Annotated in this window: 55 protein-coding genes and 1 tRNA gene (1 of these 56 running past the window's edge); 21 read left to right on the top strand and 35 right to left on the bottom strand. The window is 72.6% G+C overall.

The genetic code is table 11. From position 1 onward, the window contains the following. Nucleotides 1-2,089, top strand: the 3' portion of a protein-coding gene (locus tag ACZ3TI_RS20670) for a transglycosylase domain-containing protein (RefSeq protein ID WP_465728132.1). 239 nt of this gene lie to the left of the window's left edge; the window shows 2,089 of its 2,328 coding nt (coding positions 240-2,328); its start codon lies off the left edge, out of view; it ends in the stop codon at nucleotides 2,087-2,089. Nucleotides 2,090-2,093: 4 nt separating this feature from the next. On the opposite strand, the gene ACZ3TI_RS20665 is transcribed toward ACZ3TI_RS20670, so the two are convergent. Together ACZ3TI_RS20665 and ACZ3TI_RS20660 are read right to left on the bottom strand one after the other, a co-directional pair. After that, entirely contained in the window at nucleotides 2,094-3,275 is a 1,182-nt protein-coding gene (locus tag ACZ3TI_RS20665) for a winged helix DNA-binding domain-containing protein (protein WP_465728130.1), read from the bottom strand. Next, nucleotides 3,272-4,183 (bottom strand): LysR family transcriptional regulator, encoded by a 912-nt coding sequence (locus tag ACZ3TI_RS20660; protein WP_465728128.1) that lies wholly within the window; start codon nucleotides 4,181-4,183, stop codon nucleotides 3,272-3,274. The genes ACZ3TI_RS20665 and ACZ3TI_RS20660 overlap by 4 nt, the downstream gene beginning before the upstream one ends. Nucleotides 4,184-4,324: 141 nt before the next feature. On the opposite strand from ACZ3TI_RS20660, the gene ACZ3TI_RS20655 reads away from it, so the two are divergent. After that, nucleotides 4,325-5,044, top strand: coding sequence for an SDR family oxidoreductase (locus tag ACZ3TI_RS20655; protein WP_465728126.1), 720 nt, complete (start codon nucleotides 4,325-4,327; stop codon nucleotides 5,042-5,044). A gap of 35 nt (nucleotides 5,045-5,079) precedes the next feature. Here the strand turns inward: ACZ3TI_RS20655 and ACZ3TI_RS20650 are convergent, their stop codons facing one another. Both ACZ3TI_RS20650 and ACZ3TI_RS20645 read right to left on the bottom strand, forming a co-directional pair. Then, entirely contained in the window at nucleotides 5,080-5,382 is a 303-nt protein-coding gene (locus tag ACZ3TI_RS20650) for a GroES family chaperonin (RefSeq protein WP_049655715.1), read from the bottom strand. A 197-nt stretch (nucleotides 5,383-5,579) separates the two neighbouring features. Continuing rightward, on the bottom strand, nucleotides 5,580-5,939 hold the full coding sequence (locus ACZ3TI_RS20645; RefSeq protein WP_465728124.1) for a DUF3618 domain-containing protein: 360 nt from the start codon (nucleotides 5,937-5,939) through the stop codon (nucleotides 5,580-5,582). Between the two features lie 155 nt (nucleotides 5,940-6,094). Between ACZ3TI_RS20645 and bcp the strand changes: the two genes are divergently transcribed. Then, nucleotides 6,095-6,568 (top strand): thioredoxin-dependent thiol peroxidase, encoded by a 474-nt coding sequence (gene bcp / locus ACZ3TI_RS20640; RefSeq protein ID WP_465728122.1) that lies wholly within the window; start codon nucleotides 6,095-6,097, stop codon nucleotides 6,566-6,568. Nucleotides 6,569-6,661: 93 nt separating this feature from the next. Here bcp and ACZ3TI_RS20635 read toward each other — a convergent pair whose 3' ends face one another. Then, nucleotides 6,662-9,094 (bottom strand): chitinase C-terminal domain-containing protein, encoded by a 2,433-nt coding sequence (locus ACZ3TI_RS20635; protein ID WP_465728120.1) that lies wholly within the window; start codon nucleotides 9,092-9,094, stop codon nucleotides 6,662-6,664. 216 nt (nucleotides 9,095-9,310) lie between these two features. Between ACZ3TI_RS20635 and ACZ3TI_RS20630 the strand changes: the two genes are divergently transcribed. Next, entirely contained in the window at nucleotides 9,311-10,174 is an 864-nt protein-coding gene (locus tag ACZ3TI_RS20630) for an HNH endonuclease (RefSeq protein WP_465728118.1), read from the top strand. A gap of 12 nt (nucleotides 10,175-10,186) precedes the next feature. Beyond that, nucleotides 10,187-10,274 (top strand) — tRNA-Leu (locus ACZ3TI_RS20625). A 74-nt stretch (nucleotides 10,275-10,348) separates the two neighbouring features. On the opposite strand, the gene rdgB is transcribed toward ACZ3TI_RS20625, so the two are convergent. The 4 genes from rdgB to ACZ3TI_RS20605 all read right to left on the bottom strand — a co-directional run bounded on the left by rdgB (nucleotide 10,349) and on the right by ACZ3TI_RS20605 (nucleotide 12,610). Next, complete coding sequence (rdgB, locus tag ACZ3TI_RS20620) at nucleotides 10,349-10,954, bottom strand: RdgB/HAM1 family non-canonical purine NTP pyrophosphatase (RefSeq protein WP_465728116.1); 606 nt, start codon at nucleotides 10,952-10,954, stop codon at nucleotides 10,349-10,351. 31 nt (nucleotides 10,955-10,985) lie between these two features. Then, on the bottom strand, nucleotides 10,986-11,375 hold the full coding sequence (locus ACZ3TI_RS20615) for a hypothetical protein (RefSeq protein WP_465728114.1): 390 nt from the start codon (nucleotides 11,373-11,375) through the stop codon (nucleotides 10,986-10,988). A gap of 165 nt (nucleotides 11,376-11,540) precedes the next feature. Further along, nucleotides 11,541-12,266, bottom strand: a complete 726-nt coding sequence (gene rph, locus ACZ3TI_RS20610) for a ribonuclease PH (protein WP_465728112.1) — start codon at nucleotides 12,264-12,266, stop codon at nucleotides 11,541-11,543. Between the two features lie 110 nt (nucleotides 12,267-12,376). Continuing rightward, entirely contained in the window at nucleotides 12,377-12,610 is a 234-nt protein-coding gene (locus tag ACZ3TI_RS20605; protein ID WP_465728110.1) for a PTS sugar transporter subunit IIB, read from the bottom strand. 406 nt (nucleotides 12,611-13,016) lie between these two features. On the opposite strand from ACZ3TI_RS20605, the gene ACZ3TI_RS20600 reads away from it, so the two are divergent. From ACZ3TI_RS20600 to ACZ3TI_RS20585, 4 genes are all read left to right on the top strand, one after another. Further along, nucleotides 13,017-14,306 (top strand): PTS transporter subunit EIIC, encoded by a 1,290-nt coding sequence (locus ACZ3TI_RS20600; RefSeq protein WP_465728108.1) that lies wholly within the window; start codon nucleotides 13,017-13,019, stop codon nucleotides 14,304-14,306. Between the two features lie 337 nt (nucleotides 14,307-14,643). After that, nucleotides 14,644-15,921, top strand: coding sequence for a PTS transporter subunit EIIC (locus tag ACZ3TI_RS20595; RefSeq protein ID WP_465728106.1), 1,278 nt, complete (start codon nucleotides 14,644-14,646; stop codon nucleotides 15,919-15,921). A 404-nt stretch (nucleotides 15,922-16,325) separates the two neighbouring features. Further along, complete coding sequence (locus tag ACZ3TI_RS20590; protein WP_465728104.1) at nucleotides 16,326-17,387, top strand: LLM class flavin-dependent oxidoreductase; 1,062 nt, start codon at nucleotides 16,326-16,328, stop codon at nucleotides 17,385-17,387. Next, complete coding sequence (locus tag ACZ3TI_RS20585) at nucleotides 17,384-18,679, top strand: LLM class flavin-dependent oxidoreductase (RefSeq protein ID WP_465728102.1); 1,296 nt, start codon at nucleotides 17,384-17,386, stop codon at nucleotides 18,677-18,679. Before ACZ3TI_RS20590 ends, ACZ3TI_RS20585 begins: the two co-directional genes overlap by 4 nt. Nucleotides 18,680-18,722: 43 nt before the next feature. Here ACZ3TI_RS20585 and ACZ3TI_RS20580 read toward each other — a convergent pair whose 3' ends face one another. Together ACZ3TI_RS20580 and ACZ3TI_RS20575 are read right to left on the bottom strand one after the other, a co-directional pair. Then, nucleotides 18,723-19,469, bottom strand: a complete 747-nt coding sequence (locus ACZ3TI_RS20580) for an MBL fold metallo-hydrolase (protein WP_465728100.1) — start codon at nucleotides 19,467-19,469, stop codon at nucleotides 18,723-18,725. Nucleotides 19,470-19,676: 207 nt separating this feature from the next. Next, the gene (locus tag ACZ3TI_RS20575) at nucleotides 19,677-19,868 is read right to left on the bottom strand and encodes a MerR family transcriptional regulator (protein WP_465728098.1); all 192 of its coding nucleotides are present in this window, start codon (nucleotides 19,866-19,868) and stop codon (nucleotides 19,677-19,679) included. 196 nt (nucleotides 19,869-20,064) lie between these two features. On the opposite strand from ACZ3TI_RS20575, the gene ACZ3TI_RS20570 reads away from it, so the two are divergent. Next, complete coding sequence (locus ACZ3TI_RS20570) at nucleotides 20,065-20,514, top strand: type II toxin-antitoxin system PemK/MazF family toxin (protein WP_465728326.1); 450 nt, start codon at nucleotides 20,065-20,067, stop codon at nucleotides 20,512-20,514. A gap of 52 nt (nucleotides 20,515-20,566) precedes the next feature. Here ACZ3TI_RS20570 and ACZ3TI_RS20565 read toward each other — a convergent pair whose 3' ends face one another. The 7 genes from ACZ3TI_RS20565 to clpS form a co-directional block, all read right to left on the bottom strand. Then, nucleotides 20,567-21,535, bottom strand: coding sequence for a PLP-dependent cysteine synthase family protein (locus tag ACZ3TI_RS20565; RefSeq protein ID WP_465728096.1), 969 nt, complete (start codon nucleotides 21,533-21,535; stop codon nucleotides 20,567-20,569). 71 nt (nucleotides 21,536-21,606) lie between these two features. Continuing rightward, nucleotides 21,607-21,885 carry a MoaD/ThiS family protein gene (locus ACZ3TI_RS20560; RefSeq protein ID WP_465728094.1) on the bottom strand — a complete coding sequence of 93 codons (279 nt, stop codon included), beginning with the start codon at nucleotides 21,883-21,885 and terminating at the stop codon, nucleotides 21,607-21,609. Between the two features lie 114 nt (nucleotides 21,886-21,999). Continuing rightward, nucleotides 22,000-22,119 (bottom strand): putative leader peptide, encoded by a 120-nt coding sequence (locus ACZ3TI_RS20555; protein WP_317621128.1) that lies wholly within the window; start codon nucleotides 22,117-22,119, stop codon nucleotides 22,000-22,002. A gap of 139 nt (nucleotides 22,120-22,258) precedes the next feature. Further along, nucleotides 22,259-22,690 (bottom strand): M67 family metallopeptidase, encoded by a 432-nt coding sequence (locus tag ACZ3TI_RS20550; protein WP_465728092.1) that lies wholly within the window; start codon nucleotides 22,688-22,690, stop codon nucleotides 22,259-22,261. Between the two features lie 54 nt (nucleotides 22,691-22,744). Next, nucleotides 22,745-24,247, bottom strand: a complete 1,503-nt coding sequence (locus tag ACZ3TI_RS20545; RefSeq protein ID WP_465728090.1) for an amino acid permease — start codon at nucleotides 24,245-24,247, stop codon at nucleotides 22,745-22,747. A gap of 320 nt (nucleotides 24,248-24,567) precedes the next feature. After that, nucleotides 24,568-25,140, bottom strand: coding sequence for a DUF2017 domain-containing protein (locus ACZ3TI_RS20540; protein ID WP_465728088.1), 573 nt, complete (start codon nucleotides 25,138-25,140; stop codon nucleotides 24,568-24,570). 108 nt (nucleotides 25,141-25,248) lie between these two features. Continuing rightward, nucleotides 25,249-25,542: an ATP-dependent Clp protease adapter ClpS gene (clpS, locus tag ACZ3TI_RS20535; RefSeq protein ID WP_465728086.1), complete on the bottom strand. Its 294-nt coding sequence runs from the start codon at nucleotides 25,540-25,542 to the stop codon at nucleotides 25,249-25,251. A gap of 140 nt (nucleotides 25,543-25,682) precedes the next feature. Here clpS and ACZ3TI_RS20530 point away from each other — a divergent pair, with 140 nt between their 5' ends. Continuing rightward, the gene (locus ACZ3TI_RS20530; protein WP_465728084.1) at nucleotides 25,683-27,017 is read left to right on the top strand and encodes a nicotinate phosphoribosyltransferase; all 1,335 of its coding nucleotides are present in this window, start codon (nucleotides 25,683-25,685) and stop codon (nucleotides 27,015-27,017) included. Between the two features lie 276 nt (nucleotides 27,018-27,293). Next, the gene (locus ACZ3TI_RS20525; protein WP_465728082.1) at nucleotides 27,294-27,884 is read left to right on the top strand and encodes an isochorismatase family protein; all 591 of its coding nucleotides are present in this window, start codon (nucleotides 27,294-27,296) and stop codon (nucleotides 27,882-27,884) included. 162 nt (nucleotides 27,885-28,046) lie between these two features. On the opposite strand, the gene ACZ3TI_RS20520 is transcribed toward ACZ3TI_RS20525, so the two are convergent. Next, nucleotides 28,047-29,051, bottom strand: a complete 1,005-nt coding sequence (locus tag ACZ3TI_RS20520; RefSeq protein ID WP_465728080.1) for a hypothetical protein — start codon at nucleotides 29,049-29,051, stop codon at nucleotides 28,047-28,049. A gap of 256 nt (nucleotides 29,052-29,307) precedes the next feature. Here ACZ3TI_RS20520 and ACZ3TI_RS20515 point away from each other — a divergent pair, with 256 nt between their 5' ends. Together ACZ3TI_RS20515 and ACZ3TI_RS20510 are read left to right on the top strand one after the other, a co-directional pair. Further along, nucleotides 29,308-29,916, top strand: a complete 609-nt coding sequence (locus tag ACZ3TI_RS20515; RefSeq protein ID WP_465728078.1) for a hypothetical protein — start codon at nucleotides 29,308-29,310, stop codon at nucleotides 29,914-29,916. Nucleotides 29,917-30,515: 599 nt separating this feature from the next. Continuing rightward, the gene (locus ACZ3TI_RS20510; protein ID WP_465728076.1) at nucleotides 30,516-30,956 is read left to right on the top strand and encodes an RNA polymerase sigma factor; all 441 of its coding nucleotides are present in this window, start codon (nucleotides 30,516-30,518) and stop codon (nucleotides 30,954-30,956) included. 60 nt (nucleotides 30,957-31,016) lie between these two features. Here ACZ3TI_RS20510 and ACZ3TI_RS20505 read toward each other — a convergent pair whose 3' ends face one another. Continuing rightward, complete coding sequence (locus ACZ3TI_RS20505) at nucleotides 31,017-31,631, bottom strand: DinB family protein (protein ID WP_465728074.1); 615 nt, start codon at nucleotides 31,629-31,631, stop codon at nucleotides 31,017-31,019. Nucleotides 31,632-31,721: 90 nt separating this feature from the next. Continuing rightward, nucleotides 31,722-32,105 carry a winged helix-turn-helix transcriptional regulator gene (locus ACZ3TI_RS20500; RefSeq protein WP_465728072.1) on the bottom strand — a complete coding sequence of 128 codons (384 nt, stop codon included), beginning with the start codon at nucleotides 32,103-32,105 and terminating at the stop codon, nucleotides 31,722-31,724. A gap of 150 nt (nucleotides 32,106-32,255) precedes the next feature. On the opposite strand from ACZ3TI_RS20500, the gene ACZ3TI_RS20495 reads away from it, so the two are divergent. Beyond that, complete coding sequence (locus ACZ3TI_RS20495) at nucleotides 32,256-32,960, top strand: NAD(P)-dependent oxidoreductase (RefSeq protein ID WP_465728070.1); 705 nt, start codon at nucleotides 32,256-32,258, stop codon at nucleotides 32,958-32,960. Nucleotides 32,961-33,049: 89 nt separating this feature from the next. Next, a complete protein-coding gene (locus ACZ3TI_RS20490) occupies nucleotides 33,050-33,631 on the top strand; it encodes a GNAT family N-acetyltransferase (protein ID WP_465728068.1) in 582 nt (193 codons plus the stop codon). On the opposite strand, the gene ACZ3TI_RS20485 is transcribed toward ACZ3TI_RS20490, so the two are convergent. From ACZ3TI_RS20485 to ACZ3TI_RS20470, 4 genes are all read right to left on the bottom strand, one after another. Beyond that, nucleotides 33,625-34,818: a S8 family serine peptidase gene (locus tag ACZ3TI_RS20485; RefSeq protein WP_465728066.1), complete on the bottom strand. Its 1,194-nt coding sequence runs from the start codon at nucleotides 34,816-34,818 to the stop codon at nucleotides 33,625-33,627. The two genes, ACZ3TI_RS20490 and ACZ3TI_RS20485, sit on opposite strands and share 7 nt — an antisense overlap. 137 nt (nucleotides 34,819-34,955) lie before the next feature. Next, nucleotides 34,956-36,386: a WXG100 family type VII secretion target gene (locus ACZ3TI_RS20480; RefSeq protein WP_465728064.1), complete on the bottom strand. Its 1,431-nt coding sequence runs from the start codon at nucleotides 36,384-36,386 to the stop codon at nucleotides 34,956-34,958. Nucleotides 36,387-36,424: 38 nt separating this feature from the next. Beyond that, on the bottom strand, nucleotides 36,425-36,913 hold the full coding sequence (locus tag ACZ3TI_RS20475) for a hypothetical protein (RefSeq protein WP_465728062.1): 489 nt from the start codon (nucleotides 36,911-36,913) through the stop codon (nucleotides 36,425-36,427). Between the two features lie 97 nt (nucleotides 36,914-37,010). Then, nucleotides 37,011-37,727, bottom strand: coding sequence for an endonuclease V (locus ACZ3TI_RS20470; RefSeq protein WP_465728060.1), 717 nt, complete (start codon nucleotides 37,725-37,727; stop codon nucleotides 37,011-37,013). Nucleotides 37,728-37,948: 221 nt separating this feature from the next. Here ACZ3TI_RS20470 and ACZ3TI_RS20465 point away from each other — a divergent pair, with 221 nt between their 5' ends. Beyond that, nucleotides 37,949-38,233, top strand: a complete 285-nt coding sequence (locus ACZ3TI_RS20465; protein WP_465728058.1) for a hypothetical protein — start codon at nucleotides 37,949-37,951, stop codon at nucleotides 38,231-38,233. Nucleotides 38,234-38,275: 42 nt separating this feature from the next. Here ACZ3TI_RS20465 and ACZ3TI_RS20460 read toward each other — a convergent pair whose 3' ends face one another. Together ACZ3TI_RS20460 and ACZ3TI_RS20455 are read right to left on the bottom strand one after the other, a co-directional pair. Beyond that, entirely contained in the window at nucleotides 38,276-38,995 is a 720-nt protein-coding gene (locus tag ACZ3TI_RS20460; protein ID WP_465728056.1) for an RDD family protein, read from the bottom strand. Between the two features lie 99 nt (nucleotides 38,996-39,094). Then, nucleotides 39,095-40,570, bottom strand: coding sequence for an RDD family protein (locus ACZ3TI_RS20455; protein ID WP_465728054.1), 1,476 nt, complete (start codon nucleotides 40,568-40,570; stop codon nucleotides 39,095-39,097). 452 nt (nucleotides 40,571-41,022) lie between these two features. On the opposite strand from ACZ3TI_RS20455, the gene ACZ3TI_RS20450 reads away from it, so the two are divergent. Next, a complete protein-coding gene (locus ACZ3TI_RS20450; protein ID WP_465728052.1) occupies nucleotides 41,023-41,439 on the top strand; it encodes an SsgA family sporulation/cell division regulator in 417 nt (138 codons plus the stop codon). A 128-nt stretch (nucleotides 41,440-41,567) separates the two neighbouring features. On the opposite strand, the gene ACZ3TI_RS20445 is transcribed toward ACZ3TI_RS20450, so the two are convergent. The 4 genes from ACZ3TI_RS20445 to ACZ3TI_RS20430 all read right to left on the bottom strand — a co-directional run bounded on the left by ACZ3TI_RS20445 (nucleotide 41,568) and on the right by ACZ3TI_RS20430 (nucleotide 47,165). Continuing rightward, nucleotides 41,568-42,986: a glycosyltransferase 87 family protein gene (locus tag ACZ3TI_RS20445; protein WP_465728050.1), complete on the bottom strand. Its 1,419-nt coding sequence runs from the start codon at nucleotides 42,984-42,986 to the stop codon at nucleotides 41,568-41,570. 163 nt (nucleotides 42,987-43,149) lie between these two features. Beyond that, a complete protein-coding gene (locus tag ACZ3TI_RS20440; protein WP_465728048.1) occupies nucleotides 43,150-44,736 on the bottom strand; it encodes a glycoside hydrolase family 18 protein in 1,587 nt (528 codons plus the stop codon). 282 nt (nucleotides 44,737-45,018) lie between these two features. Continuing rightward, on the bottom strand, nucleotides 45,019-46,464 hold the full coding sequence (locus ACZ3TI_RS20435) for a sensor histidine kinase (RefSeq protein ID WP_465728046.1): 1,446 nt from the start codon (nucleotides 46,462-46,464) through the stop codon (nucleotides 45,019-45,021). Further along, the gene (locus ACZ3TI_RS20430) at nucleotides 46,461-47,165 is read right to left on the bottom strand and encodes a response regulator transcription factor (RefSeq protein ID WP_465728044.1); all 705 of its coding nucleotides are present in this window, start codon (nucleotides 47,163-47,165) and stop codon (nucleotides 46,461-46,463) included. The genes ACZ3TI_RS20435 and ACZ3TI_RS20430 overlap by 4 nt, the downstream gene beginning before the upstream one ends. Nucleotides 47,166-47,300: 135 nt before the next feature. Between ACZ3TI_RS20430 and ACZ3TI_RS20425 the strand changes: the two genes are divergently transcribed. Then, the gene (locus tag ACZ3TI_RS20425) at nucleotides 47,301-47,834 is read left to right on the top strand and encodes a hypothetical protein (RefSeq protein ID WP_465728042.1); all 534 of its coding nucleotides are present in this window, start codon (nucleotides 47,301-47,303) and stop codon (nucleotides 47,832-47,834) included. A gap of 40 nt (nucleotides 47,835-47,874) precedes the next feature. Here ACZ3TI_RS20425 and ACZ3TI_RS20420 read toward each other — a convergent pair whose 3' ends face one another. Continuing rightward, the gene (locus ACZ3TI_RS20420; RefSeq protein WP_465728040.1) at nucleotides 47,875-48,417 is read right to left on the bottom strand and encodes a VOC family protein; all 543 of its coding nucleotides are present in this window, start codon (nucleotides 48,415-48,417) and stop codon (nucleotides 47,875-47,877) included. A gap of 203 nt (nucleotides 48,418-48,620) precedes the next feature. Here ACZ3TI_RS20420 and ACZ3TI_RS20415 point away from each other — a divergent pair, with 203 nt between their 5' ends. Continuing rightward, entirely contained in the window at nucleotides 48,621-49,172 is a 552-nt protein-coding gene (locus ACZ3TI_RS20415; RefSeq protein WP_465728038.1) for an Lrp/AsnC family transcriptional regulator, read from the top strand. A 10-nt stretch (nucleotides 49,173-49,182) separates the two neighbouring features. On the opposite strand, the gene ACZ3TI_RS20410 is transcribed toward ACZ3TI_RS20415, so the two are convergent. From ACZ3TI_RS20410 to ACZ3TI_RS20400, 3 genes are all read right to left on the bottom strand, one after another. After that, nucleotides 49,183-49,989: a S16 family serine protease gene (locus ACZ3TI_RS20410; protein ID WP_465728036.1), complete on the bottom strand. Its 807-nt coding sequence runs from the start codon at nucleotides 49,987-49,989 to the stop codon at nucleotides 49,183-49,185. A 102-nt stretch (nucleotides 49,990-50,091) separates the two neighbouring features. Further along, complete coding sequence (locus tag ACZ3TI_RS20405) at nucleotides 50,092-50,742, bottom strand: IclR family transcriptional regulator (protein ID WP_350581577.1); 651 nt, start codon at nucleotides 50,740-50,742, stop codon at nucleotides 50,092-50,094. A gap of 360 nt (nucleotides 50,743-51,102) precedes the next feature. Further along, nucleotides 51,103-52,935: a DEAD/DEAH box helicase gene (locus tag ACZ3TI_RS20400; RefSeq protein ID WP_465728325.1), complete on the bottom strand. Its 1,833-nt coding sequence runs from the start codon at nucleotides 52,933-52,935 to the stop codon at nucleotides 51,103-51,105. A gap of 309 nt (nucleotides 52,936-53,244) precedes the next feature. Between ACZ3TI_RS20400 and ACZ3TI_RS20395 the strand changes: the two genes are divergently transcribed. Next, the gene (locus tag ACZ3TI_RS20395) at nucleotides 53,245-53,673 is read left to right on the top strand and encodes an SsgA family sporulation/cell division regulator (protein ID WP_465728033.1); all 429 of its coding nucleotides are present in this window, start codon (nucleotides 53,245-53,247) and stop codon (nucleotides 53,671-53,673) included. Nucleotides 53,674-53,939 lie beyond the last annotated feature (266 nt).

Raw genomic sequence — 53,939 nt, 5'->3', positions numbered from 1 at the left:
GATCGCCCGCACCGGCGCCGTCAACCGCACCGACGTCACCATCGACCAGATCCCGCTGCAGACCCAGCAGGCCGCCGTCTCCGCCGAGGACCGCACCTTCTACCAGAACCGCGGCATCGACCTGACGGGCATGGTCCGGGCCGGCTGGAACACCCTCCTCGGCAAGGGCATGCAGGGCGGATCCACCATCACCCAGCAGTACGTCAAGAACTACTACCTGACCCAGAACCAGACCATCGAACGCAAGGGCCGCGAACTCCTCATCGCCCTCAAGGTCGACCAGCAGCGCGACAAGAAGGACATCCTCGCCGGATACCTCAACAGCAGCTACTACGGCCGCGGCGCCTACGGCATCCAGAGCGCCGCCCACGCCTACTACGGCGTCGACGTCTCCCAGCTCACCCTCACCCAGGGCGCCTACCTCGCCTCCCTGCTCCAGGCCCCCAGCCTCTACGACGTCAAGACCGCCACCCCCGCCAACCGCGAGAAGGCCGTCGCCCGCTGGAACTACACCCTCGACGGCATGGTCCAGCTCGGCTTCCTCACCACCGCCGACCGCACCGCCGCCACCTTCCCCGAACCGATCGACCCCCAGCCCGCCACCGGCCTCGCCGGCCAGGCCGGCTACCTCGTCGGCGTCGCCGACGACTACCTGATCTCCTCCGGCACCATCGACGCCGCCACCCTCAAAGCCGGCGGCTGGCGCATCACCACCACCTTCGACAAGCCCCGCCAGGACGCCTTCGTCAAGGCCGTCCAGGACGAACTCACCGGCGAACTCGACCCCAGGTCCCGCCCCACCACCGACACCGACGTCCGCGTCGCCGGCGCCTCCGTCGAACCCGCCACCGGCCGCGTCGTCGCCGTCTACGGCGGCCCCGACTACGCCAAGCAGCCCTACAACGACGCGCTGCGCCAGGACAACCAGATCGGCTCCACCTTCAAACCGATCGACCTCGCCGCCGGACTGCTCGCCCAGCACACCCTCGACGGCCGTCCCATCACCACCGAGTCCCACTACGACGGCACCAGCGAACGCCCCGTCACCGGCGGCCCCACCCCGTACGCCCCGCCCAACGAGGACGACATCGACTACGGCAGCGTCTCCCTGCGCTACGCCATGATGAAGTCCGTCAACTCCGTGTACGCGCAGGAGGGCGTCGACGCCGGACTCGCCCGCGTCCGGGACACCGCCGTCAAGCTCGGCATCCCCGACAGCGTCCGCGGCATGGACCCGGCCAACACCTCGATGACCCTCGGCACCGCCACCCCCAGCGCCCTCGACCTGGCCGGCGCCTACGCCACCCTCGCCGACCACGGCCAGGCACACACCCCCTGGTCCGTCCAGAAGCTCGAACGCGTCAACCCCGGCGGCGAGATCGACGTCCCCAAGATGCCCGAGCACAACCCCACCGACGCCATCGGCCGCACCGTCGCCGACTCCGTCACCGACGTCCTGCGCGACGTCGTCAGCCCACGCGGCACCGGCGCCGCCGCCCTCGACCTCGGCCGCCCCGCCGCCGGCAAGACCGGCACCACCGACTCCAACCTCTCCGCCTGGTTCGCCGGCTACACCCCCGAACTCACCACCACCGTCGGCCTGTTCCGCGAGAACCCGAAGACCCACGCCAAGGAGCCGCTGGCCGGCACCGCCGGACTCGCCCGGATCAACGGCGGCGCCATCCCCACCAAGATCTGGACCGCCTACATGACCGCCGCCCTCGACGGCACACCCACGCAGCAGTTCGACCTGCAGACCGGCCACGACGACCCCGGCACTGACACCTGGCCCACCCCCACCGCCGGCACCACCCCCAGCGCCGGCAGGACCCCGACCACCGGCGGCGCGCCCACCACCACCCCCGCAACCGGCGCCGCCCCCACCCACGCCCCCACCGCACCCGCCCCCACCGGCGCCCCCGACCCCGGCCCGACCACCCCCAGCCCGCAGGCCCCCCAGCCCACGCCCAGCCATGAACAGCCCAGCCCCACCCCCCGGCCCACCCCGACCCGGGCACCCCAGCCCACCACCGAGCCCACCACCACCGGCGGGCCCGCCACCCACCCGGTCGCGACACCCACCCCGTAGGGCGCTACCGCTTCGCCGCCAACTCCCGCTCCACCGGCGTCCGGAACCGCGGCGTCACCCGCACCTCGCCCAGCCAGCCCGCCAACCGCTCCGCCTCCGCCTCGACCGCCCCCCGGGCCTGCGCCCCGACGTCCCGGAACAGCCGCCACACCACCTCGCCGTCCGCCCGCTGCGCCCAGCCGCCCACCACCTCACCGCACCACCACACCGTCGGCCCGGCATTGCCCGCCCGGTCGAACAGCGACGGCACGTCCTCCGGCCGCAGGTACCAGTCCCGCCCGCGCCAGCCCATCACCGCCGGGTCCAGCGCCGGCAGCAGCGCCGCCCACGGCTCCGGCTCCGCCACCGGCGCCTCATCGCCCGGCAGCACCAGCCCGGCCGCACCGCCCGCCAGCTCCACACCCTGCGCGTCGACGTCCGCCAGCGCCTTGCGGACGTCCCCCAGCGTCCAGCCCGTCCACCACTTCACGTCCTCCACCGTCGCCGGACCGTACGCGGCCAGCCAGCGGCGCACCACCTCCGCCTTCGCCTCCCGCACCGGCACGTCGGGCCACTGCGGCACCAGCGCCCACGGGTAGCTGCTGCTCAGCCACGAGCCACGCGGCCGGCAGCGCCGCACGTGCCCGTCCGAGGCCAGCACCCGCAGCAGCCGGCTGCCCACGCTCTGCTTCGCCTCGTACGCCTTGCCCGCCGACATCAGCATCGTCTCGCGCAACTGCGGGACGTCGTCGCCGAGTTCCTTCGTCGTCGCCTCGCCGCGCGCCGCCAGCGCGGCCAGCACCTCGCGCTCCGTCCCGGCCAGCCGTTCCTCGCTCCAGCCCTCGGCGTGGTCCCGCAGGTGCTTGAGCAGCGTCGCCCGCTCCTTCAGCGCGATCGCCCGCGCCGCCGCCGAACTCACGTACGGGGCGAAGCCCTCCGTCACCGCGAAGATCGTCCGCCGCATCGACAGCAGCTTCACCAGGGAGACGTCCTCGTACAGCGCCCGGTCCACCTCCGCCGCCGACGGACCGGCCAGCCGCGCGCACGCCGACAGGTACACCGTCGCCGCATCCGTCGCGTGCAGCCCGACCACCGCGTCGGCCACGTCCTCCACCCGCGCCGCCCGCACCGAGGGCGCCAACAACTGCCGCCGCCCCAACCGGGCCCGCCGCTCCCCGTCACCGATCACCGGCACACGCCTCGTCATGGCGCGACCCTAGGCCCTGCCACCGACAACTCCGGCCCGGCGCCGCCGGCGGCGAGCTCCGCAGCCAGCTCCGCGAACTCCGCCAGCAGCGGCGACGTCCGCCCCGCCGCCCACGCCAGGCACACCCGATTGGGCGCGATGTCCGAGATCGGCACGTGCACCACGTCCGAGCGGGTGTAGAACGCCGCCACCGACAGCGGCAGCACCACCATCCCCTCGTGCGCCGCCACGTACTCCAGCTTCTCCTCCACGGTGTCCGCACTCGGCCGGGCCCGCTCCGGCCGCCGCCCCGCCGGCACCGGCAGATCCCGCCACTCCGGCACCGCGTCCGGATCCTGCAGCAGCCGCTCATCACCCAACTCCGCCATCCGCACCGACGGTTCACCCGCCAACCGGTGCCCCGCCGGCAACGCCACCACCCGCGGCTCGGCGAACAACGGGCGCAGCGCCAGCCCCCGCTGGTCCACCGGCAACCGCACGAACGACACATCCACCCGGCCGTCCAGCACCACCTGCGCCTGGTCCCGCCAGGACGTCCGGACCACGTCCACCGCCAGCCCCGGATGCCGCCCGCACATCGCCCGCGCCACCGCCGTCACTGTGATCCCCGGCATGAACCCCACCACGAACCGCGTCCGGTCGTCCGCCGACCGCCCCACCCGGCGCCGCAACGCCTCCGCCGCCGCCAGCAACGGCGGCGCGTCCTCCAGCAACTGCCGCCCCGCACACGTCAGTTCCGTCGACCGCCGATCCCGCCGGAACAGCTGCGCACCGAACTCCGCCTCCAGCGCCCGGATCTGCCGGGACAACACCGGCTGCGCGATGTGCAACTCCGCCGCCGCCCGCCCGAAATGCAGCTGCCGCGCCACCGCCACGAAGTACCGCAGCTTCCGCAGATCGACGTCCATCGCCCGCCCTCCGGCTCCCCACCTCGACTGATACCCCGAGGGTATGACAGCGGACGGAACAAGTCTTGGACGCCACCGCCCGCGCGACGCAGGATCGAACCACCTCCCCCGAACCGCTCCCGCAGCCCGAAAGGCACCACCATGCCCCTCACCGACCAGCGCGTCGTCGTCCTCGGCGGCACCTCCGGCATCGGCCTCGCCACCGCCGACCTCGCCGCCCGCCGCGGCGCCCGGGTCACCGTCGTCTCCAGCCGCACCGACAGCACTGAACGCGCCCTCGCCACCCTGCCCGCCGGCACCACCGCCGAGACCGCCGACCTCACCGACAGCGACCGGGTCACCGACCTCTTCGACCGCCTCGGCCCCCTCGACCACCTGGTCTTCACCGCCGGCGAACCACTCGCCCTGATGCCCCTCGACGACCTCGACCTCGACGCCGCCCGCCGCTTCTTCACCCTGCGCTACTTCGGCGCCCTCGACGCCGTCCGCGCCGCCGCACCCCGGCTGCGCCCCGGCGGCTCGGTCACCCTCACCTCCGGCACCGCGGGCCTGCGGCCGGGACCGGGCTGGAGCGTCGCCGCGAGCATCTGCGGCGCGATCGAGTCCCTGGTCCGGGCTCTGGCCGTCGAACTCGCCCCGATCCGGATCAACGCCGTCCGGGCCGGCATGGTCCGCACCCCGCTCTGGTCCGGCCTGCCGGACACCGATCGCGAACAGCTCTACGCCGCGACCGCCGCCGCCCTCCCCCTCGGCCGGATCGGCGACCCCGAGGAGGCCGCCGAGGCCTACGCCTACCTCATGGAGCAGCGCTTCGCCACCGGCACCGTCGTCACCGTGGACGGCGGCGCACTGGTGGCCTGAGCGCCGCCCACCACCCCGTCACAGGTACAGCCCGGTCACAGGTACAGCCCGGTCGAACCCTCCGTGTCACCGAAGCGGGTCGCCGCCACCGCGTGCAGGTCGCGCTCGCGCAGCAGCACGTAGGTGGCGCCCCGGACCTCGACCTCCAGCTTGTCCTCCGGGTCGTACAGCACCCGGTCGCCTGGCTCCACCGAGCGCACGCTCTGGCCGACGGCCACGGCTTCCGCCCACGTGCACCTCTTGCTCAGCTCCGCGGTCGCCGGGATCAGGATGCCGCCCGTCGAGCGGCGCTCGCCCTCGCCGCCCTCGATGCGCACCAGCACGCGGTCGTGCAGCATCCGGATCGGCAGCTTCTCGCCCAGCCGGTCGTGCCGGACGTGCGGGTGGTCGGAGTGGGTCTCGTCGTTCGTACTCACAGTCCCGAAGGTACCGTCCCCGGGCGCGGAGTGTGACTCTGCCCCGGCATGCGGAAGGCCGGGCGCACACCGCGCCCGGCCCTCACCCGCGCTCGCGCGCTCCCGTCCCGGTCCTCGCGTCAGTCCTTGCGGCGCTTGCGGGACGAGGCGACCAGCAGCACCAGGCCGACGCCGACCAGCGCGGCCGGGACGATCCGCTCCGGGCGCGGCTGCCCCTTCTCGTCCACGAACTGCGCCTTGACCTTGTCCACCATGCCGCTGGCGGCCACGTACGCCCGCCCGGCCTTCTCCTCGACGGCTGCCGCCGCCCTGGCCTTGACCTGGGCGGAGATCGTGCTCGGGTGAACGCGTACGGCCAGCTCGTCCAGGGTCTCCGCCAGCCGGTCGCGGGTGCTCGCGATGTCCGCCTCGATCTGGGCGGCCGTCCGCGCCGACTTGTCCTGCGTGCTCGCCTCGCCCACCAGGGCCACCCCATTCACTTGCCGATGTTGATCTGTGCGATCCGTTGCGATCTGTGCGACTGACCCAGTGTGTCAGCTGCCGCGCACGGCCGCGCGGCCCCACCCACCATCGGGGGTAAGTTTGCCGTGGTACGACCGCCCGTCCCAGCAGCACGCACCAGGAGAGTCCACCCATGACTGAGCGTCTCCAGCCCGGCGACACCGCGCCCGCCTTCAGCCTGTCCGACGCCGACGGCAACCAGGTGTCCCTCGCCGACCACGCGGGCCGCAAGGTCATCGTCTACTTCTACCCCAAGGCGCTCACCCCCGGGTGCACCAAGCAGGCCTGCGACTTCACCGACAACCTGGAGGTCTTCGCGGGCGCCGGCTACGACGTCATCGGCATCTCCCCGGACCAGCCGGAGAAGCTCGGCAAGTTCCGCGAGACCGAGAACCTCAAGGTCACCCTGCTCTCCGACCCGGACAACAAGGTCCTGGAGGCGTACGGCGCCTACGGCGAGAAGCAGAACTACGGCCGCACCTACCAGGGCGTGATCCGCTCCACGGTCATCGTCGACGAGCAGGGCAAGGTCGAGCGCGCGCTCTACAACGTCAAGGCCACCGGCCACGTCGCCAAGCTGCTGCGCGACCTCAAGATCGAGGCCTGAGCCGCCCGGCCCCGCACGACGAAGCGGTGGCGGCACACCCCCCGACCGGGTGCACCGCCACCGCGTCCCTCACCTCGGCGGACCGCCGTCAGGTCAGCAGGCCCCGAGGTCGCTCCAGACTCCCCACGCGCCGCTCGCCGTGGGGTCGTCGCCCTTGGTCCACCACTTGTTCTGGTAGTAGTGGCCCTTCCACGACACCTTGGTGGGCGTCGCGTAGGTGGTGCCCGCGTCCCAGCCCGGCGCACCCGCGCAACCGGCCGGCGTGGTCGGCGGCGTCGTGGGCGGAGTGGTGGGAGGCGTGGTCGGCGGGGTGGTCGGCGGCGTCGTGGGAGGCGTGGTCGGCGGGGTCGTACCGCCATCCGTCGCGCCCCGCGTCAGGTCGCCCTTGATCCCGTACAGGGTGCCGCCCACGTTGACCGTCCAGTTCGACGGCGTCGACACCGGCAGGTAGTAGACGAAGTCCATGTCCACCGAGGCCCCCGGCGCCAGCGACTGCCAGCCCGGCAGCTTGACCGACACCCGGTTGTAGGTGCCCTTCAGCCCGCCCACGTTGCCCGGGCCCGGGTTGTCCTGCCGGATCACCTGCAGACCGAACCCGGACTGGTCCTTGGCATTGCCCGGCGCCGAGTTGCCGTAGTCGAACTGGAACTCGGTACCGCCCGGCAGGGTCACCGTCGAGTTGTTGACGATGTGCAGCTTCGGGTTGATCGGGTAGTTCGAGTCGCCCAGCGCGAAGTTGGTGAACGACACGTCGACCGCCAGGGTCTGCTGCGGCAGCGCGATCGTCGAACGGGTCGCACCGTACGGCGCAGCCGACTTGAACGTGTCGTACATCAGCGAGGTCAGCGTCGAACCGGGCACGTACTCGCCCTTGCCGCCGTTCGCCGCGGCGTCCCACTTGTAGTCGCCCGCGAGCTCCCAGATCATCGCACCGCCGGCGCCCTGGTTGACGATGTAGTCCGCCTTGGCGCCCACCGACTGCTCGTCCTCGGTGGAGAGGAACACCTTCTTGGTGTCGTTCCACAGCCACGGTGCCACCAGGGCCGAGCTGTAGTTGCGGGCGTAGGTGCCCTGCAGCGCGGTGTCGCCCACGCCGTACTTGGCGAGGTAGTCGGGCAGGATGCCCTTCTCCAGGTTCTTGGCGTGCCACATCGGGTTCGACCCGGCCGGGGACTCCTTGCCCGCGTCGTCCTTGTCGTTCCAGATGTTGTCGATGCCGACCGCGCCGTCACCGCAGGAGGTCAGACCGGAGCCGACCGGGCAGGTGGTCGCGGACGCCGTGCCCCAGAGACCGTTGGTACCGCCCTGCACGTTCTTGAAACCACGGGTGTAGTACGGCAGGCCGACGTTGATCCGGCCGCCGGGCATCGCGCCGCGAAAGTAGTGGTACGACCAGTCGGCGTTCAGGTAACCGATGCCGCCGTACTGCGCCGCGCCGTACACGTTGGCCGCCGCCAGCTCGCCGTCCTTGCCGTCGTCGAACAGCGAGGCGTTCGGGCCGACGTACTTGTTCCAGGCGCCGTGCAGGTCGTACGACATGATGTTCACGTAGTCCAGGTACTGCGCCACCTGGAAGGTCTCCATGCCGCGCAGCAGGTAGCCGGACGACGGGGCCGCGACCGACAGCAGGTAGTGCCTGCCGTCGGCGGCACCGGCCTTGTCCAGGCTCTCCCGCAGCGTCTTCATCAGGGCCGCGTAGCCCTTGGCCAGCGAGCCGCGCTTGGAGTTGGCGAGCTGCCAGTCCAGCGGGTTGCCGGCGTCCTTCATCGAGGTCGGGTACTCGTAGTCGATGTCGACGCCGTTGAAGCCGTACGTGCGGAGGAAGTCGACCGACGAGGCGGCGAAGGTGTCGATGCCGGCCTGGTTGACGCTGCCGTCCGGGTTGACGGTCGTCGAGTAGAAGCCGCCGGAGTCGACGCGCTTGCCGTCGTCCCCGAAGTAGCCGCCGGTCTCGGTCCAACCGCCCACCGAGATCAGGGTCTTGACGTTCGGGTACTGCTTCTTGAACTTCGTCAGCAGGTTGAAGTGGCCCTTGTAAGGCAGCGTCGGGTCCAGCTCGGCACCGGGCACGCCCGGGAAGGAGATCCCGGTGGCCTCGTTGGTCGGGCCGTCCGTCCCGACGGACAGCTTGTTGTCGCCGCCGACGTGCCCGAAGGCGTAGTTGAGGTGGGTGACCTTGTCCCAGGGGACGTCGCTCACCAGGTACGGCTGGTCGCCGTTCTTGCCGGTGCGCCAGCCGGTGAAGTAGCCGATGATGCGGCGCTGGTGGTCCGCGCCCATCTTCTCGCGCCCGCCGGTGTCGTAGACGGAGCAGTACGGGACGTCCACCCCGGGCGTCCGGTACAGCCCGTCGGGGCGACAGCTCGCGTTGTCGACGGCCGCCGAAGCCTGCGAGGGCGCCGCACCCAGCGTCGCCATCAGCAGCCCGGCCAACGACGCCGCGGCCACCGAGGCCACACCCGCCCGGGCGCCCTTACGACGGACAGCAGCGGTGGGACGCCGCTGCGCCGTGCTTCGGATCAACACTCGGTCCTCCAGGAGAGAGTGTCGGCGCATGCCTGTGGGGGAGCACGCACGTGGGGGGTTGCAATTGGCGCCGAAGCTATGTGGTCTGAACCACATAGGTCAATAGGTCTGTACCAATTGGTCATCAACAGCCAAACATCCGGGAGGCCGTAACCAAACCATCCACCGCTCGTTGACACACCGGGGAAGGGGTTCCACCAGCTCACAGGGGGACCCATGCCGGTCAAGTACACCCGCGAACTGCTGGCCGCACTCGCCGCCGAGTCCAGCAGCGTCAACGAGATGATGCGCAAGCTCGGCGTGCCGATGGCGGGCGGGGCGCAGGACTACCTAAGCAGGCGACTCCGGCACTGCAGCATCGACACCTCGCACTTCGACGAGGGCTCACACGCTTACCCACGGCGCCAGTACACGAGGGAACTGCTAGTCGAGGCAGCAGCTGCCGCAGCCACGCTCGACGAGATGTTGGTCGCGCTCGGCCGCGAGCCCAACCGCGACCGGCGGAAGTACCTGCGTCGCAAGCTCACCGAGTACGGGATCGACACCTCGCACTTCCGCTCAGCCGGAACCGTCTACACCCGGGGACTCCTCCAGGAGGCCGTCTCGGCGTCGCACAGCGTGGCTGGGGTCGTGCGGCACCTCCAACAGCGCCAGGCCGGCGGCACCCAGGGCCACATCGGACGGCGCATCAAGGAGCTCGGTATCGACACATCGCACTTCACCGGACAGGCCCATGCCCGCGGCAAGCGACTCCCCACCAGAATCCCGGCCGAGCGGCTCCTCGTCCAGCGCCCCCCGGACGCCAAGCGGCTTCCCGGCTCGCGAATCCGCAGCGCACTGGCCGAGCTCGGCCGACCCGAGCTGTGTGAGGACTGTGGCACCGGCCCCGAGTGGCGCGGCCGCCCAATGACGCTGGAGGTCGACCACATCAGCGGTGACTGGTCGGACAACCGGCCGGACAACCTCCGGCTGCTCTGCCCGAACTGCCACTCCGTCACTGACACATACTGCGGGCGAAACAAGAACAAGCGCAGAGCACCACACGGAATCGCGGTGTTCCCAGCGGAAGCGAAGCCCTAGACTAGAGGCCAGGCGGCCTTGGCGGAGCTTGGCAGACGCGCCGGACTTAGGATCCGGTGGGGGAAACCCCGTGAGGGTTCGAATCCCTCAGGCCGCACCAGCCTTGCACCTTAAAATCGAAGGCCCACCCCGGGAGGATTCTCCGGGGCGGGCCTTCGTCGTTCCGACTTTCCGTCAGCCCAGGAGCTCCTTGACCACCGGGGCCAGCGCCCGGAAGGCCTGGCCGCGGTGGCTGATGGCGTTCTTCTCGTCCGGCGAGAGCTCCGCGCAGGTGCGGGTTTCGCCGAGGGGCTGGAGGATCGGGTCGTAGCCGAAGCCGCCGTCGCCGGCGGGGGCGGTGCGGAGGGTGCCGAGGAGGCGGCCCTCGACGACGCGCTCGGTGCCGTCCGGCAGCGCGAGGGCGGCGGCGCAGAAGAAGTGGGCGCCGCGGTGCTCGGCGTCGATGTCGGACAGCTGGGCGAGCAGCAGCTCCAGGTTGGCGCGGTCGTCGCCGTGCTTTCCGGCCCAGCGGGCGGAGAAGATGCCGGGTGCGCCGTTGAGGACGTCCACGCAGAGGCCGGAGTCGTCGGCGACGGCGGGCAGGCCGGTGGCGCGGGCCAGGGCGTGGGCCTTGAGCAGGGCGTTCTCGGCGAAGGTGACGCCCGTCTCGGGGACGTCCGGGATCTCCGGGTAGGCGTCGGCGCCGACGAGTTCGACGTCCAGGCCGGCGTCGGTGAGGATGGCGCGCAGCTCGGCGACCTTGTGCTGGTTGCGGGTGGCGAGGATCAGGCGGGTGGACATATCGCCCACCCTACCCAGCGGCGGCGAACCGTCAGCCGGTGCACACCGAGGTGAGGTTGCCGGCGGCGTCGCCGAGCGGCTTGAGGTCGGGGACCTCGTTCCTGTCGGCGGCCCGCTGCACGTTGTCGACCTGCTTCTGCAGGTCCGTCACGGCCTTGGCGACGTCGGTGTTCTTGGAGTTCTTCCCGATCTGGTCCAGGTCGCTCTTGAGCTTCTGGAGTGCCTTCCCGGCGGCTGCCGAGTCGTTGCTCGCGTTGTCGTAGGCCTTGGTGACGTCGGCGAGGTCGCCGGTGATCTTCACGGCGGTGTTGCCGCAGTCGATCGCCTTCTGGGCGGCGGAGCAACTCACCATGCTGAGCGGGAGGATCGCGATGAGTCCGGCCACGGCGAGGGCGGTGGGGCGGGCGATGCTGGACGGCATCCGGTCCTCCTGTGGGGCGCGGGTTCCGTGGTGGGGGACGCGCGCCGGGGGTGCGCGGTTCCCGCAGCGGGGGTGCTGCGGGAACCGTACGGTCTCCGGGCCCGGCCTGTACAGCAGGCCGCGCGCGCGTCCGCTGGTGTCCACGGCGCGGTGGCCCGGCCCGGTTCAGCCTTCGAGGGCCTTGCGCTGGATCTCGTCGAGTTCGGCGCAGCCCAGGGTGCCGAGGTCGAGCAGCCGGTTGAGCAGGTCGCGGTCGAACGGTGCGCCCTCGGCGGTGCCCTGGACCTCGACGAAGCGGCCGTCGGAGGTGCAGACGATGTTCATGTCGGTCTCGGCGCGCACGTCCTCCTCATAGCGGAGGTCGAGCATCGGGACGCCGTCGATGATGCCGACGCTGACGGCGCTGACGCCGCCGGTGATGGGCTGGCCCTTGGCGCGCAGGAGCTTCTTGTCACGGGCCCAGGCGATGGCGTCGACCAGGGCGACGTAGGCGCCGGTGATGGCGGCGGTGCGGGTGCCGCCGTCGGCCTGGAGGACGTCGCAGTCGAGGACGATGGTGTTCTCGGCGAGGGCGCGGTGGTCGATGACGGCGCGCAGCGAGCGGCCGATGAGTCGGCTGATCTCGTGGGTGCGGCCGCCGATGCGTCCCTTGACGGCTTCGCGGTCGCCGCGGGTGTTGGTGGCGCGCGGGAGCATGGAGTACTCGGCGGTGACCCAGCCTTCGCCGCTGCCCTTGCGCCAGCGCGGTACGCCCTCGGTGACGCTGGCGGTGCACAGCACCTTGGTGTCGCCGTAGGAGATGAGGACGGAGCCTTCGGCGTGCTTGCTCCAGCCCCGTTCGATGGTGATGGGGCGGAGCTGTTCGGGGGTGCGGCCGTCGATGCGTGACATAGGCACTGAGCGTAGTCGGTCCGGACGGTGGGGCCGGTCGGGTGCGCCGCGGCCCGCCGTCCCCCGGAGCGGGGCGGCGGGCCGGGGCGGGTGAGCCCGGGTGGCTCAGCTCACATCATGTCCTCGATGTCGGCGGCGATCGGGTCGGCGTCGGTGCCGATGACGACCTGGATCGCGGTGCCCATCTTGACGACGCCGTGGGCGCCGGCGGCCTTGAGGGCGGCCTCGTCGACCAGGGTGGCGTCCTTGACCTCGGTGCGCAGGCGGGTGATGCAGCCCTCGACCTCTTCGATGTTGTCGATGCCGCCCAGACCGGCGACGATCTTCTCAGCCTTGCTGGCCATTCGGTTTCTCCCTCTGTCTCGGCCCGCCGGCCGCTCTGCCGGGTGCCGTCGTGCGCTGTGCTGTGGGGGTCGTCCCTCGGCCGTGGTGCGGCGAGGTCCGTGCCGGTGGCTGACGCGGGTTCAGCTGCGGTCGCGCTGCCGGGCAGCGCGACCAGCATCACCTGCGCCGGTCCGGTTTGCCACGTTAGTCCACTTTCGGCCCATCCCGGCGGGCAGGGCCCCGATCGCCGCCCGAGGATGACGATCAGCGGGGCCGATGTCCCGGAGTGCGGCCTGTGTCCCAAGGTGGTCTACACCAATATATGTGTACTCCGAGGAACGCAGGAAGGACCCCGGGTGTTCCTGGGCCCGCCCGAGGGTCCCGCGGGGGGCCAGCGGCGGGCAACTGCTCCCCGGAGGGTGAAGGATGAGTTCGGCAGGCGCCACGGCTCCGCAGACCACGTGGTGGCACACCTTCTACGGCGGCCTCCAGAAGATGGGCCGTTCGCTGCAGCTGCCGGTGGCCGTCCTCCCCGCGGCGGGCATCCTCAACCGCCTCGGCCAGCCCGACGTGTTCGGCAAGGACGGACTGGGCTGGGACAACGTCGCCAAGGTCTTCGCCGCGGCCGGCGGCGCCCTGCTGGACTCCTCGCTCGGCCTGCCGATGCTGTTCTGCATCGGCGTGGCGATCGGCATGGCCAAGAAGGCGGACGGCTCGACGGCGCTGGCGGCCGTGGTCGGCTTCCTCGTCTACTACCGGGTCCTGCACGCCTTCCCGGAGCACTGCAAGCCGCCGACCGTCCCGGTCGGCGAGCAGTGCGTGGACTACACCTCGGCGAAGGCGGCCGTCGCGACGTACCAGAACCCGGGGGTGCTGGGCGGCATCCTGATGGGGCTGATGTCGGCCTGGCTGTGGGTGCGGTTCCACCGCACCAAGCTGGTGGACTGGCTGGGCTTCTTCAACGGCCGCCGCCTGGTGCCGATGATCACCGCCCTGGTCGGCATGCTGCTCGCCGTCCTCGCGCTCTGGGTCTGGCCGCCGATCGGCCGCGGCCTCAACGACTTCTCGCAGAGCCTGGCCGATCTCGGCGCGGGCGGTGCCGGCATCTTCGGCCTGTTCAACCGGGCGTTGCTGCTGATCGGCATGCACCAGCTGCTGAACACCTTCGTCTGGTTCCAGTTCGGCGAGTTCACCAAGGCCGACGGCACGATCGTGCACGGCGACATCCCGCGCTTCCTGGCGGGCGACCCGACGGCCGGCCAGTTCCAGTCCGGCTTCTTCCCGATCATGATGTTCGCGCTGCCCGCCGCCGCACTCGCGATCGCGCACTCCGCCAAGCCGCACCGCCGCAAGGAGATCTACGGCCTGATGCTCTCGGTCGGCCTGACCTCCTTCGTCACCGGGGTCACCGAGCCGATCGAGTACTCCTTCGCGTACATCGCCCCGGCCCTGTACGCCGTGCACGCCCTGCTGACCGGTGCCTCGATGGCGGTGACCTGGGGGCTCGGGGTGCACGACGGGTTCAGTTTCTCGGCCGGCCTGATCGACTACGTGATCAACTGGGGGCTGGCCACCAAGCCGTGGCTGATCCTCGTCATCGGCGCCTGCTTCGCCGTCGTGTACTACGCGCTCTTCCGGTTCATCATCGTCAAATTCGACCTGAAAACCCCGGGGCGGGAGGACGAGACCGAGGTCGAGGACGTCACCAAGGCCTGAAACAGAGCGTCACCGGACCGTCTCGCAATGGCCCTCGGACCCGTCGGTCCGGGGGCCTTCGGCTTTTCCGTAAAGGACCGACGTCCCTGGCCGGGCACGCTGTGCTTTTGTTGCGCAATTAGCCAAAATCCCAATCACGACGGGTAATCATGATCGTCGTCCGGTAAGTAGGTTTCGATTTCATAGCGCTTCCCGGCGGCACCGCTTTCCGGGGTTCCTCGGCTTCTCCACCCGTGCTACAAAACTGGTCTACACCACGCGTGGTGTAGACCAGTTCGCGGTTCGGCCCCCTGTGCCTTCCCCCGACCGACCGCCATGCCGTTAGGAACCCACCCCCATGAGTCAGTCTGCGCAGGCACCGGCGCCCGCCACGGCTCCGGCCACGCCAAGCCCCGCCAAGAAGTTCGGCCAGAACCTCCTCCAGGGTCTGCAGAAGATCGGCCGCAGCCTCCAGCTGCCCATCGCGGTGCTCCCCGCCGCCGGTCTGCTGCTGCGGCTCGGCCAGGACGACGTGTTCGGCAAGGACGGCCTCGGCTGGGACAAGGTCGCCTCGGTCTTCGCCACCGCCGGCAGCGGCGTCTTCGACAACCTGCCGCTGCTGTTCGCGGTGGGCATCGCGATCGGCTTCGCCAAGAAGGCGGACGGCTCCACCGCCCTCGCCGCGCTGGTCGGCTTCCTGGTGTACAAGAACGTGCTCACCGCGTTCCCGATCACCGAGGGCCACATCGCCGACGGCAAGTGGGTCGCCCCGACCTACCAGAACCCCGGCGTGCTCGGCGGCATCGTGGTCGGCCTGCTGGCCGCCGTGCTGTGGCAGAAGTACCACCGCACCAAGCTGGTCGACTGGCTCGGCTTCTTCAACGGCCGCCGCCTGGTCCCGATCCTGATGGCCTTCGTCGGCACCGCCGTCGGTGTGCTCTTCGCCCTGACCTGGGGCCCGATCGGCGACGCCATCAAGACCCTGAACGACTCCCTGATCGGCGCCGGCGCGTTCGGTGCGGGTGCCTTCGGCCTGGTCAACCGCGGTCTGCTGCCGGTCGGCATGCACCAGTTCGTGAACTCCTTCGCCTGGTTCCAGACCGGTGACTTCACCAAGGCCGACGGCACCGTCGTGCACGGTGACCTGACCCGCTTCTTCGCCGGCGACCCGACCGCCGGACAGTTCATGTCGGGCTTCTACCCGATCATGATGTTCGCGCTGCCCGCCGCCGCGCTGGCCATCGCCCACTCCGCCAAGCCGCACCGCCGCAAGGCCATCACCGGCATGATGGTGTCGCTGGCCCTGACCTCCTTCGTCACCGGTGTCACCGAGCCGATCGAGTTCGCCTTCGTCTTCATCGCCCCGGCCCTGTACGTCATCCACGCGCTGCTCACCGCCGTCTCGATGGCCGTCACCTGGGCGCTCGGCGTGCACGACGGCTTCACCTTCTCCGGTGGCCTGATCGACTACCTGCTGGCCTGGAACAAGGCCACCGACCCGTGGATGATCATCCCGCTCGGCCTGGTCTTCGCGGCGCTCTACTACTTCCTCTTCCGCTTCGCGATCACCACGTTCGACCTCAAGACCCCCGGTCGCGAGGACGACGACGAGATCGAGGACGTCACCAAGGCCTGACGCCCGCACCGCCCCCGTCGAAGGCCCCGGCCCGCCGCTGCTCCCCCAGCGGCGGGCCGGGGCCTTCGTCGTGCCCGACCTCCCACGGCGTCCCAGGAGGTGGAAACGGCGGTTGACGAACCGACGGAGCCCCTGGTCAACTGAAGCGGTGAACGCCTCGTGCCCGCTGGTCACCCGCAGCCACATCGACTTCGGTCGCGTGTGGTCCGCGGCGTGTCGCGGCTGAGCTGACCGTTCCCCCGCCGCCGCCCGGCTGACGTCCCGCCCGGCGCCGCTCCTCCCTCCCGCCCGTCCGGGCTCCCGCCCGCGGGCCGACACCGCGCATCCGCGTGCCCGCGCTCCCCCGCCCCCGTACGGGCCGGCCGGCGCGCGCACGCGTCCGCACGAGGAAAGTCAGGCTCACCATGCCCCGCCAGCTCCACCTGTCCGCCGCCCTCGACAGCCCCGACGGCCCCGGCCGCTTCGACGCCGGGCACTACGCCGCCCTCGCCGGCCTCGCCGAGCGGGCCACCCTGGACTTCGTCACCCTCGACGACTCCTTCGCCGCCGAGCCGAGCCGCCCCGACGCGCTCGCCGCCCTCGCCCGGATCGCCCCGCTGACCGGCCGGGTCGGCCTGGTGCCGACCGTCACCACCACCCACACCGAGCCCTTCCACACCTCGATCTCGGTCAACACCCTGGACTGGGTGAGCAAGGGCCGGGCCGGCTGGCTGGTCGGCGTCTCCACGACCGAGGCCGAGGCGAGGGCCTTCGGCCGCCGCCAGGTCGCCCCCGCCGACGAGCTGTGGGCGGAGGCCGCCGACGCCGTCGAGGTCGCCGCCCGGCTCTGGGACAGCTGGGAGGACGACGCGGAGATCCGCGACACCGCCACCGGACGGTTCATCGACCGCGACAAACTGCACTACATCGACTTCGCGGGCCGGCACTTCTCGGTCCGCGGCCCGTCCATCACCCCGCGCCCGCCGCAGGGCCGCCCGGTGGTCACGGTACCGGTGGCCGCGTCCGACCTCGCACCGGACGCCTCACCCGGCGGGCGCGCCCGGGTCGCCGCCGCGATCCGGCACGCCGACGTCGTCCTGCTCGACGCCCCCGACCGCAGCGCCCGGCTGACCGCCGCCACCGAGCTGCGGCTGCGCGCCGGCGAACACCTGCGGATCCTCGCCCGCCTCGACTCCGCCCGCTCCGCCCTGCCCGACCGGGCCGCCGAGGAGCGGCTGCTCGCCGAACTCACCGCAACCGGCACCGGCGTCGACGGCTTCCACCTCACCCCCGCCGACCCGGTGCGCGACCTCGCCGCCCTCGCCGACCGAATCGCCCCCGCCCTGCGCGCCGCCGGGCTGCTGCGCGCCGAGTACACCGGCCGCACCCTGCGCGACCACCTCGGTCTGGCCCGCCCGGCCAACCGCTACGCCGCCGCTTCCCCCGTTCCCGCTGCTTCCGCCGCGCTCGCCGAGGTGACCCGATGACGGACCGCCCGCTCAAGCAGATCCACCTCGCCGCGCACTTCCCCGGCGTCAACAACACCACAGTGTGGAGCGACCCGGCCTCCGGCAGCCACATCGAGTTCGACTCCTTCCGCCACCTCGCGCAGACCGCCGAACGCGGGAAGTTCGACTACTTCTTCCTCGCCGAGGGCCTGCGGCTGCGCGAGTACAAGGGCCGCATCCACGACCTGGACGTGGTCGGTCGCCCCGAGTCGATCACCGTGCTGAACGCGCTGGCCGCCGTCACCGAGCGGATCGGGCTGGCCGCCACCGTCAACGCGACCTTCAACGAGCCGTACGAACTGGCCCGCCGCTTCGCCTCGTTGGACCACCTCTCCGGCGGCCGCGCGGCCTGGAACGTGGTCACCTCCTCGGACGCCTTCACCGGGGAGAACTTCCGCCGCGGCGGCTACCTGGACCGCGCCGACCGATACACCCGGGCCGCCGAATCCGTGCAGCTGGCCCGGGAGTTCTGGGACGCCGGGGAGGAGGGCGTCCGGCACCGCGGCCCGCAGTTCGAGGTCGAGGGCCGGCTCTCGCTGCCGCGCCCGCCGCAGGGCCACCCGGTGGTGATCCAGGCCGGGGACTCCGACGAGGGACGGGAGTTCGCCGCCGCCACCGCCGACGTGGTCTTCACCCGGCACTCCACCCTCGCCGCCGGCCAGGCCTTCCACGCCGACGTCAAGGGCCGGCTCGCCGCGTACGGGCGCAAGCCGGACGAGCTGAAGATCATGCCCGGAGCCACCTTCGTGCTGGGCGACACCGACGCCGAGGCGGCCGAACGCGCCACCGGGATCCGCCGGGCCCAGGTCGGACCGCAGACCGCGATCGCCTTCCTGGAGCAGGTCTGGGGCGTCGACCTGTCCGACCACGACCCTGACGGTCCGCTGCCGGGCATCGCCCCTGACCCGGACAGCACCCTGGTCCAGGGCCGGGTCCAGTTCGGCGACCCGCTGGCCGTCGCCGAGCGGTGGCGGGCGATCGCGGCGGAGAAGGGGCTCAGCAGCCGCGAACTGGTGATCGAGGTGACCGGTCGGCAGTCCTTCATCGGCTCCCCCGCCACCGTCGCCGCGCAGATCGACCACTTCGTGCAGAACGACGCGGCCGACGGCTTCATCCTCGTCCCGCACCTCACCCCGGGCGGCCTGGACGAGTTCGTCGACCGGGTGGTCCCGCTGCTCCAGGAACGCGGGGTGTTCCGCACCGACTACACCGGCCCGACCCTGCGCGACCACCTCGGACTGCCCGTCCCCGGGAGGCGCCAGCTCCTCTGATGGTGAGTCATCTCACCTTTCCCCAAGGCGGGTTCGGGCGCGGTCAGATCTCGTACACCGCGCCCGCGCGGGCGATCTCGACCGGGCCGGTGTAGGCGACGGCCGCGTCGCGGCGGTTGTGCTCGGCGTCGGTCCACGGGGGGATGTGGGTGAGGACGAGCCGGCGGGCACCGGCGGCGGTGGCGTGCTCGCCGGCTTCGCGGCCGTTGAGGTGGACGGCCTGGTAGGTGTCGCGCCCGTCGATGTACGCGGCCTCGCAGAGGAAGAGGTCGGTGTCGCGGGCGAGTTCGACGAGTGCGGTGCTCTCGCCGGTGTCGCCGCTGTAGACCAGCGAGCGGCCGCCGTGTTCGATCCGGAAGGCGAAGGCGTCGACGGGGTGGTTGACCCGGGCGACGTCGATCCGGAACGGGCCGAGGTCGAAGCCGCCTGGGGTGAGGGTGCGGAACTCGAAGACCTCCTTCATCCCCGGCTGTTCCGGCATGTCGTAGGCGCGGGCGAGCCGCTCGGCGGTGCCGGCCGGGCCGTACACGGGCAGCAGGTCGGGGCAGCCCTCGGCGCGGTAGTTGCGGGCCACCCAGTAGGCGCACAGGTCGACGCAGTGGTCGGCGTGCAGGTGGCTGAGCAGGACGGCGTCGACGTCGTAGAGGCCGGTGTACTTCTGCAGGGCGCCGAGCGCCCCGTTGCCGAGGTCGAGCACGACGCGGTAGCCCTCGGCCTCGACCAGGTAGCTGGAGCAGGGCGAGTCGGCGGACGGGAAGCTCCCCGAGCACCCCACCACGGTCAGTTTCATCCGAGCCCCTCCGCCCCGACACGTCCTGGCTGCTGCTGGAAAACGGCATGGAAAACGGCAGGCCGGGCCGGTGGACCGGCCGGTAGCACTGCATTGGTGTGTCGAGGGTAAGGGCGGAGCGGCACTTTGCCCCCGTCCCCGTGCCGGGCTGTGGCTGGAATCACCAGAACGCCGGGGACGGGAGCGGGGGCTGGGACGGGGTGGGGATCAGCGGTGCCGGGGGCGGTTGCGGGCCCAGGCGCGGATGGTGGCGGGGTACCAGCGGGGGTGACCGCTGCCGTCGGTCAGGTCCGGGTCGGGCAGCAGGCCGTGCCGCCGGTAGTTGCGGACGGTCTCGGGCCGGACGTTGATATGTCGGGCGATCTCGGCGCAGGACCACAGTTCGCTTCGCTCACTCACGAGGCACCTCCGGAGGGGCGGGGGCGGACGTTCGTGACGCAGCCTGTCCGGCCGCGGGCCGGTGTTCGGTACGGAACGGGCACGGTGGCGGTTCCGTGACGAACCGGGAGCAACGTGCGGACAAATACTCAACTGTCACAGCCGTCACGCTGGTGGCGCCCGCCCCCGGCCCGGTACGGTTCGCCGCATGAACGGCATGACTGCTACCTGGGTCGTCCTGGCGCTGGCCGGCATCGCGCTGGTGGCCGCCGCCGCGGTGCTGCGGGCGCGGCGCACCCGCCCGGCCCCGCGTCCGGCCGGGCCGACCGGCCCGCGGCCGCGCCCGAGCACCAAGGCCGGCCCGGAGCCGCAGGAGATCTGGTGGGCGGAGGTGCCGTTCGAGGACGGACCGGGCTCCAAGGACCGCCCGTGCCTGGTGCTTCGGGTGCACGGCCGGACCGCCACCGTCGCGAAGATCACCAGCAAGCACCACGCCGAGCGCCCGGGCGTGCTGCCGCTGCCGCCCGGTTCGGTGGGCGACCGGCAGGGCCGGGCGAGCTGGCTGGAGACCGACGAGCTGCGCGAGGTGCCGCTGTCGGCCTTCCGCCGCCGGGCCGGCACGGTGGACCGGCAGGTCTGGGCCCGGGCGCAGCGGGTGCTGAACTAGCGGCGGGTGCTGAACCGGGAGTGCCCGGATCGGCCGGGCCCTCGGGAGCCGATCAGGCCCAGAGCTGGCCCTGCAGCGCCTCGACCGCGGCCTCGGTGGACTCGGCGGTGTAGATGCCGGTGGACAGGTACTTCCAGCCGCCGTCGGCGACCACGAAGACGATGTCCGCCCGTTCCCCCGCGGCTGCCGCCTTGCGGCCGACGCCGATCGCGGCGTGCAGGATGGCGCCGGTGGAGACGCCCGCGAAGATGCCTTCCTGCTGCAGGAGTTCGCGGGTGCGGCGGACGGCGTCCGCGGAGCCGACCGAGAAGCGGGTGGTGAGCACCCCGGCGTCGTACAGCTCGGGGACGAAGCCCTCGTCCAGGTTGCGCAGCCCGTAGACCAGGTCGTCGTAGCGCGGTTCGGCGGCGACGATCTTCACGCCGGGGACCTTCTCGCGCAGGTAGCGGCCGACGCCCATGAGGGTGCCGGTGGTGCCGAGGCCGGCCACGAAGTGGGTGACGGTGGGCAGGTCGGCGAGGATCTCGGGGCCGGTGCCGGTGTAGTGGGCGCCCGCGTTATCGGGGTTGCCGTACTGGTAGAGCATCACCCAGTCGGGGTGCTCGGCGGCGGTCTCCTTGGCGATCCGGACGGCGGTGTTGGAGCCGCCGGCGGCCGGCGAGGAGATGATCTCGGCGCCCCACATGCGGAGCAGTTCGCGCCGTTCCTCGCTGGTGTTCTCGGGCATCACGCAGACCATCCGGTAGCCCTTGAGCTTGGCGGCCATGGCGAGCGAGATGCCGGTGTTGCCGCTGGTGGGCTCCAGGATGGTGCAGCCCGGGGTGAGCCGGCCCTCGGCCTCGGCCCGCTCGATCATGTGAAGCGCCGGGCGGTCCTTGATCGAGCCGGTCGGGTTGCGGTCCTCCAGTTTGGCCCAGAGCGTGACCAGGCCCTCGGTGTTGCCGGGAACGGCGGCGGACAGCCGGGGCAGGCGGACCAGCGGGGTGTTGCCGACGGCTTCGAGCGGGCTGTCGTAACGCAAGGGAGGCCTCCGGCCACGGCGGTGAGGGTCACGGGGGTGGTTCCCCCACCAGCGGCGGGGGAACCGGGAGATCAGCGGGCGCCGCCGGCCACGGCGGGCAGGATGGTGACGCTGTCGCCGTCGGTGAGGGCGGTGGAGATGCCCTCGAGGAACCGGACGTCCTCGTCGTTCAGGTAGACATTGACGAAGCGGCGCAGCTCGCCGCCGTCGACCAGGCGGGCGGCGATGCCCGGGTGACGGGCGTCGAGGTCGGTGAAGAGTTCCCCGAGGTTGCTGCCGTTGCCCTCGACGGCCTTGGCGCCGTCGGTGTAGGTGCGGAGGATGGTCGGGATGCGGACCTCGATGGCCATGGGTGCGCTCCTGTGCGAGTCGTGGAGTGGGTGGGCCGCAAGGGGCGCGGCAGGGCGGACGGTGCCGGGGCTCGGCGCCGTCGCAGGGGCGTCGGGCCCAGGGTGAGGCGGCTCTCAGCGCGAGCGCGCGGGCGTGCCGGGACAGATCGCGCCGGCGTGCCGGCACAGGTCGATGTGCAGGCGCGCCACGAGGCGGGTGCCCGGGGCCTGGTTGCTCACATCGACGGAACGCATGGGCTCATCGTATAGATTCCCGGGCCCGCTTGGGCATGCCCGTCTCGGGATCCGGATGTTCGCGTTCCCAGTGCTGAGACGGCACGGGCCCGCCGACCGGTCGCGGCGGGTCGGCGGGCCGCGGCCAGGGGGGTGCCGGTCAGGCCGGGTAGGCCTCGACGACCTGGACGTCTTCCTCTGTGATCTCGCCGTCCACGATGCGGAACGAGCGGAACTGGTAGGGGTCATCCTCGCCGTTGCCGTCGGCGGTGGAGACCAGGACGTAGTGGGCGAACGGCTCGGAGGCGTAGCTCACGTCGGTGCGGGAGGGGTAGGCCTCGGTGGCGGTGTGCGAGTGGTAGACGATCACCGGCTCCTCGTCGAGGTCGTCCATCTCGCGGTAGAGCTTGAGCAGGTCGCCCGAGTCGAACTCGTAGAAGGTGGGCGAGCGGGCGGCGTTGAGCATCGGGATGAACCGCTCGGGCCGTCCGGTGCCGGCCGGTCCGGCGACCACGCCGCAGGCCTCGTCCGGGTGGTCGGCACGGGCGTGGGCCACGATCCGGTCGCGGAGTTCTCGGGTGATGGTCAGCATGTGGTCAGGATAGACACGCCCCGGCAGGTGTCTGCCGGGGCGTCCGAGGCTTGATCAGTGGGCGTCCACGTTTCCGGCGGTCGCGTTCGCGGCGGCCTCGTCGGCGTCGGTAGCGTCGGCGTCGGCCGCGTTCCCCTCGGCGGCGCGCAGGGGGTCGTGGGCGGCCTGCGGGTTGCGGCGCTTGAGCACCTGGTAGCCGATCACCAGCAGCAGGGCCCAGGCCGGGAAGACGTACAGCGAGATCCGGTTGTCCTCGTCCAGCGCGATCAGGACCACGACCAGGGCGAGGAAGGCGAGCGCGGCCCAGCTGACCCAGGCGCCGCCGGGCGCCTTGAAGGTGGGCGCGGGCAGGCGGCCGACCTTCCAGGCCTTCCGGTAGCGGATCTGGGAGATCAGGATCATCGCCCAGGTCCACAGGCCGCAGACCGTGGCGACGGAGGTGATGTACTCGAACGCCCGTGCCGGGACGAGGTAGTTGAGCACCACGCCGACGCCCATCAGGAGGCTGGAGAGGGTGATCGCGAAGGCCGGGGTGCGGCGGGAGTTGAGCTTGGTGAGCCGGGCCGGGGCCTGGCCGCGCAGCGCGAGGTCGCGGAGCATGCGGCCGGTGGAGTACATCCCGGAGTTGCAGGAGGAGAGGGCTGCGGTGAGCACCACGAAGTTGATGATGCCGGCCGCCGCCGGGATGCCGATCTTGCCGAAGGCGGCGACGAACGGGCTGACGCCGGGCTGGAACTCGGTCCACGGCACGAGCGAGAGGATGACGACGAGGGCGCCGATGTAGAACAGCGCGATGCGCCAGGGCAGGGTGTTGATGGCGCGCGGCAAGGTCTTCTCGGGGTCCTCGCTCTCGCCCGCGGTGACGCCGACGAGTTCGACGCCGAGGTAGGCGAACATGACGATCTGCAGGGTCATCACGGTGGCGCCGATGCCCTTGGGGAAGAAGCCGCCGTCCTCCCAGAGGTGGGTGATCGACGCGGTGTCACCGGCCTTGCTGAAGCCGAGGGTGAGCACCCCGACGCCGATCAGGATCATGCCGATGATGGCGGTGACCTTGACCATGGAGAACCAGAACTCGATCTCGCCGAACAGCTTCACCGAGATCAGGTTGGCCGCGTAGAGGATGACCAGGAAGGTCAGCGCGCTGGCCCACTGGGGGATGTCCGGCGCCCAGAACTTCACGTACACGGCGGCGGCGGTGGTCTCCGCCATGCCGGTGACGACCCAGAAGAGCCAGTACGTCCAGCCGGTCACGTAGCCGGCGAACGGGCCGAGGAACTCCCGCGCGTACTCGGCGAAGCTGCCGGAGACCGGGCGGTAGGTGAGGAGTTCGCCGAGGGCGCGCATGATCGCGAAGATCACCACACCGGCGACGGCGTAGGACAGGAGCAGGCTCGGGCCGGACTTGGAGATCGCGGTGCCGGCACCGAGGAAGAGGCCGGTGCCGATGGCGCCGCCGATCGCGATCATCTGGATCTGACGGCTGCCGAGTCCCCGCTCGTAGCCCTCCTCGTCCGGTGTGGTGTCGACCACTTGGTCGTACGACTTCTCGGCCATGGGTGTGCACCGTCCTGGTCGGTCTCGGGGGTGGAGAAGTCGTACCACGCACCATCCGAATAGCGGTGTTCATCTGAGCGATATTTGAGCATGACCTGATAGGATTTGCCCCATTTTGCACGGAAAAGCCCCGGCGGATCGTCCACATGCTGGACGAAACCGCCGGGGCCTGCCCGGAACCGGGCACGATTGCCCCGGAAACGCGAACGGGAGCGGACCAAGCCGCTCCGCGTTCACCCGGGAACTCGCCTGGATTCAGGCGCCGTTCACCCGCCCGGGCGCTCCCGGCCGGCCACCGCCGTCCGGTCGCCCGCGGCCGTTCAGTCGGCCATCGCCTCCAGCAGCGTCTCCTGCAGCGCGCCCAGCCACACGTACGCCATCACCAGCGGCTTGCGCTCGTCGCCGTCCGGCAGCGCGTAGAGGCCGTCCTCCTCGTCCTCGGTGATCTCCAGCCGGACACCGAGCGCCAGCCGCAGGTCGTTCAGCGCGCCCAGCCAGCGCAGGCAGTCGGGGGCGCCCAGCTTGAGCACCCCGTCGTCGCCGAGGCCGTCCAGCGCCCGGACGACGAACAGCGCGTCGTCCCGCTTGCGGGCCCGCAGGTCCAGCTCGGTGAAGCGGCGGAACTCCCCGGACGCGGTCCTGGCCTCGTCGTCCTCCGGCTTCTCCGGATCGCCGTAGGCGTCCGGGAAGAACCGGGCCAGCACCGGGTCGGCGGGCGCCTCGGTCGGCCCCTCGGCGAACAGCGCGGCCAGCGGGTCGCCGCCCTCCCCGCCCGGGCCGGGGCCGATCAGCTCCAGCAACTGCACTTCCAGCGAGCGGAGGATGGAGGCCTCCCACTCGTCCAGCGCGATCGCCGCGCCGCCACCGCCGGTGCTCTCGAACAACCCAGCCATCTGTATCGGTCAGCCCGTCTTCGTCGTCTTCGGTCGTACGGCCGGCGGCCCGGCGTCGGCCGTGCCCGCCGGTCGCGCCTTGTCGGCGGCGCCCCTCGGCCGCGCTCGTCAGTCGTGCTGCAGCGTCGCCCAGAGGCCGTAGCCGTGCATCGCCTGGACGTCGCGCTCCATCTCCTCACGGGAACCGCTGGAGACCACCGCCCGCCCCTTGGTGTGGACGTCCATCATCAGCTTCCGGGCCTTGTCCTTCGGGTAGCCGAAGTAGGCCTGGAAGACGTACTGGACGTAGCTCATCAGGTTGACCGGGTCGTTGTGCACGATGGTCACCCAGGGCGTGTCCGGCTCTGTCACCGGCTGCCCCTCGACCTCGGGGCGCTCGATCTCCGCGGGCGCGACACTCACGCCAGGTCCTCCTCGCTGCACACTCGTCCGTTGCTTCTCAAGCCCCATGCTGCCATCCGGGGGACACCCGGGCGATTCCGACCCGGTCCACCCGGAGAGAAATCGTCACTTTGACGCTAAGTGGTAGTAGCATCATCCACATGGACGCCACTTCAGTGCGCGCGGCCGGTTCGACCGCGCTGCTCACCGACCGCTACGAGCTCACCATGCTGCAGGCCGCCCTGCGCAGCGGGGCCGCGCACCGCCGATCCGTCTTCGAGGTGTTCACCCGCCGCCTGCCCAGCGGCCGCCGCTACGGCGTCATGGCCGGCACCGGCCGAGTGCTCGACGCCGTCGAGAACTTCCGCTTCTCCACCGCCCAGCTCGACTGGCTGGCCGGCCAGGACGTGGTGGACGAGGACACCCTGCGCTTCCTCGCCGACTACCGCTTCCGCGGCGACATCCAGGGCTACCCCGAGGGCGAGGTCTACTTCCCCGGCTCGCCGCTGCTCACCGTCGAGGGCAGCTTCGCCGAGGCGGTGATCCTGGAGACAGTGATCCTGTCGATCCTCAACCACGACTCGGCGATCGCGGCCGCCGCCTCCCGGATGACCGCCGCCGCCGGCGGCCGCCCGGTGATCGAGATGGGCGCCCGCCGGGCCCACGAGCAGGCCGCCGTCGCCGCCGCCCGAGCGGCCTACGTCGCCGGGTTCGCCGCCACCTCCGACCTGGAGGCCGGCTTCACCCACGGCATCCCGACCACCGGCACCGCCGCACACGCCTTCACCCTGGTGCACGACAGCGAGCGGGACGCCTTCCGCGCCCAGATCGCCTCGATGGGCAAGGGCACCACGCTACTGGTCGACACCTTCGACCTGCGCGAGGCCGTGCGCACCGCCGTCGAGGTGGCCGGCCCCGAGCTGGGCGCCGTCCGGATCGACTCCGGCGACCTCACCCTGCTGGCCCACCGGGTCCGCCGCCAGCTGGACGAGCTGGGCGCCGAGAAGACCCGGATCATCGTCACCTCGGACCTGGACGAGTACGCGATCGCCGCCCTGGCCGCCGCCCCGGTCGACGGCTACGGCGTCGGCACCAGCCTGGTCACCGGCAGCGGGCACCCGACCTGTGCGATGGTCTACAAGCTGGTCGCCCGGGCCGAGACCGACGGCGGACCGCTGGTACCGGTGGCCAAGCGCGCGGCGGGCGGCAAGACCAGCATCGGCGGCCGCAAGTGGGCGGCCCGCCGGCCCGACGCCGAAGGCGTGGCCGAGGCCGAGGTGGTCGGCACCGGGCCCGTCCCGGAGGAGCTGCGGCCGCACCTGGTGCAGGTGCCGCTGGTGCGGGCCGGCGAGACCGTCGGCCGCGAACCGCTGACCGCCGCCCGCGAACGGCACGTCCGCGCCCGGGCCGCGCTGCCGCTGTCGGCCACCCAGCTCTCCAAGGGCGACCCGGTGCTGCCGACCGAGCTGGTCCTGCCGACCGACGTGGTGCTCTGACCGACGTCGTACCCTGACCGCCGCGGTGCCCTGACCCGGTCGGTTTCGCCGACCGGTCGTCGTCACCCGGTCGCCGTGCGGAGGCCCCGGTCCGGGCCACCCGACCGGTCCCCGGGGCTTCCGCCCCTGCGCGGCACTCCCTAGAGTCAGCCGTAGAGTTCCCCCGGAGCTCCCCGAGAACCCCCCGAGCCCCGCACAGCCGGGCCGAGTACTCCCGAGGGCTCCCCCACCGGGGCGCCGCCTCCCGCGGGCCCCCGACATCCGAGGATGCGAGCCATGCACCGGGCACTGATCGTCGTCGACGTTCAGAACGACTTCTGCGAGGGCGGCAGTCTGGCCGTCGCCGGCGGCGCCGAGGTGGCCGCCGCCATCACCGACCTGATCGCCGAGTCCTCCCCCGGCTACCAGCACATCCTCGCCACCCGCGACCACCACATCGACCCGGGTGCGCACTTCTCCGCCGAGCCGGACTACGTCGACAGCTGGCCGCCGCACTGCGTGGCCGGCACCGAGGGCGTGGGCTTCCACCCCAACTTCGCGCCCGCCGTGATCTCCGGCGCGGTCGAGGCGGTCTTCGACAAGGGCGCCTACTCGGCGGCGTACAGCGGCTTCGAGGGGCTGGACGAGAACAGCCGCGGTCCGGTGGAGTGGCTGCGCGAGCGGCAGGTCGACGAGATCGACGTGGTGGGCATCGCCACCGACCACTGCGTCCGGGCGACCGCACTGGACGCCGCCCGGGCGGGCTTCGCCACCCGCGTCCTGCTGGACCTCACCGCCGGGGTGGCCCCGGAGACCACCGCCGCCGCGCTGGAGGAACTGCGGGCGGCCGGGGTCGAGCTGGTCGGCACACCGGTGGTCCGCTCCTAGCCGGTGGCCGCCCAGCGCTCCGGCGTCAGTCGCTCGTTCGACGCCGGTCGGTGGTCCGGCGTCAGTCGGTCGCCCGGCGATAGTCGGTGGTCCGGCGTCGGTCGCTCGTTCGGCGTCAGTCGGTAGTTCGGCGTCAACGGGCGTCCGCGTCGCCGCGTCGGCTCAGACCACCAGCAGCTCCACCACGTCCGTGCCGCCGGCCCGGTGGGCCTCGCGCAGCTCGTCGCCGACCGCGTCCGGGTCGGCGGCCAGCCGGGCGCCGGAGACGTACAGCACGCGGATGCCCAGGTACTCCATCCGGTGCTGGCCGCCGCGCACCCAGGCGGCCTCGCCCTCGCTGACGCAGCGCAGGTCGGAGTCCACCTCCACCGCGACGCCGCGCTCCGGCCAGTAGAGGTCCGGGACGGCGATGTACGTGCCGCCGCGCATCCGCAGCTCGGGCGCGTTCAGCGGGACGGGCAGCAGCCACTCGTCCACCAGGTGCCCGACCCGCTCCAGCACCGAGTCCCGTTCGGCGGACAGGAGTTCGTCCAGCGCGGCGCGCACCCGGGGCTCGTCGGTCAGCCCGGACTCGATCAGCTCGACGGCCAACTCCCGTACCGTGCAGCCGTCCTCGCGGCGGGAGACGGCCTCCCGCAGCACCTCGCGCACCGGCGCCGGGGCCTGCGGGTCCGCCGTCCACTCGCCGAGCGCGTCCGCGACCGCCCGGGCCACCGGCGCGCAGGCCAGCCCGTGCACCGAGCGGGCCACCAACTCCCGTTCGGTGCGCCGGATCCGGACCTCGCCGATGTCCTTCAGCCGGCGCTGACGGGGCACCAGGACGTCCACCCCGGTCACCGCGGGCAGCCGGGGCACGGCCGCGAAGCCGTACAGCGCCAGCGCGGCCGCACCGGTGATCACCGCGCCCTCGCGGCGGCCCTCCTCGCGCCCGTTCTGCGCGGCGTACAGCAGCGCGGCCCAGATCCGCTGCTCCGGGGTGGGCTCGTCGGACTGCAGCAGGTAGACCCTGGGCAGCAGACGCTTCCAGGGGCCGCCCCGGCGGCAGTGCTCGGTGATGACCCGGGCCGGCACGCCCCGGGCGCGCAGCTGGCTCGCGGTGACGACGTTCTGCTGACGCTTCGCCAGCTCCTCCAGCGACGGCGGAGGCGACGGAATCCGGTAGCTCATGCCGACACCATCCCCAACCACCCCGACCCACGACCGACAGCCTGACGCACTGTTACCCAACCGTCGCGAAACCGGGACCAGCTCGCACTAAAGTCCTCATACCCTCACCCATTTGGAGTAATTGACGCTCAAGCGGTTGTCACACCTGATCGAAAACGATCGCCGACCTGGTCGTCTGACCCAGAGTGATCAAATGCATACGGCAAGGGACCCTCCAGGCGTCAATCGCACCCCGGGGATTGCCTAGGCTTACGACATGTCACGTGACGAGACCGCCGGCCTCCGCGCGGCCCAGCTGCGCCTCGGCCGTCTGCCCGGATACGTCCGCCGCCCGGACCCCGCCCGCCGCAGCGGCGAGAAGGGCCATACGTACAAGAAGGGCTGGGAGGTCCGCTTCACCGCCCGCAGTGAAGCCGAGATAGCAGAGATCCGCGACCTCGTGGTCGCCGCCGGGTTCGCCCCGGCCAGACCGTTCTTCAAGGGCCACCAGCTCATCCAGCCGGTCTACGGCATGGCGGCGGTGCAGGCCTACCTCGCCGCTAGACAGGCGGCCGAGGAACACGCCGCCCGGGCCGCGGTCGGCCGCCCACGGCGGGCGTCGACGGGGCGCCCCACCGGTGGGCACGGCACCGCGGTCGGGCACGGCACCGCGGCGGCGCACGCCGGTGCGCATTCCGCCGGCGCGCACTCCACCGGTACGACGAACCGCTGCGATCGCGAAGAGGCCGCCACCGGAGCGGCCGCGGCTGCGGTCGTCGCGCAGGTGGCCCGACTGCGGGCCGTCGAGTCCTTCCCGGCCCAGGTCGAGCGCGACACCGCCCCCGACCGCATCACCTCCCCGTCGGAGGCCCGGACGACCCCCTGACGGCCACCCCCCTGACGGGCCGACAACCCCGGCCCGTCCCCTCCGCCCCGGCCGCCGAGGCCAGGTTCAGGCCGCCGGGGCACAGTCGCTCCACGCAGCCGAGCCCCGCCCCGCGCTCGACGATCCCCCGAGCCGCGGGTACCGCCATGCGTGTGGTCGTGGCAGCGCCCCCTCCGCGCCCCGGTCAGCGACCGGAGCGATCGTCCACCGCGGTCGCGAGCACGGTTGTGCGGCCGGTTGTGCGGGCCGGGGTTCGCGCCGTGGGCGTGGACGTCAGCCTCCCCAGGCCCTACGGTGGCACATCAACTGCCGTGCAGACACAGCCGTCCTACACCCTCTGACCAGCTGCGACGCGCTCGCGACTACGCCACCCACGCCATTGCGCAGCACCACCCCGCCGGCCCCGCGCCGGCCCACGCCCAGCCCCCCGCCCGACCGCTCCGCCGCCGTGCCGCACCCGGTCGCCACCGGAACCGGCCGGGCGGCGGCGGGTTCCGGGCATTCCATCGGATTGGTCACCCAGCGCACCGAGGGCCTACCGTAGAGTGAGCACAGATGATCGACCGTCAGAAACCCATCTCCCTTTCCGAGAAGACGAGATGACCAACCGTCACGCGACTGCCGCCGAGCCACCCCCGGGGCCCGGCGAGCCGGAGGACGTACCGCTGGAGTTCACCGCGTTCTGCGAACTCCACCGCCCCCGGTACCTCAGCTACGCCCGGGTGTGGCTGACCGAGCGCAGCGACGCCGCGACCGCCGTCCAGCAGGCGTTCGCCGAAATCGCGGTGCACTGGCGTGAGTTGATGGGCAGCTCCAACCCGACCGCGCACGCCTGGGAGATCCTGCGCGGCACGGTCGCCGAGCACACCCGCCGGGAGTCGCCGGACCCGGACCGCCACCCCGCCGACGACGACCTGGCGATCCTGCACTACGTCGTCGGCCTCGCGGCCCCCGAGATCGCCGACGTCATCGGCACCGACGCCGCCAGCGTGGCCGGCCGACTGCGCCGCACCATGCTGCGCGAGGCCTCCGGCTGGTGACCTCACGCCCCGCGCGCCCCCGGTGCGCCTGGTGCGCCTCCCGGCTCGGCGCGGGTGGCCTCAGACCCGCTCGCCCGTCACGTCGAACAGGTGGTGCACCGGGTCGTGGATCAGGTACCGGGAGAACGACTCGACGGTGAACCGCGCCCCGTCGCTGCGGTTCCCGGTCCGCTGCCACTGCTCACCGGACACCCGCTCGAAGGCCGCGGCCAGCGTCTCCGCGGCCTCCGCCAACTCCCCGGCCACCACCCGCGGCAGCTGCTCCCCGTAGCGCTCGGCGACGGCGGTCTCGTCCTGGTCCCAGTTCGGGAACAGCGGGTCGTCCCGGTCGAGCATGAGGCTCAGCCGGACGTCGAACAGCCGGAAGACGTCCCGGACGTGGCACGCGTACTCCAGGTCCGACCAGACCCCCGGCTCCGGCCGACGACGCAGCGCGTCCTCGTCCCCGGCCAGCACCGCCAGCCAGCTCTCCGCATTGGCCCGGACCATCCCGGCGACCTCCTCGCGCACCACCCTCGGCGTGTCCAGCCCGCAGTCCCGGCACGGGCGTTCGAGCACCCAGGTCCAGTCCTTGGTGTCAGGGACGATCGGCCCGGCGGCGTCGTCGGCGACAGGGACGGCGACGGGGTCGGTGACAGGGACGGCGGGGATCGCGGTGTTCTCGGAAGTGCTCATGCGCCCAGGATGGCCGCCGCCGGGCACGCCCCACCAGCGGCAGGAACGCCAGCGGTCGCCGAAATGCTGCCAGAGCCCCGCCGCCCCCGCTCAGTGCCCGCGCTCGTACTCCGCCCGCGCCGCCAGCAGACCGTCCAGGTGCTCACGGCTCCACGCGCACACCGCGTCCATCGGCCCCAGCAGCGTCCGGCCCAACGGCGTGAGCGCGTACTCGACCCGCGGCGGGTTCTCGGCGAACTCGGTACGGTCCACCACCCCGTCCGCCTCCATCGAACGCAGCGACTCCGCCAGCACCTTGGCGGTGATGCCCACCAGCGGCACCCGCAGCTCCGAGAAACGGCGCGGGCCGCCCTCCAGGCAGCGCATGATCTTCCACGCCCACTTCCGACTTCCCAGCACCGGCACGGTCTGCACCGGGCAGTCGGGGAAGAAGTCCGCCGTCAGCGGCGCCGGGGCGCCACCCTGCCTCGTCACCACTGCCGTACCCCCCGCCGTCCGCCCTGCCCCATGACCCCGACCGTACCCGCCGCCGCCTCGGTACCGTTGAAGTAACCGGCACCCCCCGGTCTACCGTCACCGCACCGGCGGGCGACGACGCCCGCACCCAGCGGACGGGAGACCCCCTTGACCAGCACCGACACCACCGGCACCGCCCACGCCACCGACACCGCGGGCCCGGAGCACGCCCCGCACCGCGCGGACCTCATCGTCTACGGCGCCGGCGGCCAGGTCGGCCGCGCCGTCGTCACCGAAGCCCTACGACGCGGACTCACCGTCACCGCCGCCGTCCGCGACCCCGACCGCCACGCCGACCTCGCCCGCGACGGCGTCACCCTGCTGCGCTGCGACGTCACCGACCCCGCCGCCGTCGCCGCCACCGCCCCCGGACACACCGCCGCCGTCAGCTCCGTCTACACCCCCGACACCGCCTCCGTCGAGTTCTACCGGGCCGCCACCACCGCCCTGGTCACCGGCCTCGACCGGGCCCGCGTACGACGACTCGTCCACATCGGCGTCGCCACCACCCTGCAGACCGCCCCCGGCACCGCCGTCCACGACGCCCCCGACTTCCCCGACGCCCACCGCGCCTTCTCGCTCGGCCACGCCGCCGCCCTCGACCTGCTCCACGCCTCCCCCGCCACCCTCGACTGGGTCGTCGTCACCCCGCCCATGGACCTCGACCGCACCGCCCCCGGCACCGGCCGCTACCGGGTCTCCGGCCCCCGGGTCCTCGGCCCCCGCATCGCCCAGGCCGACCTCGCCGTCGCCGTCGTCGACGAACTCACCACCCCGGTACACCACCGGGAACAGATCGCCGTCGCCGAGTAGCCCCCCGGGCAGGCCGCCCGGCGAGCCACCCCGGCAGGCCGCCGGAAAATGCGTGGACGAAGCGGATCCACCCGCCCATCCTGGGCCGCATGACCGCCGACCACCCCGGCCCTGCCGACCTCGCCGCGCTCGCCGTGAAACCCGTCCTGCACGGCCCCACCATCCGCCTCGTCCCCCTCGACGAACGGCACACCGACCCGATGTGGGAACTCTGCGCCGACAAGGAGACCAACCGGCTCACCGGCACCCGCACCGCCTTCACCCGCGACCGGATCCACCAGTGGTGCACCACCCGCCCCGACCAGCCCGACCGCCTCGACCTCGCCGTCGAGGACCCCGCCACCGGCCGCTTCCTCGGCGAAACCGCCCTCACCGACCTCGACCCCGACAACGCCTCCGCCGGCTACCGGATCGCCCTCACCCCGGACAGCACCGGCCGCGGCATCGGCACCGAGACCACCCTCCTGGTCCTGCGCCACGCCTTCGAGACCATCCGCCTCCACCGCGTCCACCTCGAAGTCTTCGAGTACAACGAACGCGCCGCCCACTCCTACCGCAAATCCGGCTTCACCCTCGAAGGCCGCGCCCGCCAGGCCCACCACTGGGACGGCCGCTACTGGGACGTCCTCCACATGGCCGCCCTACGGGAGGAATGGCTGAGCACTCACTGATACGTCCCGCCGTACGGCGGCTGCCGGTACCCCTCGGCAGCCGCCGACCGCCTCCGCCGCCGCCCCTGCAGCACCGCCACCACCGACAACCCCACGACCACCGCACCGGCCGCCACGGCACCGATCACCAGCCCGGTGTCGCCCCCACCCCCACCGCCGCCGGCGGCGGGAACCGGGGGCTCCGGGGAGGGCTCGTCCGTCGGATCATCCACCGGCGGCGCACCCTGCGATTCCGCCCGCTTCACCAACGGGTTCTCCCGAGGCCCGTTGTCCACGGCCGGATTCGCGTCCAGAGCCTTCGCGGGCGCCAGGATCCCGTACCCGTACCGGTTGTTGGGCACCACCGTCCCGTCAGCCGGAGGCGTGGCCGACTTGATCATCCGATTGATGACCTGCCCGGCGGATAGATTGGGGTACTTGGCACGGATGAGCGCTGCAGTGGCGGACACGTAGGCGGTGGAGTCGGAGGTACCGTTCGCAACCCCATAGCTCGTCGGAGACTTCGCCGTGGCTCGGTAGATCTCCACTCCGGGCGCGATGAGCGTGGTCTCGGAGCCCGACGTGGACTTGTCCCACACGACACCCGTGGAATCCGAAGCTCCTACTGCCACCACTCCCGGAAAGGCGGCCGGATACCCGACGCCATTGCGGGAACCATCGTTGCCTGAACCGGCAACCAGCACGACATCCTTCGACACCGCGTACTGAACTGCCTTACGAACCTGTGATTCGAAGCGAGAGGACCCGTCGATGGACATGTTGACGACTCTCGCGCCATGATCCGCGGCAAAACGGATCGCCTCCGCAAGGTCGTTCTGCTCAGGAATGGGGCCGCCATCGCTCGTCCGCACCTTCACCGGAAGAATCTTCGCTTTCGGAGCCAGACCCATCACTCCGGCCTGGGCACCATGCCCATGTCCTGCGATCAGGCTCGCCATGCCCGTGCCATGGCCGTTGGTGTCGATACGACCGTCCGATTGGGTACCGGAGAAGTCAGCCCCGGGAAGGACCTGCCCGGTCAGGTCCTGATGGTCCGAGTTCACCCCGGTGTCGATCAAGGCGACGACGACACCCTCGCCCTGGCTGACCGGCCAGACCTTCGTATCGGCCTCGAAGGTCTTCAGAGCCCACTGCTGATCCCTGATCTGATCGGCCGATGCCGCCGGCGCGACAACGCTCCAGATCAACGTTCCAGCGGCAAGGGCCGCCGTACCACGCGCCAATCGACGGCCCGCCAAACCCGGTCACCCCACTCAACGAGGCATCCCGCAGATCACCGACCTGCGGGATGCGATCAGCTCACCCGTCCGCCTACGGACCGGCCTCATTCCACCACGTTCGGGTTGGTCGGCTTGTCCGACGCCCAGGTCTCCTCGTCCTCGACGAGGTAGTCCGGGCGCTTGCCGCCCTTGTCCCGGTCCTTCTTACGTCCCTGTGCCCCGCTGAGCGGAACACCAGGAGACATGCCGTTCGCGCCCGCGACACCCGGCTCACCCCTGAGGCGGTTTCGCGCTCCCAGACCGGACCCGCCTTCCGTGAACGCTTGTTTGCCTCGCGTTCCTGCGTCGGACGGCGTCTGCCGGACGGAGCCGCCGGGAGCTGCCGTGGACCCGGCGGCCTGCTTGGCTCCGGACCCCCCGCGGCCCCCGGCCCCGATACCCGGACGGATCTCACCGCCACCACCGGTACCAGTGGCTCGACCCCCACGCGGACTCGCACCCACCACGGGCGTCTCACTGCCACCGCCGAATGCCGTCTTGCTCTGGCCGAATCCAGGCGGGCCCGACGGATTCTGCAAGGTCGGCCCCGCAGGGCTGACGGTCGTCGGCCCTCCCCCACCCGAGATCGGTCCGCTCGCGGGCCCTGCGGTCGGCACTCCGGGCAAGCCAGCGGTCTGGGTTCCGGAGGTAGGGGGAATCGGAACGCTACCGGTCGGACGAGAGACGGGAGTCCCGGAGATACCCGCGTCGGGACCACGGGTCGCCGTGTTCGACGGCTTCGGCGGGGCCTGCGCCGTACCTCCCTTGATCCCGGAGTCCGTCGATACGGCTGCGTTCTTGGCCGTGGATCCGGCCGCCATCGGAGGCCGGGCTGTCACCGTCCGCTTCGGCGTAGGGGCCGATGACGACCGCGGCGACATTCCCCCGACTCCGAGGGAGGTACCCGACATCATGGCAGCCGCTGCGGCTGCAGCGCCGCTCGGGTCGTTCTGCGCTCCCACGTCACGGACGTCATCGTTCGGAGACCGATAGGGCGGCGGAGCCTTCAGGGCTGGGGTCGCGATGCGGTAGTGCATGGCGAGGGTTTGCATGACGGTGGCGGCTTCGGCCTTCTTGCGGTCGGCGATGGGGATGTGTTCGTCGTCGCCGCCGCCGAAGAGGGCGGAGACGCCGTCGCTGACGTTGTCCTTGAACTGGTCCCAGTTGCCGGGTTCTTCGGGCATGTCGCGCTTGGCCTTGGCCATGGCCTCGGAGACGCTGTGGAGGATGTTGGCGGCGTCGTTGGCGTAGGCGGCGGCGTTGTTGATGCTAGCGGCCAGGTTGAGCATGCGGGTGTGGAAGGCGTCGCTGGTGGTGCCTTCCCAGGTGGTGGCGGCTTCGGTGCTGGCCTTGGTGAGGGTGAGGCGGATCTGCTTGAGGGTGTCGGCGGCGGTGCGCCAGGGGTCGCCGGCGGCCATGACCGCGCCGGGGTCGAGGGCTTGCGCCATGGCGCGGAGCTGGGCGTGGCTGTACTTGGTGAAGTCGGTGTAGACCACGGGCGGTTCGCCTCCGTTCGGGTCCGGGCTGGCGGCGGCTAGAGGGTGGCGTTGCCGCGGTTGGATGGGGTGAGGTTCTTCGCGTACGCGGCCTTGCTGGTCTCGGAGGGCTCGCCGACGGACCAGCCGTCGGCGCCGAGCTTGAGCTTCTGCGCGGCGTGCTGGTCGTGTTCCTCGTAGTTGGTGGCGGTGAGGTCGGCCTTCTGCTGGGCTTCGTTCACGGCTTCCTGGAGCTGGTTGAGGACGTCGCGCAGCGCGTCGCGCATGGTGCCGTAGCGGCCGTGGATCTCGGTGGCTTCGGCGAAGGTGCCGAAGGCGGTCTTGCCGATGCCGCTGCGTCCGTGGGTGTCCTTGCCGTCGGCGTGCTTCTGGAAGTCGGCGAGCAGGAGCCGTACTTGGCCGGCGAAGGTGCGGAGTTGTTCGATCTCGACGCGGTAGCCCTGTCCGGCTCCGCCGGTGGAGCCGGTCCCCGCGCCGCCTCCTGCGCCCGTCCCCGAACCTGCGCCCGAGCCTGTGCCTGATCCCATTGCGGCGCCTCCCCCGTGCGTCCGTTCCTGGTGGTCGGGGCCGGGGCCCCGGTGCCTCATGTCTAACACACCGGGCCCGGATCCCGCCCCGGCTTGGTCAGTTCGCGGTCGTCCCGTCGCGCTGTGCCTCGGCGAGGGCGCGGCGGCACAGGGAGTCGGCGTGCCGGGTGGTTTCGGGGAGGCGGTACCGGCGGGCGAGGTCGAGGGTGGTGCGGACGGCGGTGTCGAGGCCGATCCGGTGGCCGACGGAGACGAAGACGGGTTTGACGCCGGGCCGGGTGCGTACGGCGCGGCCGACCTCCTCGCCGGTGGCGGGGTCGGTGAGCGGGGTCCAGGAGCCGCGGGGCGCGGCGGGTTCGTGGTGGTCGAAGGTGAAGGGGGTCTTGGCGACGCCGAGGGTGCGCAGCCCGGTGAGGACGCCGAGGTGGCTGGCGAGGCCGAGGCGGCGGGGGTGGGCGAGGCCGTAGCCGTCGCAGACGACGGTGTCGGGGGTGCGGGTGAGGGCGGCCAAGGCGTCGAGGACGGCGGGGAGTTCGCGGAAGGCGAGCAGTCCGGGGACGTAGGGGAAGGCGATCCGGCCGACGGCGGTGGCCTGTTCCACGACTTCCAGGGTGTCCTGGTCGAGCAGGACGGCCGCGGCGGCGACGAGGTCGCGGTCGTCGTCGTAGGCGACGTCCACCCCGGCGATCAGTCGACTGCTGCTCGCCCCGCCGGGGGGCTCCTCGTCGTCGTGGGCCTGGACGAGCGGGCGTAGCCGCTGCTGTTCGGCGAGCGCCTGGGCCTCGGTGGTGGGCCAGTCGGCGGGAATGGGCACGGTCTGTTCCCCCGGTGTGGTGGTGCGTGGTGGCGCGCGCTGCGGCCAGGTTCCGGTTCACCGTACCGACCGGGGCGGACGACCCCGCGGTGAGCCCGTGCGCCCCCCGTGCCCCCGGACCGGGGGACTAGCCTGGACGTAGTGAACTCCCTTGCCGGGCAGGACTCCTGGAACCGGCACCAACCCCGCCCGTTTCCCCCGACGTGCGAAGGACCCCCGCCATGCCGCGTCCCTCCGCTGCCCAGGTCTGCCTCGGCTCGTTCACCGTCGTCGCCTCCACGGTGGCGCTGCTGGCCGTTTCGGGCGCCGACGGCGTCCTGGCGGTCGCGGTGCTGGTGGCGTTCGCGCTCGCGCTCGGCACTGTGGTGACGGTGCTCTCGCTGTCCACCTCGTCCGCCGCCGCGAAGCCGGGCCTGGCGGCCGGGACTCCCGGCCCCGCCCCCGCTGCCCCGGCCGCCCCGGGGGTCCCCGCCGTCCCCGAGCGCGCGTACGCCCGGCAGCGCTGATCCGCCGCCGGGCGCGGGCACGGGCACGCTGCTCGCCGTCGCTCAGACCTCCGTGGTGACCACCACGGTGTTCGCCCCCTTGTCGTGGATGCACTGCCGGTACGGCTTGTCGAAGACGCCGAAGAGCCCGTCGACGACCCACCAGAGCGCGGCGCAGCAGAGCACGGCCGGGAGGATGAAGACCGCCGAGCGGGTCCAGGCGGCGGCCTGGGTCGGGGTGCTCCCGTCGATGAGCATGGCGACGCGGACCTTCACCGCCTTCTTGCCGAGGGTCTGACCGTCCCGGCTGATCATCAGGGCCTCGTAGACGAGGTAGAGGGCGCAGGCGAGCCAGAACGCCTCGGCCGAGCCGTTGCGCCGGCCGAGGTCGGCGAAGGGCGCCACCACGACCACGGCGATGGCCTGCACGATGAAGTAGTCGATCAGCCGGGCGAGGATCCGCTTGGGCCAGGTGCCGAGTGGTGGCATCCCGGGGACCGGTCCGGCACCTGGGGTCCCGTACGCGCCGGTGCCGTAGCCGGTGCCGTAACCGGGCGGGGGCTGGTCGTACGGGTTCTGGCCGTAGGTGCCCCGGTACGCGCCGGGGCCTTCGGACGGGCCGCCGGCCGCGCCGCCGACCGCACCGCCGGACGGGCCTTCGGGCGGGGTCGGGCCCGGCGGCTCGCCTTCCGGCTTGCCGTTGCCCGACTGCGGGGGCTGCTTGTCGAAGGAGGGCTTGCCGCCCCCCTCCGGCTGGGGGCCTGAGGGGTCGTGGGTGCTCATGCCCCGAGTAGAACATCACACATTCTCAAGGTTCGTGATATTTCGCCCGTTTTGCCGCCGCGCGCGTGGCAGCGGCCAGGGGCCGCGGGGCCCGGCGGCTCAGGCCCGCACCACCCTGGTCCGGGCCGCCCGGTCCTGCCAGCCGCGCCGGGTCGGACGGTCGAACACCGGCCAGACCAGGCCGAGCAGCAGCACCGCGCCCACCTGGCGGACGACCCACCGGAGCAGCGAGCGGCCGAGGGTCAGCCGGGCCTTGGCGGCGGGGGCGGCAGGGGCGGCGGCGTCGACCACGCGGATCCGGACCAGCCGCTTGCCGAAGGTCTGGCCGGTACGGGCGATCGGCAGCACCTCGTAGAGCAGGCTGACGAAGAGCAGGATGCCGATCAGCACGGCGATCTTGCCCACCACCACGTCGTCCACCAGCCAGACCTGGACCTGACGGCGGGTGAGGGCGCTGGCCATCCGGGCCTGGTCGAGCTTCTGCTGGAGGTGGTCGGATACCGAGCGGCCGAGCGGGATCCCGGCGGCGACGGCGACCACCAGCAGCACGGCGGTGTCCACCGCGCGGGCCGCCAGCCGTCGCCCCAGCCCGGCCGGCACGACGGCGGGGGCGGCGGAGCGGCGACGGACGGTCGCCTGCCGGGTCGGGCGTACGGCGGGCATCGGCGCGGTGGGGGCAGTGGCGGCAGTGGCGGCAGTGGCTGCGGACGCCACAGGCCCCGCGGACGCAGCCGGGCCCCCGGACGAGACCGGCCGCTCCGACGCCCCCTCCGCCTTCACCTCCACCGCCGTCTCCGCCTCCGCCTCCGCGACCACCGGCACCGCGCCGGAAGCCTCGACGGTCGGCGTCGGAGCCTCCCGCGCCGCCACCGCCAAGGCGGGCGCGACGGCGGCCGCCGGCTCGACGGCAACAGGAGCGTGCTCCGCTTCCGCACGCCCCTCCTCCGCCTCGGACGCCCCCGGAAGCACCCCCCAGGAGACCCAGCGCGGCGCACCGCTCGTCTCCATCAGCCCCCGCTGCGCCCGCGGATCGGCCTGCCACCCCGACTCCCCCGGCACCGCACCCGCCCCGGCCTCGGGCACCGTCTCGGACGCCGCACCGGCCACCGGCCGGTCGACGGCACCCGCCGGTACTCCCGTCGAGACCCCCGCCGCCGGCCCGACCGACCGGAACACCGGCCCGCCGATCACCTCCGCGACCCTCGGCCCGAGCACGAAGGAAGCCCCGCCCGAGGTCTGGTCGAAGTACACCGGCCCGGTGTCGCCCCCACCGGCGGGCGGCTCGGCCTCCGGCACGGACACGGACGACACCGGCACCGACACGGGCACCGCGGCCGCCGGAACCACCGGGGGCGGCACCGTCCGCGCCGCCGGGACGCCCGGGGCCGGGCGTCGGGTCGCGTACCGGGGTGGCTCCAGCACCTCGCCCTCGGCGGGCGCGGGTCGACTGGTGCCGGGCACCCAGGCCGAGCCGCCCCAGTACCGGACGAACCCGGGGATGGACGGGTCCGGGTAGTAGCCCGGCCCGGGTGCGACGGCCGGGTCGCCGCCGTCGGCGAAGGGGCGGTCCGTCATGGGGGTCTTCTTTCCTGGCAGGTCCTGAAGAGGGCAAGGAAGGACGGTGGACGGCCGGCGGGCGACCGATGGGACGGCCGTCGGGCAGCCGGATGAAGCCGGTGGATCGACTGCAACGCATCCGCCCGCGCGCACGACCCGGCGCACGCCCGCCGCTCGGCGCGCGTGGGGCACCACCGATGGGCGGACAGTCGCCGGGCAGTCACAAAGGGTAGTACCTCGCCGAAGTCACGACGGGAAGTTCGCGAATCCTCGGACAGCGGAGGGCCGTCCGCGGTAAAGAACCAGGCGCGCGAGCGGCCCCCGCGCGCCGCGCAACCGCCCGTTCACCACCCCTCACCGAACTTCCCGAAGAAATCCCGGAAACGTGTGTAAGAGCCGGCGCGGACCGCCCTCTCAAAGGTCACAGGGCCCGGAACCGGGTACGACCCGAAGCAGAGAGGAAGACGATCATGGAGCGCCCCGTCAGCGTCGTCGAGCACGAGCTGGAGCTCAACCTGGTGCTCTCGCCGGAGCACAGCGTCCCCGTCCCGGCGCGGCTGTCCTACGGCAGCCACGACCCGTACGCCGTCTACATGACCTTCCACCTGGACACCGGCTCCCCCGTGACCTGGGTGTTCGCCCGCGAGCTGCTGGTCGAAGGCACCTTCCGCCCGTGCGGCCAGGGCGACGTGCGGATCTGGCCGACCCGGTCGGGCCGCCGCAGCGTGCTCTGCCTCGCGCTGAGCTCGCCCGCCGGGGACGCGCTGCTGGAGGCGCCGCTGCCCGCCGTCGCGGCCTGGCTGGAGCGGGCGCACCGGCTGGTCCCGCCGGGCAGCGAGATGGCCGTGCTGGACATGGACGGCTCGCTCGCCGAGCTGCTCGCCTAGGCGTGCGCCGCAGCGTGCACCACACGTACGGCGCGACGACGGCCGACGACAGTCGACGACGGCCGAGCACCAGCGAGAACGAGCGAGGAAAGCAGGAGCAGGAAAGCGGAAGCGGTGCCCCCTCCGGCTCAGCGGGCCGCGGGGGCCTGCTGACGACCGCGGACAGCGTCCGCACCATCGCCCTCGCCGTCGCCGTCCGCACCGCGCTGTCCGGGCAGCCGGACCAGAGCCGCGCCGGCGGAGCGTCGCCGCGCCCTGGTCCGGATCGCGGCGGCGAGCAGGAAGCAGAGCCCGACCCACGGGTAGACCGAGGTCGGCAGCTGGCGCCACGGTGACATGTGGAGGACGGCCGCGCCGACCGGCTTCGCCGCCCACATCGCGAAGGAGAGGAAGGCCACCAGCGTGGCCCAGAACACGGCCCGCCAGCGCAGCCGGCGGACACCGGCCGGGCGGGCGTGCTCGACGGAGGCCTCGGCGGCGAGCAGCACGAGCAGCGGCACGCACCACACCCAGTGGTGGGTCCAGCTGATCGGCGAGATCAGCACCGCGGTGACGGCCGCGCAGCAGACGCCCCAGGCCTCGGCCCGGGGCAGCCAGCGGCCGCTGCGGGCGGCCCAGGCGGCGACGGCGAGGCCGGCCAGCGCGACCAGGCCGGCGCCGAGGGTGGCGACGGTGCCGGGGTCGGCGCTGTGCAGCAGCCGGGCGAAGGCGCCGCGCAGCGACTGGTTGTCGACGATCCAGGTCTTGCCGACCCGGGAGGAGTCGTAGAGGTACTTGGTCCAGAAGCCCCAGGTGGCGTCGGGCAGCACGAGCGCACCGAGCAGGAAGGTGCCGAGGAAGGTGAGGCCGGCCACGAAGGCGGCCCGGATCCGGCCGGTGATCAGCAGGTAGACGGCGAACAGGCCGGGGGTGAGCTTGATGCCGGCGGCGATACCGATGGCCATGCCCTTGCTGCGGCGTTCATCCGAACGGGTGAGGTCCCAGAGGATCAGGCAGGCGAGCGCGAGGTTGATCTGGCCGTAGCGGAGCGTGGTGAAGACCGGCTCGAGCCAGACGCCGAGGCCGGTCGCCAGGATCACCCCGATCGGCCGCAGCTCACGGCGCGGCCAGCCGACCAGCTTGAAGGACAGGTGGGTCAGCAGCGTGAGCAGCCCGATGTTGCCGAGAGTGATCACCACGCGGAGGAAGGGGACCGGGAACCACGTGGTCGGGACGAACAGCATCGCCGCGAACGGGGGGTAGGTCGCCGGCAGGTTCCACTCGGTGACGCGCAGCCCGTACAGGTCCGCGCCGTCGGCGACGGCGGCGCCCTCGGCCCGGTAGACGATCATGTCCACCATCGAGGTGTGGACGAAGTGGCGCACCACGGCGTACACGACCAGGGACAGCAGCGCCAGTGCGGAGGCGGCCAGCAGCGGGCGGCGGGGCGCCTCGCGCAGGGACTGGACGGGAGCGCCGAGCACGCGGCGCAGCCGGTCCGACAGGGGCTCGGGCGAGGGGTCGGGTGCGGTCCGCACCGGGCTGCGCTCGTCTTGCACCGCTGTCACTGTCCACTCCGTCCACCGCTCGGCCAACCAGCGACGATACCGGATGCCACTCGAACGGAGCCGGACACAGCCGATTACGGAAGGTGACGAAAGACCCCGGCCGCCCGTGCTCGGCTGCGGACTGAGCACGGACGGCCGGGGCCGTCGGGGAACCCGGAGGGCCTCAGCCCGTGTACGCCCCCAGGGCCCGGGTGAAGTCCAGCGGCTGCTGGACGATGCTGCTGCAGGTGGCGTCCGCGTAGGCCTTGGCGCCGCCCGCGCAGGCCTTGTCGCGGGTGCCGGACCACATGGCGAGCCAGGCGAGGTGCTTGGCCGTGGCGAAGTCGGCGAGCTGCTTGGCGTCGGCCACGGTGAAGACCTCGCTGGCCACGTCGTTGACGCCGATCATCGGGGTGACCGCGACCTTGCGCCAGGCGGCCGCGTCGTCTAGCCCCAGCACGCTCTTCACCTGAGCCTGGGTGGCGGTGGCCGCGGCGATCGCGTACTTGCCCATCTGGCCCTGCGGGTTGGGGGCCACGCCGTCGCCGAAGTCCATCGCCATGATGTTGACGGCGCCGATCGCGACGCCGTCGGCCTTGGCGCCGGCGACCAGGTTGACGCCCTCCTGGGTCAGCCCGGAGGGCAGCGCGGGCAGGGTGAAGGAGACGTCGAGGGACTTGCCCTTGGCGGCGGCGTTCTTCTGCAGCTGGGCGACGGCCTGGGCGCGCCGGGTGTTGGCGGCGGCGTCGGCGATCGCCCCGCCCTCGACGTCGAAGTCCACCTTGGTCGCGCCGTACGCGTCCACGACCTTCTGGTACGCGGCGGTGAGGTCCGCGGTGGAGCCGCAGGCGAGGGCCAGCTCGCTGCCGTTGGCGCCGCCGAAGGAGATCCGGACGTCGCCGCCGATCGCCCGCAGTGCGCCGATCTGCGCGGCCACCGCGTCGGCGGCCAGGTCGCTGACGCCGCCCCACTTGGGCACGCAGCCGCCGCCGGACACCACGAAGGCGAGGTTGAAGTTCTTCACACCGCTCGCCTTGGCGCTGGCCACCAGGTCGTACGGCGGGTAGAGCGAGGTGTCCACGTACGGGGCGAAGCCGGCCCCGGCACCGGCCGGAGGGACGGGCACACCGGTCGCCGTCGGGGTGGGGGTCGGCGCCGGGGTGGTCGGCTTCGCCGTGGTGGTGGGACTGGGCTTGACGGTCGCGGTCGCGGTCGCCGTGGCGGTCGCGGTCGCGGTGGCGGTCGGGGAAGCGGGAACCGTCGGGGAGGCGGTGGCGGTCGCCGTCGGGCGCCCCGAGGGGGTGGGCGCGGTCCCGTCGCCCGCCTTGCAGGAGACGTTGTTGATCAGACAGTTGCCCGGCTCGGCCTGCGCCGCGCCCGTGCCCTGGGCGACGAAGCCGACCACCACGCTCCTGCCGGGCTCCAGCCGCTTGCTCCAGGCCTCCGGCTTGACCGTGATGTGCTGTCCCTCGGCGGTGAAGGTGGCGTTCCAGAGCGAGTCGATCCTCGCCCCGGCCGGCAGGTCGAAGCTGAGCGTCCAGTCCTCGATCGGGCTGCTGTCCGGGTTGGTGACCAGGTACTGGCCGGTGTAGCCGGCGTCCCAGGTGCTGGTCCGGCTGTAGACGGCGCCGAGCGAGGCGGCGCTGGCCGAGGTGGCGAGGACGACCGTCCCGCCCGCGACCAGGGCGGCGGCGACCGCGGCGGCCCCGATGATCGCGCCCTTGCGGCTGCGCCTGCGGTGGCCGGAGCGGCGGGTGGGCTGGGTGGTCATGGCGCGTTACCTCCGCGGGTGCCTTCGGGCGGCCGCCGTCCGGGCACGGGGTGCCTGCCGTCCGGGCACGGGGTGTGGGGACGTCCGGGCGGCCGGCCCGGCTCGGTCGGGTGACCGGCGCGACCGACGCTAGCGGCGACCCGGGGGCCGAACGGGCGGGCTGAGCGAGCGGTAGAACTCCCTTAGGCCGCAGTTAAGGAAGAGGCCTCCCCGGGCACCTGACCCGCCCTCACCATCGGGAGCCCGGAACCCCCGCCCCGGAAGCCACAGCCCCCGGAACCCTCACCGCTGGAACAGCGCGCCCCGCGCGCCCCGCGAGCGCCGCCGCCCGGCCCGGGCGGGCGCCGCCCCCTCCGGCCGGGTGCGCAACCGCAGCCGGGTCTCGGCGCCGCCGAGGACGGCGGAGCGGCCGAGCGCGAGGTCCCCGCCGGTGGACTCGGCGAGCTTGCGGACGATGTCCAGGCCCAGGCCGGTCGAGCCCTCCCCGCCGTGGCCCTCGCCGCGCTTGAGGGCGGCGGCCGGGTCGCTGTAGCCCGGTCCGGCGTCGCCGACCAGCACGATCACCGAGCTGTCGGTGGCGAGCACGTCCACCGAGAAAGCGGTGCCGACGGCGGTGTGCCGGAAGACGTTGCCGAGCAGCGCGTCGACGGCGGCCGCCAGGTCGCCGCGCTGGACGGGTACGGGTACGGCCCGTTCGGCGCCGGCCAGCTGCCAGCGGCGGCCCTCGTCCTCGGCCAGCGCCGACCAGAAGCCGACCCGTTCGCGGATCACCTCGGAGGCGTCGCAGCCGACGGCGACGGCGGGCGCGTCCTCGGGGGCGCGGCGGGCCGAGCGGATGATCTGGTCGACCTCGCGCTCGAGTTGGGCGACCGCGTGCCGGGTGGCGTCGGCCGCGTCGCCGTCGCCGAGCGAGGCGGCGTTGAGCCGCAGCACGGTCAGCGGGGTGCGCAGCCGGTGGGACAGGTCGGCGGCCAGTTCCCGTTCGGCGGCGAGGAGTTGGACCACCCGGTCGGCCATGGTGTTGAACGCGTGGGCGGCTTCGCGCAGTTCCTCGGGGCTGCCGTCGACCTGCTTGCCCTCCACCGGGACGCGGACCGCGAGGTCGCCGGCGCCGAGCGAGCGGGCGGCGCCGGCGAGCCGCCGGGCGGAGGCGACGATCCGGTTGCCCATCCGATCGGCGACCAGCACCGAGATGGCGACCAGGGCGAGGGCGACGACGGAGAGGACGAGCCAGGCGGTGGAGACGCCCCAGGTGAGGTCGCTCTCGGCCACGAACACCTCGACCACGGCGGTCCGCCCGGTGTCCACCGCGACCGGCTGGAGCAGCGCGTAGCCGCCGGGCACCTGCACGGTGAAGGAGCGGCCCTGCCCGCCGGCCGTGGCCACCTCGTCGGCGGCGGCCCGGCCCTCGCCCAGCGTGGGCCCCACCGGCCCGCCGGTCCCGGGGGCCTCGGGCTGCCCCGCCGCGGGCAGGTGGACCGCCATCCGTCCCTGCCCGCCCGCGTCCGTGCTGGCCAGGGCGCGGGTGACGGCGTCCTGGTCGGTGGTGATCGCCAGGGCCGGTCCGAGTGCCGCCGCCTGCCGCTCGGCGGCGGTGAACGCCCGGTCCCGTGCGGTCTGCTGGACCATCAGGCCGAGCGGGATGAGGAAGGCCAGCGCGACCATGGTGGTCCCGGCGACGGCGGCCTTGATCAGGGCCCAGCGCAGCGAGTGCCCGAACCTCCTCATGTCCGGTGCCCCGCCGCGCCCCCGGCGGCTTCCAGCCGGACCCCGACTCCCCGGACGGTGTGCAGGTAGCGGGGGTTGGAGGCGGTCTCGCCGAGCTTGCGGCGCAGCCAGGAGAGGTGGACGTCGATGGTCTGGTCGCCGCCGTAGGTCTGCTGCCAGACCTCGGCGAGGATCTCCTTGCGCGGCACCACCACGCCGGGCCGGGCGGCGAGGAAGGCCAGCAGGTCGAATTCACGGCGGGTCAGGTCGAGCGGCCGCCCGTCCAGGGAGGCTTCGCGCCGCTGCAGGTCGATGGCGAGTCCGCCGACCCGCAGCACCTGGGCGACGGGGGCGGCGCCGCCGCCGAGCCGGCGCAGTACGGCGGCCATCCGGGCGCTGAGGTGCTCCCCGGAGAAAGGTTTCACCAGGTAGTCGTCGGCGCCGTCGTTGAGCAGCCGGACGATCTCGGCCTCGTCGTCCCGGGCGGTGGAGATGATCACCGGCACGTTGGTCAGGCCCCGGATCATCTTCAGCGCCTCGCTGCCGTCCAGGTCGGGCAGGCCCAGGTCGAGGATCACCAGGTCGCAGCCGACCTGGGCGACCTCCCGCAGCGCCTCGAGCGCGGTGCCGACGCTGCGGACCGCGTGACCGGTGTCGGTCAGGTGGCGGATGAGGGCGGAGCGTACGAAGGGGTCGTCCTCGACCACGAGCACTGTTGCCATGGGCCTGCACGGTACGCCATCGGCGGGCAGTGGTCTGTACCTCGGGACCCGGTCCGGACATTGTGCAACTGCCCTGAGGAATAGGGGCACACCCCCTGCTCGGGCGGGGCGGAGATACGGCAGGATGTGCGAACGATGCGGAACGGACTGGTACAGCTCGGCGCCTGGGCGGCGGCCACCGGGGCGGCGGTGGCGCTGTCCTGGCTCGGCGTGCACGCGGTGCTGACCGGCGCCGCGTTCGAGCAGCCCACGGCTCTGCCGCTGCCCTCCCCGAAGGCCGACGGCACGCCGTACTCGCCGACCGCCACGCCCGAGCAGCCGCGCTCGGCAGAGCAGTCCCCGACCCCGGCCCAGTCGTCCTCCCCGACCGCCGCCACCCCGCACGAGCCGGCCCCCGTCGCGACCGTCCCGCCCACCCGCCGGCCCACGCCCACGGCGACCGCGACGTCCACGGTGAAGAGCTACCCGATCCCGGGCGGCAAGGTCGCGCTGGACCTCAAGCCCGACCGGGCCTCGCTGGTCTCCGCCACTCCGGACCCGGGCTGGCAGATGCAGGTGTGGAACGGCGTCCAGTGGATGCGGATCGACTTCACCAAGGACAACCAGGCCAACTCGGTCTTCGTCTACTGGAACGGCCACCCGCCGATCGTCGAGACCGCTGTCCGGTGACGGCCGTACGCTGACGCCCGTCCAGCCGCCGTCCGCCCCCTCAGAACCCGTCGTGCGGCACGAACCCCGGCAGGTACGGCCCCGCGTAGCCGGCCCGGTCGACCAGCGTGTGCCTGGTCCCGCCGGGCACCGCGATGGTGGCCAGCACCACCGATCCGTACGCGTCCCGGGTCTCGTACGGCTCGGCCAGCGACAGCGCACCCCGGTCGACCGCGTAGTCGTAGGCGTAGTAGACGTCCGGCACGCTCACCGTGACGTCCAGCACCCCGTCCCCGTGCCGGTCCAGGTACGCGGCCAGCTCCCGCCCGCGCGGGCCGATCGCCTGCACCGGCGAGCTGAGCACGATCCGCGTCCCCGGCGCGGCGAGCACGTACGACACGGTCTCCGGCTCACCGGTCTCCGGCCCCGCGTACGCCGTGCAGCGCAGCCCGAGCGCGGCGCAGTAGCGGCGGGCCGCCCGCTCGGCGTCGCCGACCGCGAAGACCACCGCGTCGGCGCGGCCCGTCGGCAGCGGGCCCGGTTCGCCCGCGTCCGGGATGAGGCCTGCCCCGAGCAGGACGGGTTCGGCGGCGGTGTCGGTCATGACGGCCCTCCCGGTAGGCGTACGGACCACGCTGGGGCCCCGGTGCCGGGGTGGGGGACCCGGGAGCACAGGGGTGTGGCTGGAGGGTGGCGCCGAGCCGACCGACGCGCAACTGTTCCGTTTCCTCCTGGTCAAGCTGTGCCCCGGGGCGGGAGAATCGGCCGCACCGCTGTACAGAATGCCCACCGGAGGACGGTGCCGCGATGCCCCCCGCCCACTCCTCGAGCTCCCCCGGCTCGCCCAACCCCCCTGCCCCGCACGGTACTTCGATCGTTGGCAGCACGAACGACACCATCGACGCCCTGGACGGACGGCTGATCCGGCTGCTCGCCGAGGAGCCGCGGATCGGGGTGCTGGAGTGCTCGCGCCGACTGCAGGTCGCCCGGGGCACCGTGCAGGCCCGGCTGGACCGGCTCCAGGCCAAGGGGGTGATCGGCGGCTTCGGTCCGGAGGTGGACCCGGCGGCGATCGGCTACCCGGTGACGGCCTTCGCCACCCTGGAGATCTCCCAGGGCCAGGGCACCGACGTGCGGGCGCACCTGGCGAGCGTGCCGGAGGTGCTGGAGCTGCACACCATCACCGGGATCGGGGACATGATGGTGCGGATCGTGGCCCGCTCCAACGCCGACCTGCAGCGGGTGATCGACCGGGTGGTGGGCTTCGACGGGATCGTCCGCTCGTCCACCGCGATCGTCCTGGAGAACCCGGTGCCGTACCGGATCCTGCCGCTGGTGGACCAGGCCGCCGCCGAATAGGACCGAGAGGTCAGCAGGAGGGGACGCTGCCGCCGCTCTTGAGCGCCTTCAGCGCCGAGACCGACTCGGCGAGGGTGCCGACCGGCACCAGCCGCAGCGTCTTCGGCAGGTTCACCTTGGCGTCCGAGCACTCGTCCCTGGGCAGCAGGAACACCGTCGCGCCGTCCCGGGCGGCCGCCTGCGTCTTCAGCGGGACGCCACCCACCGGGCCGACGGTGCCGTCCTTCTCGATGGTGCCGGAGCCCGCGATGGTGAGCCCGCCGGTGAGGTCACCGCCGTTGCCGTCGCCGGAGAGCTTGTCGACGATGCCCAGCGCCAGCATCTGGCCGGCGCTCGGGCCGCCGATCGCGCCCAGGTCGATCTTGACCTTCACCTGGTTCGGCGACAGGTGGAGGTAGCTCAGCGCGGCCGCGGTGGCGTTGTCCTGCGACTCGGCCATCTGCTGGGCGATCACCTCGTCCGCCTTCCCCGGGCTGCTCTCCGGGTAGACCGTGTCGGTCGGGCGGACGGCCTCCTTCGGGTCGAACCAGGCCTGCATCGACCGCAGGAAGGTGTTCTTCTGGTCCGCGTTGGTCGCCGTGATGGTGACCATCCGCAGCTCGCCCTCGGTGGTGCGCACCGGCGCGCCGGTGATGGTCAGCACCGGCCTGCCCTCGAAGGTGCCCAGGGTGTCCGCGGTCGACCCCGGCCAGGTGACGGTGTACGGGAGCGGGACGAAGGCGGCCACGCCGAAGAGGGCGGTGACCAGCGCCCCGCACAGCGCGAGCGAGCGGGTCCGCGGGGAGGCGAGGGCCTTGGCGAGCTTGGTGTCGGACACAAGGGGAATCCAAACACACTGTGCCGGTCGCCCGCTCACCTCCGGGGCGCTCCGGCCCGGCGCCGACGGTTGTCACGTGGCGCCCCGGGCCAGGTGCGGGCGCTACCTCAGCGCGTCGGCCACCTCGGTCGCCGCCTCCACCACCCGCGGGCCGACCCGCTCGGGCACCAGGCCGTTGAGCATCACCACGCCGACGCTGCCCTCGATGCCGCTCAGCCCGAGCAGCGCGGCGGCGGCTCCGCACGCCCCGGACTGCTCCTCCGCGCGGGTGATGACGAAGCCCTGCTCGGGCCGGCGCTGGCTGGGGAAGGTGCGGGCCTCCAGGATCGCCCGCCCGGCCGCGCTCTCGGTGAGCGGGTGGCGCAGCCCGGTCCGGTAGGCGACGTGGAAGTCGGTCCAGCTGGGCTCGACCACGGCGACGGCCAGCGCCTCGCTGCCGTCCACCAGGGTGAGGTGGGCGGTGGCGCCGAGGTCCTCGGCGAGGCTGCGCAGGGCCGGCAGGGCGGCCTCGCGCAGCAGCGGGTGCACCCGGTGCGCGAGCCGCAGCACGCCGAGGCCGACCCGGGCGCGGCCGCCGATGTCCCGGCGGACCAGGCCGTGCTGTTCCAGGGTGGCCAGCAGCCGGTAGACGACGGTGCGGTTGACCGCCAGCCGGGCGGCGAGCTCGGTGACGGTGAGTCCCCGCTCGGAGTCGGCGAGGAGTTTGAGGACCCGGACGCCGCGGTCCAGGGTCTGTGAGGTCTCGGCTGTCACGACGGGCAATCCTTTCCGCGGCGCTCGCGGGGCGGGCGGCGCCGGTGCAAGGTCGGTGTCGCGCGCAGGTGGGGGTGGCCGCGCTCGGACCGCGCGCGGGGTCGTCCTTGACACCGGGGCGGTCCTGCGGCGCCGTCCCGCGGGGTCTGCCCGGCGGAAGAGCGTGGGGGAAAGGTAGTGAAGGAAATGTCGCGGGGGAAGTGGTTGTCCAAAATTCGGGCGTGATCGACTTCAACATCGCCGAGAATTCCGGACAAACACCCCCAATCCGCTGTGCACATCAGCGCACAAGTTCGACCTCGGTCCGATGTCCGGACACACCGGGGCAACAGGGTCGGCCTGGAGCCGCCCGCCGGACCGTTACTTCGCCCACTCCCGTATCTTGGCGATCCGCGCCTTGAGCTGGTTGGCGGTGGCCTGGGCGGTGAGCGGCCCGCCGCACTGGCGGCGCAGCTCGTTGTGGATGGTGCCGTGCGGCTGGCTGGTGCGGTGGTGCCAGGCGGCCACCAGCGCGTTCAGCTCCTTGCGCAGCTCGCGGAGCTCCTGGTGGGTGACGACCGGCCGCTGCTCGGCGGGCAGCTCCAGCAGGTCGGCCTCCTCGGCGGGCTTGGTCTTGCTGCGCTGGATCTGCCGGTGCTGGCGCTTCTGCAGCAGCATCTGCACCTGGTCCGGCTCGAGCAGGCCCGGGATGCCGAGGTAGTCGTCCTCCTCCTCGCTCCCCGGGTGGGCCTGCATGCCGAACTCCATGGCGTTGTACAGCACCCGGTCGAAGACCGCGTCGGAGCCGATCGCCTCGTAGGAGAACTCCTCGCCGCCCGCGCCGTCCGGCCCGTCGTTGGCCCGCTCGGCCTCGGCGAGCAGCCGGTCCTCCTCGTCGAACAGGCCCTCGCCCTCCTTCTTCGGCCGGTCCAGGACGTGGTCGCGCTGGACCTCCATCTCGTTGGCGAAGCCCAGCAGCATCGGGATGGTCGGCAGGAACACCGAGGCGGTCTCGCCGCGCTTGCGGGCGCGCACGAAGCGGCCGACGGCCTGGGCGAAGAACAGCGGCGTGGAGATCGAGGTCGCGTACACCCCGACGCACAGCCGGGGCACGTCGACGCCCTCGGACACCATGCGGACCGCGACCATCCAGCGCGAGGTCCCGGCCGCGTAGTCGGAGATCCGCTTGGAGGCCTCGGTCTCGTCGGAGAGGACCAGGGTGACCTTCTCGCCGCTGATCTCGCGCAGCATCTTGGCGTAGGCGCGGGCCACGGTCTGGTCGGTGGCGATCACCAGGCCGCCGGCGTCCGGGATCGCCTTGCGGACCTCGGTGAGGCGCCGGTCGGCGGCCTGCAGCACGCTCGGGATCCACTCGCCCTGCGGGGACAGTGCGGTGCGCCAGGCCTGGGCGATCAGGTCCTTGGTCATCGGCTCGCCGAGCCGGGCCTCCAGCTCGTCGCCGGACTTGGTGCGCCAGCGCATGTTGCCGCTGTAGCTGAGGAAGATCACCGGGCGGACGACGTGGTCGGCGAGCGCGTGCCCGTAGCCGTAGGTGTAGTCGGCGACGGACTTGCGGATGCCGTCGCCGCCCGCCTCGTACTGGACGAACGGGATCGGGTTGGTGTCCGAGCGGAACGGCGTACCGGTCAGCGCCAGCCGGCGGGTCGCGGGCTCGAAGGCCTCGAAGCAGGCCTCGCCCCAGGACTTGGAGTCACCGGCGTGGTGGATCTCGTCCATGATCACGAGGGTCTTGCGGGCCTCGGTCCGGTTGCGGTGCAGCATCGGGTTGACCCCGACGCCCGCGTAGGTGACCACGATGCCGTGGTACTCCCGGGAGAGCGGCCCGGACGAGTACGCCGGGTCCAGCTTGATGCCTATGCGCGCGGCGGCCTCGGCCCACTGCTTCTTCAGGTGCTCGGTCGGCGCGACCACGGTCACCTGCTGCACCAGGTGGTTGTGCAGCAGGTACGAGGCCAGGGTGAGCGCGAAGGTGGTCTTTCCTGCGCCCGGGGTGGCGACCGCGAGGAAGTCGCGCGGCTGCGTCTCGATGTACTTGTCCAGCGCGCCCTGCTGCCAGGCCCGCAGCTTGCCCGCGGTGCCCCAGGGGGCGCGGCCGGGGAAGGCCGGGGACAGGTGGTGCGAGCCGGCGGGTGCGGCATGGCCGACGGAGCGGACGGGCGCCTGGGTCTCCGATACGTCGGAGAACAGCGGCATCGAGGAGGCGGCGGCAGTACTCACGGTCTCCGAGGGGGATCATCGCAGGTCAGAGGCGGTTTAGCGGCCCCGTCCCGCGGTCGGGCGGCGATCGGACAACCCGCCCAGCCTACCGGCCCGGCGCCGTTCGGACCTCCAGGCGAGCCTCCGCGCCGAGCCCGCACGGCCGGAAATCGATGTGATGCGGATCACATCGCATCGCCCGCGAAACCGGGTAATCACGGCAGTCATCGGGACTCTCACCAAGGTGAGGCCGCACCACCCTCCCCCTGCCCCGCGCGGCCTCGCACCGAACCGAAGGGACCGCCCGTGCGCACCGTCGAAGAGACCGTCCAGGCCCGCCTGATCCTCTCCTCCCACCGCTCCGCCCGCCTGCGGGTCGTCCTGTCCTACCTCCCGGAGGACCCGCTGGCCGTCCGGATGGCCTTCCCCGCCGAGTTCTCGCTGGACGACGACCCGGCGGAGCAGGACGCCGGGGACATCGTCTGGGTCTTCGCGCGCGGGCTGCTCTCGTCCGGCATCGAGCTGCCGGCCGGCGTCGGCGACGTCCACGTCCGGCCCGCCCCCGGCCGGTGCACCATGGTCGAGCTGCGGGCCTCGGAGGGCACCGCGCTGCTCCGCTTCGATACCGGCGACCTGCGCCGTTTCCTGTGGCGCAGCCGGCTGCTCGTCCCCGAGGGCGAGGAGCACCTGCACCTGGACGCCGACCGCGCCCTCGCCCAGCTGCTCGGGCAGTGACTGCTACTCGCCCGCTCGCCTCCGGGGCGCTCTTGACCTGGTCCCGACGGTCGGCGCTCCAATGCCTCTCGTCCCTCGGGCCTCCTCGCTTCTCCCTTTCGGCACCGGCGCGCCCCTTCGGCTCGGGGCGGGGCCCGCTCGCCCGCTCGTCTCCGGGGCGCTCTTGACCCGGTCCCGACGGTCGGCGCTCCAATGCCTCTCGTCCCTCGGGCCTCCTCGCTTCTCCCTTTCGGCACCGGCGCGCCCCTTCGGCTCGGGGCGGGGCC

It is taken from the genome of Kitasatospora sp. NPDC023120 (assembly GCF_055560835.1).
The sequence above is the reverse complement of the archived record's forward strand: the minus strand, read 5'-3'. Positions and strand labels throughout refer to the sequence as shown.

Excerpts from the sequence above, each read along its gene's own strand:
- ACZ3TI_RS20665 (WP_465728130.1), bottom strand. The coding sequence starts at position 3,275 with ATGACGAGGCGTGTGCCGGTGATCGGTGACGGGGAGCGGCGGGCCCGG.
- ACZ3TI_RS20660 (WP_465728128.1), bottom strand. The coding sequence starts at position 4,183 with ATGGACGTCGATCTGCGGAAGCTGCGGTACTTCGTGGCGGTGGCGCGG.
- ACZ3TI_RS20655 (WP_465728126.1), top strand. The coding sequence starts at position 4,325 with ATGCCCCTCACCGACCAGCGCGTCGTCGTCCTCGGCGGCACCTCCGGC.
- ACZ3TI_RS20650 (WP_049655715.1), bottom strand. The coding sequence starts at position 5,382 with ATGCTGCACGACCGCGTGCTGGTGCGCATCGAGGGCGGCGAGGGCGAG.
- bcp (WP_465728122.1), top strand. The coding sequence starts at position 6,095 with ATGACTGAGCGTCTCCAGCCCGGCGACACCGCGCCCGCCTTCAGCCTG.
- ACZ3TI_RS20630 (WP_465728118.1), top strand. The coding sequence starts at position 9,311 with ATGCCGGTCAAGTACACCCGCGAACTGCTGGCCGCACTCGCCGCCGAG.
- rdgB (WP_465728116.1), bottom strand. The coding sequence starts at position 10,954 with ATGTCCACCCGCCTGATCCTCGCCACCCGCAACCAGCACAAGGTCGCC.
- ACZ3TI_RS20615 (WP_465728114.1), bottom strand. The coding sequence starts at position 11,375 with ATGCCGTCCAGCATCGCCCGCCCCACCGCCCTCGCCGTGGCCGGACTC.
- rph (WP_465728112.1), bottom strand. The coding sequence starts at position 12,266 with ATGTCACGCATCGACGGCCGCACCCCCGAACAGCTCCGCCCCATCACC.
- ACZ3TI_RS20605 (WP_465728110.1), bottom strand. The coding sequence starts at position 12,610 with ATGGCCAGCAAGGCTGAGAAGATCGTCGCCGGTCTGGGCGGCATCGAC.
- ACZ3TI_RS20600 (WP_465728108.1), top strand. The coding sequence starts at position 13,017 with ATGAGTTCGGCAGGCGCCACGGCTCCGCAGACCACGTGGTGGCACACC.
- ACZ3TI_RS20595 (WP_465728106.1), top strand. The coding sequence starts at position 14,644 with ATGAGTCAGTCTGCGCAGGCACCGGCGCCCGCCACGGCTCCGGCCACG.
- ACZ3TI_RS20590 (WP_465728104.1), top strand. The coding sequence starts at position 16,326 with ATGCCCCGCCAGCTCCACCTGTCCGCCGCCCTCGACAGCCCCGACGGC.
- ACZ3TI_RS20585 (WP_465728102.1), top strand. The coding sequence starts at position 17,384 with ATGACGGACCGCCCGCTCAAGCAGATCCACCTCGCCGCGCACTTCCCC.
- ACZ3TI_RS20580 (WP_465728100.1), bottom strand. The coding sequence starts at position 19,469 with ATGAAACTGACCGTGGTGGGGTGCTCGGGGAGCTTCCCGTCCGCCGAC.
- ACZ3TI_RS20570 (WP_465728326.1), top strand. The coding sequence starts at position 20,065 with ATGACTGCTACCTGGGTCGTCCTGGCGCTGGCCGGCATCGCGCTGGTG.
- ACZ3TI_RS20560 (WP_465728094.1), bottom strand. The coding sequence starts at position 21,885 with ATGGCCATCGAGGTCCGCATCCCGACCATCCTCCGCACCTACACCGAC.
- ACZ3TI_RS20555 (WP_317621128.1), bottom strand. The coding sequence starts at position 22,119 with ATGCGTTCCGTCGATGTGAGCAACCAGGCCCCGGGCACCCGCCTCGTG.
- ACZ3TI_RS20550 (WP_465728092.1), bottom strand. The coding sequence starts at position 22,690 with ATGCTGACCATCACCCGAGAACTCCGCGACCGGATCGTGGCCCACGCC.
- ACZ3TI_RS20545 (WP_465728090.1), bottom strand. The coding sequence starts at position 24,247 with ATGGCCGAGAAGTCGTACGACCAAGTGGTCGACACCACACCGGACGAG.
- ACZ3TI_RS20540 (WP_465728088.1), bottom strand. The coding sequence starts at position 25,140 with ATGGCTGGGTTGTTCGAGAGCACCGGCGGTGGCGGCGCGGCGATCGCG.
- ACZ3TI_RS20530 (WP_465728084.1), top strand. The coding sequence starts at position 25,683 with ATGGACGCCACTTCAGTGCGCGCGGCCGGTTCGACCGCGCTGCTCACC.
- ACZ3TI_RS20525 (WP_465728082.1), top strand. The coding sequence starts at position 27,294 with ATGCACCGGGCACTGATCGTCGTCGACGTTCAGAACGACTTCTGCGAG.
- ACZ3TI_RS20520 (WP_465728080.1), bottom strand. The coding sequence starts at position 29,051 with ATGAGCTACCGGATTCCGTCGCCTCCGCCGTCGCTGGAGGAGCTGGCG.
- ACZ3TI_RS20515 (WP_465728078.1), top strand. The coding sequence starts at position 29,308 with ATGTCACGTGACGAGACCGCCGGCCTCCGCGCGGCCCAGCTGCGCCTC.
- ACZ3TI_RS20510 (WP_465728076.1), top strand. The coding sequence starts at position 30,516 with ATGACCAACCGTCACGCGACTGCCGCCGAGCCACCCCCGGGGCCCGGC.
- ACZ3TI_RS20505 (WP_465728074.1), bottom strand. The coding sequence starts at position 31,631 with ATGAGCACTTCCGAGAACACCGCGATCCCCGCCGTCCCTGTCACCGAC.
- ACZ3TI_RS20490 (WP_465728068.1), top strand. The coding sequence starts at position 33,050 with ATGACCGCCGACCACCCCGGCCCTGCCGACCTCGCCGCGCTCGCCGTG.
- ACZ3TI_RS20475 (WP_465728062.1), bottom strand. The coding sequence starts at position 36,913 with ATGGGATCAGGCACAGGCTCGGGCGCAGGTTCGGGGACGGGCGCAGGA.
- ACZ3TI_RS20465 (WP_465728058.1), top strand. The coding sequence starts at position 37,949 with ATGCCGCGTCCCTCCGCTGCCCAGGTCTGCCTCGGCTCGTTCACCGTC.
- ACZ3TI_RS20460 (WP_465728056.1), bottom strand. The coding sequence starts at position 38,995 with ATGAGCACCCACGACCCCTCAGGCCCCCAGCCGGAGGGGGGCGGCAAG.
- ACZ3TI_RS20455 (WP_465728054.1), bottom strand. The coding sequence starts at position 40,570 with ATGACGGACCGCCCCTTCGCCGACGGCGGCGACCCGGCCGTCGCACCC.
- ACZ3TI_RS20450 (WP_465728052.1), top strand. The coding sequence starts at position 41,023 with ATGGAGCGCCCCGTCAGCGTCGTCGAGCACGAGCTGGAGCTCAACCTG.
- ACZ3TI_RS20440 (WP_465728048.1), bottom strand. The coding sequence starts at position 44,736 with ATGACCACCCAGCCCACCCGCCGCTCCGGCCACCGCAGGCGCAGCCGC.
- ACZ3TI_RS20435 (WP_465728046.1), bottom strand. The coding sequence starts at position 46,464 with ATGAGGAGGTTCGGGCACTCGCTGCGCTGGGCCCTGATCAAGGCCGCC.
- ACZ3TI_RS20430 (WP_465728044.1), bottom strand. The coding sequence starts at position 47,165 with ATGGCAACAGTGCTCGTGGTCGAGGACGACCCCTTCGTACGCTCCGCC.
- ACZ3TI_RS20425 (WP_465728042.1), top strand. The coding sequence starts at position 47,301 with ATGCGGAACGGACTGGTACAGCTCGGCGCCTGGGCGGCGGCCACCGGG.
- ACZ3TI_RS20420 (WP_465728040.1), bottom strand. The coding sequence starts at position 48,417 with ATGACCGACACCGCCGCCGAACCCGTCCTGCTCGGGGCAGGCCTCATC.
- ACZ3TI_RS20415 (WP_465728038.1), top strand. The coding sequence starts at position 48,621 with ATGCCCCCCGCCCACTCCTCGAGCTCCCCCGGCTCGCCCAACCCCCCT.
- ACZ3TI_RS20400 (WP_465728325.1), bottom strand. The coding sequence starts at position 52,935 with ATGCCGCTGTTCTCCGACGTATCGGAGACCCAGGCGCCCGTCCGCTCC.